Annotated in this window: 48 protein-coding genes and 1 pseudogene (1 of these 49 running past the window's edge); 13 read left to right on the plus strand and 36 right to left on the minus strand. The window is 57.1% G+C overall.

The window, feature by feature from the left end:
• Window positions 1-287 precede the first annotated feature (287 nt).
• The 5 genes from carB to D5269_RS06155 all read right to left on the minus strand — a co-directional run bounded on the left by carB (window position 288) and on the right by D5269_RS06155 (window position 8,429).
• Window positions 288-3,491, minus strand: coding sequence for a carbamoyl-phosphate synthase large subunit (carB, locus tag D5269_RS06135; RefSeq protein ID WP_120484211.1), 3,204 nt, complete (start codon window positions 3,489-3,491; stop codon window positions 288-290).
• 1 nt (window position 3,492) lies between these two features.
• Window positions 3,493-4,611 (minus strand): carbamoyl phosphate synthase small subunit, encoded by a 1,119-nt coding sequence (locus tag D5269_RS06140; protein ID WP_016315635.1) that lies wholly within the window; start codon window positions 4,609-4,611, stop codon window positions 3,493-3,495.
• Between the two features lie 212 nt (window positions 4,612-4,823).
• Window positions 4,824-5,765, minus strand: a complete 942-nt coding sequence (gene pyrF / locus D5269_RS06145; RefSeq protein ID WP_120484212.1) for an orotidine-5'-phosphate decarboxylase — start codon at window positions 5,763-5,765, stop codon at window positions 4,824-4,826.
• 15 nt (window positions 5,766-5,780) lie between these two features.
• Window positions 5,781-7,067 (minus strand): dihydroorotase, encoded by a 1,287-nt coding sequence (locus D5269_RS06150; RefSeq protein ID WP_120484213.1) that lies wholly within the window; start codon window positions 7,065-7,067, stop codon window positions 5,781-5,783.
• A gap of 450 nt (window positions 7,068-7,517) precedes the next feature.
• Window positions 7,518-8,429 carry a YitT family protein gene (locus D5269_RS06155; protein ID WP_347707287.1) on the minus strand — a complete coding sequence of 304 codons (912 nt, stop codon included), beginning with the start codon at window positions 8,427-8,429 and terminating at the stop codon, window positions 7,518-7,520.
• 546 nt (window positions 8,430-8,975) lie between these two features.
• Between D5269_RS06155 and D5269_RS06160 the strand changes: the two genes are divergently transcribed.
• The 10 genes from D5269_RS06160 to D5269_RS06205 all read left to right on the plus strand — a co-directional run bounded on the left by D5269_RS06160 (window position 8,976) and on the right by D5269_RS06205 (window position 20,741).
• A complete protein-coding gene (locus tag D5269_RS06160; RefSeq protein ID WP_120484215.1) occupies window positions 8,976-9,464 on the plus strand; it encodes a GNAT family N-acetyltransferase in 489 nt (162 codons plus the stop codon).
• A 15-nt stretch (window positions 9,465-9,479) separates the two neighbouring features.
• Complete coding sequence (locus tag D5269_RS06165; RefSeq protein ID WP_120484216.1) at window positions 9,480-10,964, plus strand: sodium:solute symporter family protein; 1,485 nt, start codon at window positions 9,480-9,482, stop codon at window positions 10,962-10,964.
• Complete coding sequence (locus D5269_RS06170) at window positions 10,936-12,579, plus strand: ATP-binding protein (protein WP_158604882.1); 1,644 nt, start codon at window positions 10,936-10,938, stop codon at window positions 12,577-12,579. Before D5269_RS06165 ends, D5269_RS06170 begins: the two co-directional genes overlap by 29 nt.
• Complete coding sequence (locus D5269_RS06175) at window positions 12,576-13,922, plus strand: sigma-54 dependent transcriptional regulator (RefSeq protein ID WP_016315628.1); 1,347 nt, start codon at window positions 12,576-12,578, stop codon at window positions 13,920-13,922. The genes D5269_RS06170 and D5269_RS06175 overlap by 4 nt, the downstream gene beginning before the upstream one ends.
• 392 nt (window positions 13,923-14,314) lie before the next feature.
• Window positions 14,315-15,082 carry a 5-oxoprolinase subunit PxpA gene (locus D5269_RS06180; protein ID WP_120484218.1) on the plus strand — a complete coding sequence of 256 codons (768 nt, stop codon included), beginning with the start codon at window positions 14,315-14,317 and terminating at the stop codon, window positions 15,080-15,082.
• A 40-nt stretch (window positions 15,083-15,122) separates the two neighbouring features.
• Window positions 15,123-16,364, plus strand: coding sequence for an NRAMP family divalent metal transporter (locus tag D5269_RS06185; RefSeq protein WP_120484219.1), 1,242 nt, complete (start codon window positions 15,123-15,125; stop codon window positions 16,362-16,364).
• A gap of 89 nt (window positions 16,365-16,453) precedes the next feature.
• Window positions 16,454-17,191 (plus strand): 5-oxoprolinase subunit PxpB, encoded by a 738-nt coding sequence (gene pxpB, locus D5269_RS06190; protein WP_016315625.1) that lies wholly within the window; start codon window positions 16,454-16,456, stop codon window positions 17,189-17,191.
• Window positions 17,188-18,204, plus strand: a complete 1,017-nt coding sequence (locus tag D5269_RS06195) for a biotin-dependent carboxyltransferase family protein (RefSeq protein WP_120484220.1) — start codon at window positions 17,188-17,190, stop codon at window positions 18,202-18,204. The genes pxpB and D5269_RS06195 overlap by 4 nt, the downstream gene beginning before the upstream one ends.
• 45 nt (window positions 18,205-18,249) lie before the next feature.
• Entirely contained in the window at window positions 18,250-19,077 is an 828-nt protein-coding gene (locus D5269_RS06200; protein WP_120484221.1) for a putative hydro-lyase, read from the plus strand.
• Between the two features lie 239 nt (window positions 19,078-19,316).
• On the plus strand, window positions 19,317-20,741 hold the full coding sequence (locus D5269_RS06205) for an MATE family efflux transporter (RefSeq protein ID WP_016315622.1): 1,425 nt from the start codon (window positions 19,317-19,319) through the stop codon (window positions 20,739-20,741).
• A 125-nt stretch (window positions 20,742-20,866) separates the two neighbouring features.
• On the opposite strand, the gene D5269_RS06210 is transcribed toward D5269_RS06205, so the two are convergent.
• The 11 genes from D5269_RS06210 to D5269_RS06260 form a co-directional block, all read right to left on the minus strand.
• Window positions 20,867-21,757, minus strand: coding sequence for a radical SAM protein (locus tag D5269_RS06210; protein WP_199735696.1), 891 nt, complete (start codon window positions 21,755-21,757; stop codon window positions 20,867-20,869).
• Window positions 21,757-22,437, minus strand: a complete 681-nt coding sequence (locus tag D5269_RS06215) for a zinc ribbon domain-containing protein (RefSeq protein ID WP_016315620.1) — start codon at window positions 22,435-22,437, stop codon at window positions 21,757-21,759. Before D5269_RS06215 ends, D5269_RS06210 begins: the two co-directional genes overlap by 1 nt.
• 68 nt (window positions 22,438-22,505) lie before the next feature.
• Window positions 22,506-23,408 carry a YafY family protein gene (locus D5269_RS06220; RefSeq protein ID WP_158604883.1) on the minus strand — a complete coding sequence of 301 codons (903 nt, stop codon included), beginning with the start codon at window positions 23,406-23,408 and terminating at the stop codon, window positions 22,506-22,508.
• 355 nt (window positions 23,409-23,763) lie between these two features.
• Window positions 23,764-24,399, minus strand: coding sequence for an ECF transporter S component (locus D5269_RS06225; RefSeq protein WP_016315618.1), 636 nt, complete (start codon window positions 24,397-24,399; stop codon window positions 23,764-23,766).
• A gap of 50 nt (window positions 24,400-24,449) precedes the next feature.
• Entirely contained in the window at window positions 24,450-25,235 is a 786-nt protein-coding gene (locus D5269_RS06230; protein ID WP_120484225.1) for a type III pantothenate kinase, read from the minus strand.
• A 403-nt stretch (window positions 25,236-25,638) separates the two neighbouring features.
• Window positions 25,639-27,165 (minus strand): hypothetical protein, encoded by a 1,527-nt coding sequence (locus tag D5269_RS06235; protein WP_120484226.1) that lies wholly within the window; start codon window positions 27,163-27,165, stop codon window positions 25,639-25,641.
• Between the two features lie 202 nt (window positions 27,166-27,367).
• Window positions 27,368-28,069, minus strand: a complete 702-nt coding sequence (locus tag D5269_RS06240) for a CPBP family intramembrane glutamic endopeptidase (RefSeq protein WP_120484227.1) — start codon at window positions 28,067-28,069, stop codon at window positions 27,368-27,370.
• 15 nt (window positions 28,070-28,084) lie between these two features.
• Window positions 28,085-28,588 (minus strand): hypothetical protein, encoded by a 504-nt coding sequence (locus D5269_RS06245; RefSeq protein ID WP_120484228.1) that lies wholly within the window; start codon window positions 28,586-28,588, stop codon window positions 28,085-28,087.
• A 103-nt stretch (window positions 28,589-28,691) separates the two neighbouring features.
• Window positions 28,692-30,083 carry an undecaprenyl-phosphate glucose phosphotransferase gene (locus D5269_RS06250; RefSeq protein ID WP_120484229.1) on the minus strand — a complete coding sequence of 464 codons (1,392 nt, stop codon included), beginning with the start codon at window positions 30,081-30,083 and terminating at the stop codon, window positions 28,692-28,694.
• Between the two features lie 10 nt (window positions 30,084-30,093).
• Entirely contained in the window at window positions 30,094-31,269 is a 1,176-nt protein-coding gene (locus tag D5269_RS06255; RefSeq protein ID WP_081644968.1) for an EpsG family protein, read from the minus strand.
• Window positions 31,270-31,299: 30 nt separating this feature from the next.
• Window positions 31,300-32,160: a glycosyltransferase family 2 protein gene (locus D5269_RS06260; RefSeq protein WP_016315611.1), complete on the minus strand. Its 861-nt coding sequence runs from the start codon at window positions 32,158-32,160 to the stop codon at window positions 31,300-31,302.
• 503 nt (window positions 32,161-32,663) lie between these two features.
• On the opposite strand from D5269_RS06260, the gene D5269_RS06265 reads away from it, so the two are divergent.
• The 3 genes and pseudogenes from D5269_RS06265 to D5269_RS06275 form a co-directional block, all read left to right on the plus strand.
• Complete coding sequence (locus D5269_RS06265) at window positions 32,664-32,864, plus strand: spore coat associated protein CotJA (RefSeq protein WP_016315609.1); 201 nt, start codon at window positions 32,664-32,666, stop codon at window positions 32,862-32,864.
• Complete coding sequence (locus tag D5269_RS06270) at window positions 32,857-33,108, plus strand: spore coat protein CotJB (RefSeq protein ID WP_120484230.1); 252 nt, start codon at window positions 32,857-32,859, stop codon at window positions 33,106-33,108. Before D5269_RS06265 ends, D5269_RS06270 begins: the two co-directional genes overlap by 8 nt.
• A gap of 3 nt (window positions 33,109-33,111) precedes the next feature.
• Window positions 33,112-33,702: pseudogene (locus tag D5269_RS06275) on the plus strand (manganese catalase family protein); the annotation flags it as partial.
• A gap of 369 nt (window positions 33,703-34,071) precedes the next feature.
• Here D5269_RS06275 and D5269_RS06280 read toward each other — a convergent pair.
• From D5269_RS06280 to D5269_RS06375, 20 genes are all read right to left on the minus strand, one after another.
• A complete protein-coding gene (locus D5269_RS06280) occupies window positions 34,072-35,202 on the minus strand; it encodes an aldo/keto reductase (RefSeq protein ID WP_166545145.1) in 1,131 nt (376 codons plus the stop codon).
• 18 nt (window positions 35,203-35,220) lie between these two features.
• Window positions 35,221-35,844 (minus strand): flavodoxin family protein, encoded by a 624-nt coding sequence (locus D5269_RS06285; RefSeq protein ID WP_120484233.1) that lies wholly within the window; start codon window positions 35,842-35,844, stop codon window positions 35,221-35,223.
• A gap of 346 nt (window positions 35,845-36,190) precedes the next feature.
• Window positions 36,191-39,460, minus strand: a complete 3,270-nt coding sequence (locus D5269_RS06290) for a UvrD-helicase domain-containing protein (protein WP_166545146.1) — start codon at window positions 39,458-39,460, stop codon at window positions 36,191-36,193.
• 205 nt (window positions 39,461-39,665) lie between these two features.
• Entirely contained in the window at window positions 39,666-40,085 is a 420-nt protein-coding gene (locus tag D5269_RS06295) for a YjdF family protein (protein WP_120484235.1), read from the minus strand.
• Window positions 40,086-40,325: 240 nt separating this feature from the next.
• Window positions 40,326-40,727 (minus strand): hypothetical protein, encoded by a 402-nt coding sequence (locus D5269_RS06300; RefSeq protein WP_016315602.1) that lies wholly within the window; start codon window positions 40,725-40,727, stop codon window positions 40,326-40,328.
• Between the two features lie 280 nt (window positions 40,728-41,007).
• Window positions 41,008-41,451, minus strand: coding sequence for a hypothetical protein (locus tag D5269_RS06305; RefSeq protein ID WP_243126677.1), 444 nt, complete (start codon window positions 41,449-41,451; stop codon window positions 41,008-41,010).
• 93 nt (window positions 41,452-41,544) lie between these two features.
• Window positions 41,545-42,090: a hypothetical protein gene (locus tag D5269_RS06310; RefSeq protein ID WP_016315600.1), complete on the minus strand. Its 546-nt coding sequence runs from the start codon at window positions 42,088-42,090 to the stop codon at window positions 41,545-41,547.
• A gap of 20 nt (window positions 42,091-42,110) precedes the next feature.
• Window positions 42,111-44,393, minus strand: coding sequence for a ribonuclease domain-containing protein (locus tag D5269_RS06315; RefSeq protein ID WP_158604884.1), 2,283 nt, complete (start codon window positions 44,391-44,393; stop codon window positions 42,111-42,113).
• Window positions 44,394-44,409: 16 nt separating this feature from the next.
• Window positions 44,410-45,105 carry a hypothetical protein gene (locus D5269_RS06320; RefSeq protein WP_016315598.1) on the minus strand — a complete coding sequence of 232 codons (696 nt, stop codon included), beginning with the start codon at window positions 45,103-45,105 and terminating at the stop codon, window positions 44,410-44,412.
• Complete coding sequence (locus tag D5269_RS06325) at window positions 45,083-46,744, minus strand: PAAR-like protein (RefSeq protein ID WP_016315597.1); 1,662 nt, start codon at window positions 46,742-46,744, stop codon at window positions 45,083-45,085. Before D5269_RS06325 ends, D5269_RS06320 begins: the two co-directional genes overlap by 23 nt.
• The gene (locus D5269_RS06330) at window positions 46,734-47,300 is read right to left on the minus strand and encodes a hypothetical protein (protein WP_016315596.1); all 567 of its coding nucleotides are present in this window, start codon (window positions 47,298-47,300) and stop codon (window positions 46,734-46,736) included. The genes D5269_RS06325 and D5269_RS06330 overlap by 11 nt, the downstream gene beginning before the upstream one ends.
• Entirely contained in the window at window positions 47,297-47,896 is a 600-nt protein-coding gene (locus tag D5269_RS06335; protein WP_120484237.1) for a hypothetical protein, read from the minus strand. The genes D5269_RS06330 and D5269_RS06335 overlap by 4 nt, the downstream gene beginning before the upstream one ends.
• 9 nt (window positions 47,897-47,905) lie before the next feature.
• Entirely contained in the window at window positions 47,906-49,309 is a 1,404-nt protein-coding gene (locus D5269_RS06340) for a hypothetical protein (RefSeq protein WP_120484238.1), read from the minus strand.
• Between the two features lie 252 nt (window positions 49,310-49,561).
• Window positions 49,562-50,143 (minus strand): hypothetical protein, encoded by a 582-nt coding sequence (locus D5269_RS06345; protein WP_016315593.1) that lies wholly within the window; start codon window positions 50,141-50,143, stop codon window positions 49,562-49,564.
• 9 nt (window positions 50,144-50,152) lie between these two features.
• On the minus strand, window positions 50,153-50,932 hold the full coding sequence (locus tag D5269_RS06350; protein ID WP_120484239.1) for a DNA and RNA helicase: 780 nt from the start codon (window positions 50,930-50,932) through the stop codon (window positions 50,153-50,155).
• A gap of 20 nt (window positions 50,933-50,952) precedes the next feature.
• Window positions 50,953-53,571: a molecular chaperone gene (locus D5269_RS06355; RefSeq protein ID WP_120484240.1), complete on the minus strand. Its 2,619-nt coding sequence runs from the start codon at window positions 53,569-53,571 to the stop codon at window positions 50,953-50,955.
• A 16-nt stretch (window positions 53,572-53,587) separates the two neighbouring features.
• Window positions 53,588-54,280 (minus strand): hypothetical protein, encoded by a 693-nt coding sequence (locus D5269_RS06360; RefSeq protein ID WP_016315590.1) that lies wholly within the window; start codon window positions 54,278-54,280, stop codon window positions 53,588-53,590.
• On the minus strand, window positions 54,277-55,602 hold the full coding sequence (locus D5269_RS06365) for a hypothetical protein (protein WP_120484241.1): 1,326 nt from the start codon (window positions 55,600-55,602) through the stop codon (window positions 54,277-54,279). Before D5269_RS06365 ends, D5269_RS06360 begins: the two co-directional genes overlap by 4 nt.
• A gap of 172 nt (window positions 55,603-55,774) precedes the next feature.
• A complete protein-coding gene (locus D5269_RS06370) occupies window positions 55,775-55,987 on the minus strand; it encodes a hypothetical protein (protein ID WP_016315588.1) in 213 nt (70 codons plus the stop codon).
• Between the two features lie 198 nt (window positions 55,988-56,185).
• Window positions 56,186-57,671, minus strand: partial view of a hypothetical protein gene (locus D5269_RS06375; protein ID WP_120484242.1) — the 3' portion only. 1,037 nt of this gene lie beyond the right edge of the window; the window shows 1,486 of its 2,523 coding nt (coding positions 1,038-2,523); its start codon lies off the right edge, out of view — the gene reads right to left on this strand; the stop codon is at window positions 56,186-56,188.

Consider the following 57,671-nt stretch of genomic DNA (forward strand, 5'->3'; position numbering starts at 1 on the left):
GATTGGGAGCGCTTTTTTACCCGATCATTGTTTAAAAGTTTCGTCCACCTTTTCAAAGGTGGCGGGGTCGAGGGGCAGAGCCCCTGACGCGCTCCGCACTGCGAGCCGCAGCGAAGCGTTTCGAGCGCAACCCGCCGAAGGCGGGCTCTTAGCGCGAGATGAGCGCGGAACGCCTTATCCTGTGAAGCGCATTTTTCGGGTGAATTGCCGCTCAAAAAGCGGCAAGAGGGGGCTTTTTGCAAGTGAAAAAGCCCCCTGACGCACCCCCGGATTTTCTGCCCAAGCCGTTAAATCTTTGTCACATCTACCAGTTCCACATCGTCGATCGTCTTCTGCATCTTGAGGCAGTTCGCGAGCGCGTTCGCGGTGTCAAGGGAGGTCAGGCAGGGGATCGAAAGCTCGACCGCCTTGCGCCGGATCTGCACCGAATGGCGCGCCGGAATCCGCCCTTTTGACGAGGTGGAGATGATATAGTCGAGCTTGCCGCTCTCGATCAGGTCCATGATATTGGGATGGTCGCCGTCCATCTTGCGCACCGTGTTGGCCGCGATCATGTGACGGTTGAGCACCGACGCACAACCCGGTGTTGCATAGAGGTGGTACCCGAGCTTCTCGAACTTCTCCGCAATCTCAAGCACCTCGATCTGGTCGCTGTCCTTGACGGTAAGCAGCAGGTTGCCCTCGTCCTTGTGGTTGAGCCTGTAACCTGCGGCAGTCAGCCCTTTCAGCAGCGCCTCTTCGAAGTTATGCGCAATGCCGAGCACTTCGCCAGTCGACTTCATCTCAGGCCCGAGCATGGTGTCAACATCGTGCAGCTTCTCAAAGCTGAACACCGGCACCTTGACCGCCACATATTCCGCCTCGGGGTACAGCCCGGAGCCGTAGCCCATATCGCGCAGCCTGTGTCCCAGCATGACCCGTGTTGCAATGTCTACCATCGGCACGCCGGTGACCTTGCTGATATAGGGCACCGTACGGGAGGAACGGGGATTGACCTCAATGACATAGACGTCCCCATTATAAACCACATACTGGATATTTACCAGCCCGACCACCTTGAGCGCCCTGGCCAGCCGCCCAGTGTAGGCAATCAGGGTAGCTTTGATCTTCTGGGAAAGGGTCTGCGCTGGATAGACCGAGATCGAGTCACCCGAGTGGACGCCCGCCCGCTCGATATGCTCCATGATGCCGGGGATCAGGTAGTCCTCCCCGTCGCAGATCGCGTCCACCTCGATCTCCTTGCCCATCATATATTTGTCGATCAAAACCGGGTTCTCAATCAGGTGTGAGGTGATGATCGCCATATATTCGCGTACATCCGCGTCAGAGTAGGCGATAATCATATTCTGCCCGCCCAGCACATAGGATGGCCGGAGCAGCACCGGATACCCCAGATCGTTTGCAGCCGCTACCGCCTCATCCGAGGTCATGACCGTATGCCCCTTCGGACGTGGGATGCCGCACTGTTCAAGTACCTCGTCGAACCGCTCGCGGTCCTCGGCAGCGTCGATGCTGTCCGCACAGGTCCCCAGGATATTCTCCCCGCGCTCCATCAGATGCTTGGTCAGCTTGATTGCGGTCTGCCCGCCAAACTGCACCACAACCCCCCACGGTTTTTCGGTCTCAAGCAGGTTGTCGATGTCCTCGGGGGTTAGCGGGTCAAAATAGAGCCGGTCGGAGGTGTCGAAATCGGTGGAGACGGTCTCGGGGTTGTTGTTGGCGATAATCGCTTCATACCCCTCCTCCTTGAGCGCCCAGACACAGTGCACCGAGCAGTAATCGAACTCGATCCCCTGCCCGATCCGGATCGGGCCGGAGCCGATGACCAGCACCTTCTTTTTGTCGGACGGATGGTTCTCCAGAAACTCCGCCGCTTCGTTTTCCCGGTCGTAGGTCGAGTAGAAATAGGGGGTCTCGGCCGAAAATTCAGCGGCGCAGGTGTCCACCATCTTATAGGAGGCGTGCCGCTTCCACGCGTCCGGGATCTCCTGCCCGGAAATCCGATTGATCGTCCGGTCGAGGAACCCGTACTTTTTCGCGGTCTCATATTTCCTTTGGGTCAGCGCGCCATCCGCGAGATACCGTTCCAGGTCCACCAGGTTGCGCAGCTTGCAGGTGAACCACCGGTCAATCTTGGTAATTTCAAAAATCTGATCGGGGGTCACCCCGCGTTTCAGCGCCTCGTAGACCACAAAAATCCGTTCGTCGTCGCAGTTGTGGAGCAGCGCAAGGATCTCTTCGTCCGATTTGTCCGCCAGTTTCCCATAGTCGAGGGTATCCAACCCCAGCTCGATGCTGCGGACAGCTTTCATCATCGCCTGCTCGAACGAACTGCCGATCGACATGATCTCGCCGGTCGCTTTCATCTGGGTTCCGAGGGTGCGTTTTCCGTAGACAAACTTGTCAAACGGCCATTTGGGGAACTTGACAACAATATAGTCAATCGTCGGCTCAAAGCAGGCATAGGTCTTGCCGGTGACCGCATTGACGATCTCGTCAAGGGTGTAGCCGATCGCAATCTTAGCAGCGACCTTGGCGATCGGGTATCCGGTGGCCTTGGAGGCCAGCGCGGACGACCGCGAGACACGCGGGTTGACCTCGATCACCGCATACTCGAAGCTGTCCGGGCGCAGGGCAAACTGGCAGTTGCAGCCGCCCTCAACCCCGAGTGCCTGCACAATATTGATTGCGGCGGTGCGCAGCATCTGGTATTCCTTGTCCGCGAGGGTGACCGCAGGCGCAACAACGATGCTGTCGCCGGTATGGACGCCGACCGGGTCGAGGTTTTCCATCGAGCAGACGGTGATGATGTTGCCTTTGCGGTCGCGGATGACCTCGAATTCGATCTCCTTCCAGCCGGAGATGCATTTTTCAATCAGTACCTGGGTGATCGGCGAGAGCCGCAGGCCGTTGCGGGCAATCTCCCGCAGCTCCTGTTCGTCGGATGCGATGCCGCCGCCGCTCCCGCCGAGGGTAAACGCCGGGCGGACGATCACCGGATAGTGGATTTCCTCCGCAAAGGAGACTGCGTCCTCGACCGTCTCCACCACCTTGGAGGGGATACAGGGCTGGCCGATCGACTCCATTGTGTCCTTGAACATCTGGCGGTCCTCCGCCTTGTCGATCGTTTCAGGGTCTGCGCCGAGCAGCTTGACCCCGTTTTCCGCGAGGAACCCCTCCTTGGCAAGCTGCATCGAAAGAGTCAGGCCGGTCTGCCCGCCGAGCGTCGAGAGGACGCTGTCCGGCTTCTCGTGTTTGATGATCCGTTTGACCACATCAAGGGTCAGCGGCTCGATGTAGATTTTATCCGCCATCGCCTTGTCGGTCATGATGGTGGCAGGGTTGGAGTTGATTAAGATGACCTCCAGCCCTTCTTCGCGCAATGCGCGGCAGGCTTGTGTGCCCGCGTAGTCAAATTCAGCGGCCTGTCCAATCACAATCGGGCCTGAGCCGATGACAAGTACCCGTTTTACATCAGAGCGCAGCGGCATTTCAGCCCACCTCCTTCGCGGATTTTGCAGCTTTCATCAGGTCCACAAACCGGTCAAACAGCACGCCTGTGTCCTCCGGGCCGGAATGCGCCTCTGGGTGGAACTGCACAGTGAAGATCGAACCATCCCCATACTGTACCCCTTCGCAGCTCTTATCGTTCGCATTGATGTGGCTCACCTTCCCGACCGATGCGGGCAGCGTCTCCCCCAGCACCTCATAACCGTGGTTCTGGCTGGTGACATAGGTCAGCCCGGTTGCGAGGTCGATCACCGGCTGGTTGCCGCCCCGGTGCCCATACTTGAGCTTGGCAGTTTTTGCGCCCTGCGCGAGTGCCATCAGCTGGTGCCCCAGGCAGATGCCGAAGATCGGGATACCCAGCCGGGCGATCTCCCGGAGGTTTTCGATCGCTTCGGTATTTTCGGAAGGGTCGCCCGGGCCGTTGGAAAGCATAATCCCATCAAAGCCGCCCTCCCGTAGCTGGTCCGCGGCGACTGTCGCGGGCAGGACGGTGACATTGCACCCACGCAGCAGCAGCGACCGCCGGATATTGCGCTTGTAGCCGTAGTCGATCAGCGCAACCTCATACTGCGGGTTCTCACAGGTATATTTTTTCGGCTGGACGGCTGTGACCGTCCTGACCGCATCCCGGATGGCAAAAGCGCCGATCCGCTCGAGCGCTGCCTCCCGGTCGGTGATTTCCTCGGTGGTAATCATCCCGTTCATCACCCCGTGTTCCCGGATCTTGCGGGTCAGAGCGCGGGTGTCGATGTCATAGAGACCGATGATATCGTGTTTTTTGAGGAATGCGTCGATTGTCCCCTCACAGCGGAAGTTGCTGGGGCATTCGCACCACTCCCGGACGACATATCCTTTGACGTATGACCGGTCGGACTCCTGGTCCTCCTCATTGACCCCGTAGTTACCGACCAAAGGGAAGGTCTGGGTGACGATCTGCCCGCAGTAGCTTGGATCGGTCAGCGCCTCCTGATAGCCGGTCATGCCGGTTGTGAACACCACTTCACCGATCGTGGTGCCCTGCGCGCCAAACGACAGCCCTTCAAAGACTGTCCCGTCTGCGAGCAGGAGCGTCGCTTTCTGTTCGTTCTGTAAAATCTGCATAGGTATCCTCCATTTCCAAACAAACCCTGTCACATCTTTGCAGGGGGCTTTTTCTCTTGCAAAAAGCCCCCTCATCTGCCCCGACGGCCCCCGTCAGGGCAGATTCACCCCAAAAAAGCGCTTCCCAGGACAAAACGTTCCGCCGTGTGCGCGCGGCGGCGGGGGCTCTGCCCCTCGGCCCCGCAATTTTTCGAGAAAAATTGAGTAAAGCTTTAGATACCCGCGGGGGAATGGATCGGCGGGATTGCCGAAGTGATGTCATCCCGCATCCGGATTGCCTCCGCACGCGCGGCCTGCGCAAAGTCCCTGCCGTCCCCGCCAGTTTTTTTCCAAGCAGTCAGCACCGCGCGGGAGGAATTCACAATCCCGCCCAGGCCGTTCTGGTCAAACGCGCCCGCTACATCCTTGGCGCCGCCTCCCTGTGCGCCGTATCCCGGCACCAGAAAGAAGGTATGCGGCAGACGGGCGCGCAGCTCGGAAAGCTGCGCCGGATAGGTTGCGCCGACTACGGCTCCAACCTTAGAATAGCCGTACCGGCCGATCTTGCCTGCACCCCACCGCTCGCACATATCGCCCATCGCGGCATAAACCGTCTCGTTTTCTCCGAGTTTCCGGTCCTGAAGCTCACCCGAGGAAGGATTGGAGGTCTTGACCAGCACAAAAATCCCCTTGTCTGGGTTGTCCCCTATCACCTCCAGCAGCGGTTTAATCCCATCGGTGCCGAGATACCCATTGACCGTCAGCGCATCCCCGCCGAACGGGACACACCTCTCCCCCTCAATCTCGATTTCCCCGAGGTGGGCGGCGGCGTACGCCTGCATGGTCGAACCGATGTCGTTTCGCTTGCCGTCGGTGATGACATACATCCCTTTTTCCTGTGCATACGAGATCGTCTCGGCGAGGCACTTCATCCCTTCCCATCCGAGCAGCTCATAATAGGCACACTGGGGCTTGACCGCCGGGACCACATCGCAGATCGCGTCGATGATCGCTTTATTATAGGTGAGATAGGCGTGTGCGGCGCCGCGCAGCGTTTTTCCATATTCCGCAAATGCTTCTGCCTTTACCTGTGCGGGGATATAGTCCAGTGTGGGGTCCAGCCCCACCACAGTCGGGTTGTTCCGCTCGATGATCCTGCGTATCAGCTTTTCCAAATCTCTTCCTCCATCTCAATCGTCGTCCTGCTGCCGGTAGGTGAACCGCCCGCCCAGCAGGGTGTATTTGACCCTGCCGGTGACCTCCATCCGGTCAAAGCAGGTATTTTCGGATTTTCCATGCAGCCTGGTCCGGTCGACCGTCCATCGCTCCCCCGGGTCGAACAGCACCAGATCGGCGGGCGCACCAGCTTGCAGAGTCCCCGCCTTGATCCCGAGCAGCCGGGCGGGGGAAAGGCTCATCATCTCGATCAGCCGCACCAGCGGGATAATGCCTGGGTGAACCAGATGGGTCAGGCAGAGGGCAAGCGAAGTTTCCAGGCCGATGACCCCGTTTGGAGCGGTCTCAAACACCGCCTTTTCTTCTTTCGCGTGGGGGGCATGGTCGGTCGCGATACAGTCGATCGTCCCGTCCGCGATCCCCTCGAGGATAGCCAGCCGGTCGGATTCCTCCCGCAGCGGAGGGTTCATCCGGAAGTTGGCGTCTTGGGAGAGCAGCTTCTGATCGGTCAGCGTGAAATAGTGGGGACCGGTTTCGCAGGTCACCTGCGCACCCCGGCGCTTGGCGTCCCGGATGAGCGCCACCGACCCGCTGGTCGATACATGGGCAATATGCACCCTTGTCCCGGAGGATTCCGCGAGCGCCACGACTGCGGCGGTGTTGCAGTCCTCGGAGGCGCGGTCGATCCCTTTGACCCCGAGCTGTGCGCTGACCTGCCCCTTGTGCATGATCCCGCCGTCCACGATCTCAAGGTCTTCCGCGTGGCTGATGACGCACAGGCCCTGTTCCTGCGCCTCCCGCAGCGTTTCCAGCATCAGGCGGTTGTTCGGCACCGGGCGCCCGTCATCGCTGACCGCCACCGCGCCCGCTTCCCGCAGCGCGGCGAGATCGGTGCGCTGTTCCCCGCGCAGCCCGCAGGTAATCGCCGCCACCGGACAGACCCGCGCTTTTGCCGCTTTTGCCCGCCCGAGAATCTCCGCGACCACCTCGGGGCTGTCGCAGGCGGGTTTGGTGTTGGGCATGCAGGCCACCGCGGTGAAGCCGCCCGCGGCCGCAGCCGCGCAGCCGGTCAAAATATCTTCCTTATGGGTGAAGCCGGGGTCACGCAGATGTACGTGCATATCCACCAGCCCGGGGGCAAGGCAAAGGCCCGTCGCATCGAGCGTTTCGCAGTCCCCGGAATGGGCAGGAACCGTCCCGGCCGCGGCGATTACGCCGTTCTCAACCAGAAGGTCCCCCATCTGGTCGGTCCCGCTGGACGGATCAATCAACCGCGCCTGTTTGATCCACAGCCTGTTCATCGTTTCCTCCTTTTTCAGTCAGACACAAAAATACCCACCCATCAAAGAAATGGGCAGGCGTTTCATCAAGGGTGAAAAACAGAATAGAAAACCAGACCCGCTTGAATACAAAACTGATTCATCCGTCTGCCGGGCATACCTGACTTCCCCTTCCTCTTTTTCGGTTTGGATAATTATACAATATTTTTTCCGGTTTGTCTATCCGGCAAAATCCTCTTTTTTCGTGGATTTCGATGTGTTTTTTTATCCAAAATCCCAGTAATCCGATAAAAAACACCCCTGCCTTCTGTTTCCATAGCGCCGAAGATGTATTTTTATACGAATATTACACCGTTTATGCACTCAATTTGTAAAATATTTCCTTTCAGGGAGCCTGTTTCGCATCTTTTGCAGGGAGCTTTTTCCTGAATAACAAACGCCCTGCAAGGCAGGCCGCAGGCATCTCCGGCTCTACGCTTGCGACCCGCCGGGCGGTTCCTCCGGCTCCAAAAGCGGGGCGCGGTTCTCCTTGGAGAGGGTGAACCCCCGTCCTTTTACCTCGCTGACCCGGTTGATGACCATAAACGCATTCGGGTCGATCGAGAGGATCAGCTCGTTGAGCCGGGGCAGTTCCCGGTTGGAAACCACCGTCAGAACCACCGGCCGGCAGGTGCGCAGATAGCCGGTCTCCGCGTGGATGAGGGTGGACCCGCGGTCGAGGGTCTGGATGATCTCCCGGTTGATCTGCTCATACTGCTCGCTGACCACCTTGACCTGTGTGCGCGCCTGCCCAAACAGCAGCACCTTGTCCAGTACGGTGGTGTAGATCAGCACCATCAGCAGGCCGTATAACACCTGTTCCTGGTCGGCGAACCGCATCTGGAACAACAGGATCAGGAAATCAAACCCATACATCGAAAGGGAAACCGGAATCCCCAGTTTTTTCCTGAGTACAAGCGGCGGGATGTCCATACCGCCGGTGGAAGCCCCCGCCTTGATGACGATACCGATGCCCAGCCCGATCATCAGGCCGCCATAGACAGCGGCGAGCATCCGGTCGGAGGTGAGCGCCTCGAGCTGAGGAAGCCGCTCGAGCACCCCGAGGATGAGCGGATAAGAAACCGTACTGAGCAGGGTCGTCAGCGCAAACTGCCTGCCCAGCACTGCCAGCCCCACCAGGAACATCAGCAGGTTGAAGGCCGAGACAAACAGAGTTACCGGCACCCCGGCGCCGTGATAAAAGACCAGCGCCAGACCGGTGCTTCCACCGGTGACCAGTCCGGTGGGGAGGATAAACGCGGTCACCGCCAGCGCATAGACCGCATTCCCAAGCAAGATCAACGGCACCGTCCGGAGCCATTGCAGACGTTTTTCCAGCATCATTTTCACACACTTCCTTTTTTACTTTCAAATATAGATTGTGCTAATGCGGTAAAGGGGGAAACAAAAAGCGGACGTCAATCGACGTCCGCTTTTTTCGATTCAGATGTTTTATTTCTCCCTCGCATTAGACCGCTCCATTCTCAGGATTTGTTTCGTCCCCTATGACGCGGAGGTTTTTTACCCCAATCACCACCTGGACATCCTTGCGCAGCCCAACCGGCACAAACCCCTTTTACTGTCCGGTGGGGCACGTTTCCCCCTCAGGGATCAATCTGTTCCATGCCTAGCCGAACCCCTTTTGCGCACAGCCCATCCAAAGCGCTCCCATCTCTTTTTATAAACGGCACAGCCAAAAACGACGAAATGCTTTCAAGCATGTTCATACAAAACACGGAGGAAACAAATACCGGATGTTTTTTATCATATCAGATTCGCCGCAGGATGTAAACCCCCTCTCCTTGCCAACAACAGGGGCTCTGTGTTAAAATAATCCTGCCGGATGGGCTTTCCGCCCTCCCGCAATCCAAACCAACTGGAGGGACTTTTATGGACCTTTCGATCCGCAGGATATGCCCCGCTGACCTTGATACGGTTACGAAAATCGAGGCGGCCTGTTTCCCGCCCGCTGAAGCCGCCAAAAGGGAGACGATGGCCCGCCGGATCGCGGCCTTTCCGCACAGCTTCCTGATTGCCGAGCTGGAAGGGGCGCCCGCCGGCCTGATCAACGGATGCGTCACCAGCCAGCAGACGATCACCGACGACCTGTTCGCCGATGCCAGCCTGCACAATCCCGATGGTGCTTACCAGTCGGTATTCGGGCTGTGCGTGCTGCCCGAATACCAGCGCCGCGGGATTGCCGCCCAGCTGATGCGGGCATTCTGCGAGCTGGCACGCGCGGACGGACGCAAGGGAGTCATCCTGACCTGCAAGCAGCATCTGATCCCCTATTACGAGCGGTTCGGCTTCGAGAACCTTGGGGTCTCCCAGTCGGTGCATGGCGGCGCGGTCTGGTATGACCTGCTGCTCCGCTTTTGACAGGGGCCGGACGCCATGAATAAGACCCTGCTTTACCTGCTCTATTTCTGCGCCTATTCGACCGTCCTGCTCCTGATCGGCAAAAGCAGCCTGCGGGACGGGAACACGGTCGGACAGTTTTTTCTCGGCGGACGCCACCTCAGCCTCTGGCGGTGCATGGCGACCTTCTCCGGGACCTGGGTTTCCGCTGCCAGCATCCTGAGCCTGACCGGAAGCGTCTACGAGAGCGGCTACAACGTCGTGCTCTATTCGGTATTCCCCTGGTTTATCGGCGCATTTTTCCTCGTCGGGATCAGCGACCGTCTCTACGACAACGAAATTTTGACCATCCCCGAGCTTTTTTATAAGCGGTTTGGCTCCAAGGGGCTCCAGGTGGCCTATGCCGCAGTCTTTATCGCGGTGTACATCTTTTATCTGGTCATCCAGATCAAGGGGTTCGGGGTGGTCGCTTCCACCCTCTTCGACATCCCCTACGGCATCTCGATCCTGCTGGTCTATCTCTTCATCCTTTACACCACCTTTGGCGGTTACCGGTCGGTCACCCGCAGCGACGTCTTTAACCTGATCCTGCTCGCCATCAGCATCGCTGTGCTGTTTGTCACCATCACCTCGCGGGCGGGAGGCGTGCTCGAAATCCACCGTTCCGCTGCCGGCATTTCGGGGTTCGCCCACCCTGGGACCCCCTATCCGACCGAACCGGGCGGCCTGCTCCGCCCATTCGGGGAAGGGCTGTTCACCCCGCTGATGAACCTGAGCATGTTCTGCGGCTGGGGGCTGGGGCTCGCCGCAAATCCCCAGTACACCATCCGGATGCTCTCGGCACAGAACAAAAAAACGGCCCGGCGCACCGTCCTCTGTTCCCTGGGGTTTCTGGCGCTTGTCTATTTCTCGTTGATCCAGATCGGGCTGGGGATGCGGGTGCTGATCCCCACCCTGTCCACCGTCTCCAAAACCGACGAAATCATCACCTGGCTGATTAACAACCAGCTTTACAGCGCCTGGAGCGGTTTTTTCCTCTTCTCGATCATCGGGGCATGCGTCTCAACCGCCAACTCCCAGCTCCTTCTGATCGCCTCTTCGTTCGCCTACGATATTGCACCCGCGGTCAGCCGGCGGAACCTCTCCCGCGAATCCATCCTGCGGTTGAGCCGGCTCGGGATCTTCGCCGGGGGCACCCTCTCGATGCTGCTCGCGATCGACCCGCCCGACAGCGTGATCTCGTACGGGGGCGACATCTGGGGAGTGGTCGCCGCCACCCTTTTTCCCGCAATGTATGGCACCCTGCTCTTCAAAAAGGTCAACCGTACCGGGGTCTGGGCCAGCCTGCTTTCCGGGCTTGCTTCGATTCTGCTTTTTTACCCGCTCTATTATGCGGGCCTGCTCCGGTTCCATCCCTCGATGCCCTGCGTGGCGATTTCGACAGCGGCGCTCGCGGCGGGGAGCCTGTATGCGCGCGGAAAGGGGGCAGGGGATGAAATTCCGGCTGAACATCGAGCATAAAATTATGATCCCGTTTTTGACCATCGGTATCTTGACCATCCTCTGTTTCGGTACGATCATGACCTGGAACGGCTATGTCCAGAAGATGGAGCGGGAACGCGCTGCCGCCGCATCCAGTCTGCGCGCCCTCGAGCTGGACGCCGGGCTTTCCGGCAGCGGGACGCTCCTGCTACAGAAATACCGCCTGATCCAGAACGATTCCCTCTATCTCTTCGATGCGGATGGCGTTCTGCTGCTCGGCACACAGCCGCCCGACCCGGATGACATCCTGCTTGAAACCGGCCTCCCCGCATTCGGCTGGCGCGCCTGCTATGCCCTAGACCGCACCGCCTTCTGGAACAGCCTGATCGAAGAACAGAAATATATGATCCTCGCAACCATCGCCCTGCTGATTGTCATTGTGCAGGTGAGCCTTTTCGTTTCCTATAATATCTCCGAACCGCTCCGGCAGCTCAGTGAAGCCTGTAGAGTGGTGGCGGTGGGCGAGCAGCCGGTCCGGCGTTCCCCGCAGGTGGATGAATATGCCGAACGCAGCGACGAGATCGGGCAGCTTGCCAATGCATTCCAGCGGATGCTGGCAGACATTGCAAGCCACACCGACGAAATCCTCCGGATGAAGCTGCTCAACGAGACGATCGTGGAAAGCCTGCCGCTTGGGATCGTTGCGTGCAGCCCTGAAAAGGAGATCATCTGCATCAACTCAAAGGCGGTCGAGATGCTCGATCAGACCGGATACCTCTGCGGCGGGCAAACCCTGCGGCAGATTGTAGATGGGATCATCGTCAGCCCCAAGGTTCTGCACGACCCGATCCGCCTGCAAAATGCCGACGGCCGGGCGGTTGACTATGAGATCGGGGTCTGGCGGCTGCGTACCGCCGACGAGGGGGAGGGCGGCACCCTCTGCACCCTCGACGAGATCACCTACAAAAAACGGATGGAGGAAAAGCTGACTGAAGGGGAAAAGCTGGCCTATACCGGCCAGCTCGCCGCGATGCTTGCGCATGAGATCCGCAACCCGCTGGCCGGCATCCGGGCCGGAATACAGGTCATCAGCCGGCGGCTCGAGAGCGGCCGCGACCGGATGCTCAGTACCAGCATCCTCGGGGAGGTCGACCGGGTCAACCGGCTGATCGAGGACCTGCTCCACCTCTCCCGCAAACGGGAGAGCCAGAAGGTACTCATCAACCTGCCCGCCCTGTTCGACGAGCTGCTGCTCCTTTATGCCAAGATCGCCCAGAACAACCGCATCCGGATCACCGCCGGGGTGCAGGGGGACCCGCCGCTCTATGCCGACGAATCGGAAATCCGGCAGGTGCTTGTCAATCTCATCAACAACAGCATCAAATCGCTCCACAGCGGTGGGGAAATCGCGCTGGAAGCCCGCAGGGAAGGGGATTCGACCGTCCTCACCGTCTCGGACACCGGGGATGGGATGGACGAAGCCACCCTGCGGGGCGTACATGCTTCGCTGGAGGAGGGGCGTACCGGCGGCGGGCTGGGGCTTTCGATCGTCTCCCGCCTGCTCGCCCAGAATAACGGCTCTTTCTCGATCGACACCGCTGCCGGGCAGGGCACCCGCATCACCATCATCTTCCACACGGGAGGGACATCATGAAATATAAGGTACTTGTGATCGACGACGAATTTCTGATCCGGGTTTCGCTCGAAAACGGGCTTTCCGACCTCGGCTATCTGGTGGAAACATCGGACAACATCCGGGACGGACTTGCCGCTGCCGAACGGTTCCGGCCCGACTTCGTCCTGCTTGACAACCGGCTGGGGGATGATCTCGGGATCGACTATATCGAGCCAATCAAGCGGATCGATGAGGACATCCAGATTGTGATGATGACCGCCTACGGCACCGTTTCACAGGCGGTGGCTGCGATCAAGAAAGGCGCGTTCGACTATGTGCAGAAGCCGTTTGACATCGACGCGATCGACCTTCAGATCCGCCGCAGCCTGGTCCAGCTCAAAAACCGCCGCAGCCTTGAACTGCTCAAGGGCGGCAAGCCGCGGGAGCTGGTCGGCGCCAGCCCCGCCATCCAGCTGATCCGCAAGCATGTCCTGCTGCTCGCCAAAAACGATAATGTGGACCTGCTGATCCGCGGGGAGACCGGCACCGGCAAAGAGGTGGTCGTCAACATGGTGCACTACTCGAGCGGCCGCAGGGATGATCCGCTGGTCAAGATCAACTGCAGCGCTATCCCCGAAACGCTGCTCGAAGCCGAGCTGTTCGGGTATGAGAAGGGCGCATTCACCGGCGCGCTCAAAACCAAAAAGGGCCTGTTCGAGCTGGCGAACGGCGGTACCATCTTTCTGGATGAGATCGGCGAGATGCCGCTGACCATGCAGGCCAAGCTGCTGACCTTTCTGGAGGACCGCAGCTTCAAGCGGGTGGGTGGCCTGACCGACATCGAAGTCAATGTGCGGGTGATCGCCGCTACCAACCGCGACCTTGAAAAGGAGATTGTGAACGGCCGGTTCCGTCAGGACCTGTTCTACCGGCTGGATGTGATGCAGGTGCAGATTCCGCCGCTGCGGGAGCGCCGGGAGGACATCCGGGTGCTGAGCGAATATTACTTAGAGTATTTTAATCGAAAATTCAACAGAAATATCACCTCGATCGACCCCGCCTTGATGGAGCAGATGAACCGCCACGACTGGAAAGGCAATGTCCGGGAACTGCGCAACGTGATGGAGCGGTGTGTCCTCTTCTGTGAAGGGAGCACCCTCACCGGTTCGATCCTGCGGGAAGGCGGGCCGCAGATCAGCCCCCCGGGCGCATTTCCGCTCAAAGACCTCTCGGAAGGCCCGGTCGACCTGCAAGCGGAGATCGACCGGTTTGAACGCACCTATATCGACAAGGCGCTCGCGCTCTGCGGGGGCAACCAGTCAAAAGCTGCCCAGCTTCTCGGCTGTACCCGGTTCACCCTCAAGCGCCGCCTGGAAGCCTGACGGTATCCGGCAGGTCAGGACTATTTCAAAGCGCTTGGACAGGGATTTCGGACAGGCCGTCCCATTTGCAGGATTTTTTCAAAACTATGCAAATCCGTTGGACTGCCCGCCTTTTTGCATCTATCCCTCTGGATAGGGATTCCCAGTTGGTGCAGAGATGCGCAGGTGTGCATGACCGCACAGCCAACATGTGCGATTCTGCACATCTTTTTGCTTTTTTTGCAGCAAATCCTTGTATTTCCTGCGCCGGAAAATGGTATAGAAAAATTTTATACGCCGCTTCTGGCGGGGGTTTCCGGATATTTCTGCTTTTGCTCCCGAAAACTGGCACTCAATTTGCTGTTTATTTGACCAACAAACACAAATTCTTAATTTTTTAAGGAGGGTTTTTTATGTACAAAGTAGACCTCAACAGCGACCTTGGTGAGAGCTTTGGCGCCTATACCATTGGTATGGACTCCGAAATCCTCAAGTACGTGTCGTCGGCAAACGTGGCATGCGGCTTCCACGCTGGCGACCCGCTGGTCATGGGCAAGACGGTCGAACTGGCAAAAGCTGCGGGCACTGCTATCGGCGCGCATCCCGGGTTCCCGGACCTGGTTGGTTTCGGACGCCGCAACCTGGCAGCTTCCCCCGCCGAAGCAAAAGCAGATGTGAAATACCAGCTCGGCGCACTGCTCGCCTTCACCAAATCGGCCGGCGTCCGCCTCCAGCATGTCAAGCCCCACGGCGCACTCTACAACATGGCTGCGGTTGACATGAAGCTCGCGCTCGCGATCTGCGAAGCGGTTGCAGAGGTGGACAGCAGCATCATCCTGCTCGGGCTGGCCAACAGCAAGATGCTCGAAGCGGGCCGCGAGGTTGGCCTGAAGGTTGCCAGCGAAGTATTCGCGGACCGCGCCTACCTTGAGGACGGCAACCTCGTCCCCAGACGTCAGGAAGGCGCTGTCATCCACGACAAAGACCTCGCAATCAAGCGGGTAATCGGCATGGTTACCCAGGGTAAGGTCGAGAGCATCACCGGCAAGGAGATCGAAATCAAGGCGGATTCGATCTGCGTGCATGGGGACAATCCGTCCGCGCTCGAATTTGTCAGCAATATCCGCACAGAGCTTCAGAAAAACGGCGTAGAGATCTGCAACCTTGACGCGATCGTCTGATCCGGACGGTCCCAACGATTGTAACTAGGAGGGTACATACATGAGCAAAGAGAACACTACCAATGCGGCTCCGGTGAAAAAGAGCGGCGGTGCGCTGTTCGGCGCAGCGTTCCTGATGGCGACTTCGGCGATCGGGCCGGGCTTCCTTACACAGACTTCCACCTTTACCTCGCAGTACCTATCGTCGTTCGCGACGGTTATCCTCTGTACCATCCTCCTCGACATCATCGCCCAGGCCAACATCTGGTCGATCATCGGTGTTTCGGGGATGCGCGGGCAGGACATCGCCAATAAGGTGCTTCCCGGCCTCGGCTTTGTCGTGGCCTTCATGGTTGCGCTCGGCGGCCTCGCATTCAACATCGGAAATGTCGGCGGCGCGGCGCTCGGCTTCAATGCCCTGCTCGGTATCCCCGAGAAGGTTGGCTGTATCATTGCGGGCGTTATCGCAATCTGCATCTTCCTTTCCAAAAACGCCACCGGCGTGATGGATAAGGTCACCAAGGTGCTCGCCGGAATCATCCTGGTTTCGATCGCGATCGTCGCGGTTGCTTCCAAGCCCCCGGTCGGCGAGGTTGCCGCCAAAGTCTTTATGCCGGATAACCCGTCCACCCTGCTCTTCCCGATGATTACCCTGCTGGGCGGCTCGTGCGGCGGTTATATCGCATTCTCCGGCTCCCACCGCCTGATCGACGCGGGCATCAGCGGCCCGGAAAACATCCAGCATATCCGCAAGAGCGTGCTGACCGGTATCGGTGTTTCGGGCACCGTCCGCATCCTGCTCTTCCTCGCGGTTCTGGGCGTCTGCACCGCGGGTGGTGCTGCTGCCGCGGCACAGGTCGCGGGTGCGTCCAACCCTGCGGCCGAGGCGTTCCGTCTGGCGGCCGGTGAGATCGGCTACCGCCTGTTCGGCATCGCGCTGCTCTCCGCCGCGATCACCTCGGTCATCGGCGCAGCTTACACTTCGGTTTCGTTCCTCAAGACCCTGCATCCGTTCATTGCGCAGAACGAGAAGTGGTTTGTTATCGGCTTTATCGCTTTCTCGACCCTGATTATGGCGATCCTCGGCGGCGCTGCCAAGCTGCTGATCGTCGCAGGCTCGCTCAACGGCCTGATCCTGCCGATCACCCTCGGCGTCATGCTGCTTGCCAGCCGCAACAAGAAGATTGTCGGCGAAAGCTACAAGCACCCGACCTTCCTGATCGTCGCGGGCGTGGTCGTTGTCTGCCTGACCGGTTTTGTCGGGCTGAAGTCGGTCCCGAACCTGCTCAACCTGTTTAAATAAGACCCGGTGATCCCTGCTGCTGTGGCGCGCATCCGCGCGCCACAGTCCGCATATGGGAGAACCCATTCAGAATGGAGGACTGCCAACCTATGGATTCTGTAAAATTTCTGTTGACCGGCGACACCTCGGTTTCGGTGGAGTTCGGCAATGAGATCAGCACCGCCATCAACGCCAAAATCCGCGCGTTCAACATCGCGCTCCAGGGCAGCGGGATCAAGGGCATCGTCGAAACGGTGCCGAGCTACCGCGCGCTGATGGTCCATTACGACCCTGCGGTCATCCGCTATGAAAAGCTGGTCGAGCAGATGCAGGGGCTGATGGGCGATCTGGACAAGATCGAAATCCCCCCGAGCGACGTGCTCGAAATCCCGGTGCTCTACGGCGGCGAGGAAGGCCCGGACCTCGAATTTGTCGCCAAGCACAACAACAAGACCCCCGAAGAGGTCATCAAAATCCACTCCTCAACCGAATATCTCATCTACATGCTCGGGTTTACCCCCGGCTTCACCTATCTGGGCGGCATGAGCAAGGAGATCGCCACCCCGCGCCTGCAAAGCCCGCGGGTGAAAATCCCGGGAGGTTCGGTCGGTATCGCGGGCGAGCAGACCGGTGTTTATCCGATCGACTCCCCCGGCGGCTGGCAGCTCATCGGCCTGACCCCTGTGAAGATGTACGACCCCAACCGCGCAGTCCCTATCCTGCCCGAAGCGGGACAGTACATCAAATTCCGCCCGATCGACCGCAAGGAGTTCGAGCAGATTCAGAAGCAGGTTGAGGCGGGCGCCTACGAGTGCCGCCGCTATCCCAAAAAGGAGGAGCAGAAATGAGCATTCGTATTATAAACGGCGGGATGCTGACCACTGTACAGGATAACGGGCGTATCGGTTACCAGCAGTTTGGCGTGCCGGTTTCGGGCGCGATGGACCAGCAGGCCGCTGCGATCGCAAATATCCTCGTCGGCAACGAGGATAACGAGGCGGTGCTCGAAGTCACCATGCTCGGTCCGCGCATCGAGTTTCAGGAGGCCAACTGCATCGCTGTCACCGGCGGCGACCTCACCCCCCAGCTCGACGGGAAATCCTTCCCGATGAACCGCGCGGTTGCAGTCCAGAAGGGGCAGGTGCTCTCGTTTGCGGCTCCCCGTTCGGGCTGCCGCGCCTATATCGCGTTTGCCGGTGGCCTGGATATCCCGCAGGTCATGGGCAGCCGCTCGACCTACCTCAAGGCGAAGATCGGCGGCCTGGAGGGGCGCAAGCTGGATAAAGAGGATATCATCGCCTTCCGCGCACCCACTGCCCAGCTCCCGAACATGGAAAAACGCGCGGTCGCAGATGCCGAGACGTTTACGAAAACCGACGTTACCCTGCGCGTCGTGCTTGGCCCGCAGGATGATGCATTCACCGAAGCCGGCATCAAGACGTTCCTTGGGGAAACCTACGCGGTAACGGTCCAGTCCGACCGGATGGGCTGCCGTCTGGACGGCCCGGTGATCGAGCATGTCAAGGACGGCAACATCATTTCGGACGGTATCTCGTTCGGCGCGATCCAGGTCCCATCCGAGGGCAAACCGATTATTATGGTTGCCGACCGGCAGACAGTGGGCGGCTACACCAAGATTGCGACGGTCATTTCAGCGGATTTCAGCAAGGCCGCACAGATCAAGGCGGGTGACAAAATCCGGTTTGTACAGGTTGGGATTACCGAAGCGCAGGACCTCTATCTCGACCGCAAAGCCTACCTGCGTGCACTGCGTGAAGCGCTCTCCCACACCTATGACCCGTCTGCCGGACCCGCAAAACAGCCGCCGCGCCCTCAAAAATATGCCTGCCTCCCCCGGTAAACGGGGATCACTCTCCCAAAACCAGTGACCGAAAGGAGCATGACCATGCCGCGTTTTGACATCACCCCCTATGTTGACATGTCCCCCGCCGAGGTGCGCCAGCGCATCCGTTCGGGTGAGATCACCTTCCCCACTGCGGGCATGTGCCGCGGATATGCACAGGCCAACCTCGTGATCCTGCCGCCCGAATATGCAGCAGATTTCAAAGAATACGCCGAAAAGAACCCGTTCCCCTGCCCGGTGCTCGAGATCATTGAGGGCACCCCGGAAACCCATGATATGGGCGAGGGCGGCAACATCGTAACCGACATTCCCGAATATTTCATTTACCGGAACGGGGAGTTCAGCGAAAAGGTCAACGACGCCTCCGCGTTCTGGAAAGAGGGGTATGTCGGGTTCCTGATCGGGTGCAGCTTCTCCTTCGAGGAAGCGCTGATGAAAGCAGGCATCGAAATCCGGCATATCGCGACCGGACGCAACGTCCCCATGTACAAGACCAACATCCAGACGGTCAAAGCCGGACCGTTTGAAGGCCCCATGGTTTGCAGCATGCGCCCTATGACCCCGGAAAACGCCCGCCTTGCCTATGATATCACGGTCAAATTCCCCAACGTACACGGCGCGCCGGTGCATATGGGGGACCCATCGGTAGTCGGGGTCGCAGATATCATGAAACCCGACTACGGCGAAGCAGTCGAAATCCGCGAGGGGGAGATTCCGGTGTTCTGGCCGTGTGGCGTCACGCCGCAGGCAGCGATCGAAGCAGCAAAGCCCCCGATCGTGATTACCCATTCGCCGGGGCATATGTTTATTACCGACATCCCCAATGCAGAGCTGAATGATTACCTACAGGAGAAAAAACAGTCAAAATAACTGTTTGTCAAACCGTCCACGTGCAGGCGTGGACGGTTTCCGTTTGGAGGCGCCCTACCTTTATTCTCCAAGCACCTGTTTCACAGCCCCTTTCACCCCCATAGCCCTCCTCCTGCCACCACACCGCAAGCCGCGCAGCGAGCACTGAAAAAACCTTTTGACACCGCTTGCAGGCTGTGTTATACTGTCCAGACAGGCAGTTATTTTTTTGAAATTCTAAGAAAAGGAGCATCCCAATCATGCGTCTCCTGCGTCATACAGCGCCTGTTGAAAACGGGATCACTGAAGGCGTTATCTGGAAGCAGCTGCTGTTTTTCTTTTTCCCCATCCTGCTCGGGACCTTTTTCCAGCAGCTTTACAATACAGCAGATGCGATTATCGTCGGCAAGTTTGTCGGCAAAGAGGCGCTTGCGGCGGTCGGCGGCACCACCGGTACCCTGATTAACCTGTTTGTCAACCTGTTTGTCGGTGTCTCATCAGGCACCACCGTCACGATTGCACAGCATTTCGGCGGGCACAACTACGACGATGTGCGCCGGACGGTACATACCTCGATCCTGATGGCGGTCGTGGGGGGACTGTGCATGACCGTTCTCGGTCTGCTGGTCTCCCGCCCGCTGCTCACCGCAATGGGCACTCCTGCCGACATCATGGATCATGCGCTGACCTATCTGCGGGTCTACTTTTTCGGCATCGTCGCGGCCTTCCTCTACAATATCGGTTCGGGTATCCTGCGGGCGGTTGGGGACACCCAGCGTCCGCTCTATTTCCTGATGGCCGCCTGTCTCACCAACATCTTCCTTGACCTAATCCTTGTGGTGGTCTTCCGGCTGGGGGTGCTCGGGGTTGCACTGGCCACCCTGAGTTCGCAGATCCTCGCCGCCGGGCTGGTGATCTTTACACTGATGCACTCCAACCAGGTCTACCGGCTGTTCCCCGAGGAGCTGAAGTTCACCCCGCACGTTCTCAGAAGCGTGCTCAAGGTGGGGATTCCGGCTGGCTTGCAGTCAAATATGTACACAATCTCCAATATGATTATCCAGTCGGCGATCAACACGTTTGGCACCAATACAATCGCTGCATGGACCGCATTCGGTAAGATTGACGGTTTCTTCTGGATGATCCTGAGTGCTTACGGCATCTCGGTGACTACCTTTGTCGGGCAGAACTTCGGTGCGCAGAAATACGACCGCATCCGGCAGAGTGTGCGTATCTGTCTCGGACTGACGCTGGGAACCGCTGTCTTTTGCAGTTTCTTCCTCTATTTCTTCTGTGAACCGATCTTTAAAATCTTTACCGACGATCTCCTGGTGATGACCGAGGGGATGCAGATGCTGCGGTTCCTCGTCCCGTTCTATGCCACCTATATCTGTATCGAGGTGCTGTCAGGCGCGATCCGCGGCGTTGGGGATTCGCTCGTCCCGATGATTATGACCGGTTGCGGGGTCTGCCTGCTGCGGATCGTCTGGGTGTTTGCCGCCCTCCCGCTGCGGCATGAGATGACTACCGTCATGTTCAGCTATCCGCTGACCTGGTCGATCACATCCCTTCTCTTTGTCATCTACTATCTGCGCGGCGGATGGCTTCGGCGCAGGATCGCCAAGTGTGGTTATGAGCCGGAATCCCCCACTCCAAAAGAAAGTGCACCCGTATCCTCGGACTGAGAACCCGATTCGCCCTGTGCACCAGAACCTAAGCAATGTAAATGGCCTTTTTGCCCGAATCGGACTTTTCATCCCACACAAAAAAGGATTGGAGCTTATGCCCCAATCCTTTTTATTGCCCTTTTTCAAAGGAACCGAAGCTGGGCGTCCTCATATCCCGTCCGATACCCGCGGATAATCTCCTGCATCCGATAGAGGATTCCCTCCCGGTCACAGGCTGCTGAGAACCGCTCCCACAGCTTGGCAGCGCGCGGACTGGCACACTCGTAACGCCTCCCGTACCGCCTGGCATAGGTCTGGGCAAGCCCCTGTCCGGGGAATCGGGTCTCCAACTCCCGATAATACCACTCCCGCTGTCCGTCCCGCATAGTCATCCCGAACGCCGGATAGATAAAGCGTGCGCCCGCCCGCTTTGCTTCCCGCACAATCCCTAGCACATTTTCTTCGGTATCTTCGAGAAAGGGCAGAACCGGCATCAGCAGGATGCCCGCAAACAGTCCAGCCTGACGGAGCCGGGCAACCGTATCAAACCGGCGGGAAGAGGGCGGTGCACCCGGTTCCACTTTCGCGGCGAGGGAATCGTCACAGGTGGTGACCGTGACTTTGCAGAGTACCGGCGCCTGCGACGCAATCCCCTTCAGGATGTCCACGTCCCGTTCGATCAGGCTGCTCTTGGTCGCGACCGCTGCCCCGAATCCGTATGCTTCCAGCAGTTCGAGTGCATGGCGGGTCAGCTCCAGCTCCTCTTCAAATGGATTGTACGGGTCACTCATTGCACCGGTCCCGACCACCCCCTGCCGCACCTTGCGCCGCAGATCGTCCCGGATAATGCGCAGTGCATCCTGCTTGGCGCGCACCCGATCGAACCCCTCGATCTGATAGCAGTCACTCCGGCTGTCACAATAGATGCACCCATGGCAACAGCCTCGGTAGATGTTCATATTGTAGTCGATTCCAAACCAGCTTCCCGATGCCTTAGTGCGGGTGACGATCGTTTTAGCGGAGATGTATTCGATCATTTTTCTGTTTTCCACCGTTTGAGGGTCGGGAAGTATGTCAGCATCTGCTGCTTCGCTTGCTCCCGATCCGGATATCGCCCTGCGTCCTCCCCGATCTTCAGGCAGAAGTCGACCATCTGCTCCATCGTGCAGTCTGCGAGAAATTTCCCGTCCTTGTAGCAGTAGACGCAATAGTCCTCACTGCGGCTTCCATCTGTCTCGGTACCATAATCCTCCTCTTTCTGCATCGGCATCCCGCAGCTCTGGCAGAAATCTGGGATTCCAACATAAATCTCAATTTCCATCCCGTCCGGACCGTCCCCAACATACCGCTCGAAATCGCACGCAAATCTGCGGGGGATCGGCTCCGCCCAGATCTGTTTCCAGAAGCCGCCGACATCGCGCGCAGGGTCGCCCCGGAATGAGAATTTTGCGTAACTGCCCGCAGGGATTTCCACCACCTGGAATCCATCCGGAAGCGGGTCCCCTGGATAGTATTTCCGCGCCGCGACTGCGTCATATTCTCCGTCAATCCCACCCTGATAGTTGGTGTATACCCCGTAGGTTTCCCCACGATCCGGCTGGATGGTAAACAACGCTTGCCAGAGTTCTCCTATTTTCTCCGATTTTTGATTGGTGGTGCGTGCACAGGGGCCTGCTACAGTAATCTTCGGGAGCCTTACAACCTCATAATTCATTCAGAGTGCCTTCTTTCCTGTTTTTGACCCTATTTTATCATCCAATACATGACACCCTGTGTCATGTTTCAGCGGTATTTATAAAGTTCACAGATTTTTTTCGCCTGTTCCGCCAATGCCTGCCCAAGTGAAGGCGGAGAGATCACCCGCACATCCGGTCCGAATGAGAGCAGAAATCCCAAAATCCAACGATCGTCCGGGTAGCTTGTGCGTACCGTAAAGCCGCCTTCTGGCTCATGGGTGACCTCTTCCCTGCGAAAGGTATGGTAAATGCGAAATCCCACCCGCTCGGTGAACCGCAGGACCAGGTCTGCCTGTGGACAGGAGGCGGGTTCCAACTCGGACGGCGGATTCCCGCGCAGGGGGAACAGACGCCCAGTCAGACATAGATTCTCGATCCGCGAAAGCCGGAACAGCCTCCATTCGTTTCTAAGCAGGCAAAATCCCTGTAGATACCAGTTCCCGCCCTTGAACCGCAGCCGAACCGGTTCGATCTCGCGGTCACTTCGGTTTCCGTCCGCGCTGTAGTACCCGAATGAGACCGTCTCCCGCCGCAGAATCGCCTGCTTCAGCATCTCGAACCGCTCCCGCTCAACTGCGTCGCTGCCCCACGCGGAAAAGTCGATATCTACCCAGTCGACCGCTTCCCGGCGGAACAGCCCGCCCAACCGTTCAAGCATCTGTCCGCATTTCACCGCATCCGCCGCCTGCATCCCGCGTAAAGCCGCAAGAATCATATCCTGTTCATCGGCCGAAAGCAAAGACCGGTCGAGCACAAACCCTTCGGTCAGGCGCACACCACCGCCTTTTCCCCGTTCGGCGTAGATCGGGATTCCCGCTGCTGAAAGGGCGTCCACATCCCGGTAGATCGTCCGCACCGAAACTTCGAGTTTCTCCGCAAGTGCAACCGCAGTCATTCCGCCCCGCTCGATCAGCAGATACAAAAGCTGAAACAACCTTCCCTCTCTCATCGCTCTTCCTCCCTCACATTTAGAACCCGTATTCACAACCATTCGCCACCGCCTGAGCGGGTCTTTTGCCGGCCTGCCGCGTTGAAAAATCTTGCAATACACAAAGTATTGTCCGCGTTTTTTCGCCTTGCAGGGCAGCAAAATCCCTCGCCCATCCGGCATCCTCTGATTATGAATACAGGTTCTTACTGTCGCCCTCGTCCCCGCCTCCTTTGACTGATTCCAAATATTTTAAAAAATCACAACCGACAAAGGCGGCTCTTAACGCGGAGGTCGACGGGCATAGGTCTAATCCGCGCAAAAAGCGGCTTTTAGGCCGAAGCAAAGGCAGACGCGAAATGCGTCTGCCTCTCTATTATTTCTGCCTCTGTTTTTCAAATACAGATACCAACGGCCGCGCAATCAGTGCACAAAGCACACCAGCAACCGCGGCTTCCGCCAGACCATTTGTAAAAACAACCGCCATCAGCACACCAGCCAACTTTTCAAAAGCGACCTCCCGAGCGGCGGCGTACTGCTGCCCAAACAGGAAATAGATGCTGCCCATCACCAACGCCGTATTGGTCATCGAACCAGCGAGACCCGCCGCGACACATGCAACCGTCTTGGTTTTATTAAACCGCGCAATCGCCCGGTAGACCAGCGCGGCCACTACACCGGTGAGGATACGCGGGATAAATGCGATCAGCAATGCCTTGAGACTGCCCGCAGTTTCACCGGGCGCGGGAATCAGCGGGGTAAATACGAACGAAACCACCGCCGGTTCGATCGTATTTTTGATGACGCTGGTCAGCCCAAATACCGCTCCAAGCACCGCCCCAGCCTTCGGGCCGAGCAGAATTGCACCGATAATCACCGGGATATGAACGGTGGTGGCCTTAATCACCCCCAATGGGATGAAGCCAAGAAATGGAACGAACGCGACGACGCATACAATCGCCGCCATCAGGGACACCTGGACGAGATAACGGATGTTTTTTGTCTTTTCCAAAAAAATTCCTCCTGCTGTCACTCCCGCAAAACAGTCGGGATGCAACGCATTTATTTTTTGGACTCCTGCCGGTTTTTCTCATAAAGGAGGTAAAGCCCATCATGAAGCAGGTTCGGCCGAAAGAGAATTCCGCCCCCGCAGAGCGAAACCACCGCCCGCGCAACCTCTCCACCGGTTGCAACTGTCGTGACAGACCCGCCCAACATCTCCGTATACCGGGATACCATCCCTTCTACAGCGCTGGTCGTTCCATAGAGCACGCCGGAACGGATCGCATCCGCAGTGCTGCGCCCGAAAAGAGGCGCTTTCGCCGCGAACGACACCTCTGGAAGCTGTGCCGCACTTTGGCAAAGATGCGCCATCGATTCCTCAACGCCCGGCAGGATGGATTTTCCAACCAGAGCGCCATGCGTGTCGATTGCAGTAAAGGTGGTGGCACCTGCAAAGTGGATCACAACAAGCGGAGGCGTAAACTCCCGCAGGGCAGCCACCGCATTGCAGATGAAATCCGACCCCACCGACGCCGCGCTATCCCATCGGATGTCAAGCCCGGTTTTGATGCCCGCACCGACGGTCAGCGTTTTTCCGCCATTGAGCAGATGGTCCGCAGCCTGTTTCAGCCGACTGGTCAGCGCCGGTACCACAGAAGAGATCACAGCGCCATCGATGGCGTCTGTGTCGATTCCGCGGAAGCGGAGCACCTGCTGTATCTCCGCGGCATATTGGTCGGCTGTGCCGAGCGGATTGACTGCGATCGAGCTGGATACAAGCAGTTCTGCTTTTTCATAACAGCCGAGTGAAATTACGCGGTTGTCAATATGTACCGTCAGGATCATAGCCAATCCCCCCTTTTCTGGTTCGGTATGAAGTCCATATCTATTATATCTGGAGCGGCCGCATTGTCAACTATCTCAATCCAAAAAGTTTTACTCAATTTTTTTCAAAAAATTGCGGGGTCGAGGGGCAGAGCCCCCGACGCGCTCCGCAGAGCGCGGAATGCTTTATCCTGTGAAGCGCTTTTTTCGGGTGAATTGCCGCGTAGCGGCAAGAGGGGGCTTTTTGCAAGTGAAAAAGCCCCCTTGCCTCGTCCCATCCCCAATAAAAAAAGAAACACAGCGGATACTGGAGAGACATCCGCTGTGTTCTAGGGCCGTGATTAAAATTTTGTGGGGGTCTCCCGACCCCCGGGAAAACTTAATTAGGTCTGATTCAGCCTTGCGGCAGAGTGCTAACGATCAATTAGCGGCCAGTGCCGGGGTTGACTTTACCATTGTTGGTGCTGTCGACCACAACATCATCAACCAGGTCTGCAGGGGTTGCAGTGGTAACGATGTAGGTGCCCAGGTCACGAGTTCTGGTGGTCAGAACCTGATCGCCATCCTCGTTCTCACCAGCGGTGAAGAGGTTGGTGACATCCTCGATGCGGCCGTCAGCAATGGCCTCAGCAATCGCCTCTTCGGTGGTTGCAGCCAGAGCAGCGGTGTCAAGGACTTTGTAGACTTTCAGCTCGTCGAGATCAACCTCGAGCTCATCCTCGTCATTTACAAACGGGTTGTAAATGGTCAGAGTTGCACGAGAGGTTGCAGAAATCTTCGGAGCGCCAACAAAGTTGAAGATGAACGCATCGGTGTTGCGGAACATGTCAGAGTACCACTCGTTGTTCCACTTGGTGGACAGTTTCGCAAAGAACTTGTCAGTGTCGGAATCCGCATAGAACTCGACCTTTGCAATGTCTTTGTTCTCATCATACCAGATAATCTCATTCTCTTCGTTCTTGAGAGGCTGAATCATCCAGCCACCCTGTCCAGCAGCCCAGTCGCCGTCGCCAAGATCCCACAGGTTGTTGGAGATCCAAGTCTCAGCAACATCCTCGAATTTCTTGGTCTCGCCGATTGCCCAGCCGTTGACAGCTTTCTTGGCACGAACTTTCACATCGAAGACAACCTTGAACTCATCATCGGTCATATTCTCTTTGAACTTAATCTCAATAACTCTGTAGCGACCCTGGAAGTCAATTTTATTGCCATTGACATCAACCAGGATTTCACCACCGGTACCGAAGGATTTGGAAGTATCTTTGATGCTCTTGATATACTTGCCGCCCTCAACCGCTTTCACATCAATGCCAAGGTCAGAAGTTTTCTCATAAACACCTTTCACGACCATATAAGCGGTCTTGTTCGGGAGAACGCCATCATCATCGTTCTTAGCGCTAGAACCAAAGACCAGTTCGATATCATCGCCTGCACGATCAGATGCAAAGTTGTAGAACAGATCGTCCAGAGTCATGTTCTCAATCAGAACTGCATTGCCTCTATCAATAGTTGCATTGTAAGCGGCATCTACAACGACCGTATTCTCATCCAGAGTAGTATCAAGCACTGTCGGGACATCGCCCAAGAGTTCTCTCCAAGTGCCGTTCGGGCTGTTGTAACGAACATATGCGGTATAGCCAACCTTCGCATCAATCGCTTTCGCAACTTTCAGCGCAACCGAGGCATTGCTCTCACCAGTCGCTACCTTTACATTGATGCCTGTCAGGCCAAGATTCGGGACAAAGTCTGCAACAGTTGCATTGGCCTTGCCGAATGCCGAAGTTGCTACCTTTTCTTCGCCTTTAATAGTCTCCTCATAACCAGAAACTGCCGCCTCGATCTGGTTCGCAGAACCACTATCGATAACATCTGTCTTGTCAACAGCGAAAGCCGGAACAGCCAGAGACAGAGCGCAAGCAGCAGCCATGGTCAAAGATACCAATCTTTTCATGGTAAACTACCTCCTAATTTCAAAAAATCAATTTCAATCGTAGGACCGTTCCCTTCCTGCTCTCTCCAAAACATTCCAAGACCGTATCCATATGCTTATTATAGCGGCAAGATTTGCTTTTGTCAAACCTATTTTTCGCCTAATTTTTCATGCTTTTTTATGCATTTATACCAAATTGCATCTCTTTGCTATGAAACAGCGGTTAAAAAATGATCCAATACAAGCCGAATATATTGAGTATAAAGTTGTAAAGGCCATGCGCGAGGACAACCGTAAGCATTGAATAAGTTTTGAGCCGGAGCCTTGTTAATGCAAGAACGAGACCCATGACACTAGTAGAAACCAGATAGGTACCAATCCCCCGCGCAATCATATGTGGAATTACAAACAGAATCGTAGACCCTAAAACAGCGATAAACTTGGAACCGGTCGCTTCTTCCACCCGCGCCAGATAATAACCGCGGAAAACTTTTTCTTCCACCTGTGCAACAAAGAAAAAGTTGTATACAAATTCATAGAGCAGCTGCCCCTTGACTGATTCGGGTGTGAAGGGGTTGAACAGAATCGTTGTGGTCCGCAGCAGGATCGGAACCAATCCCAAGACAAGAAAGAGCGCGATCCCCAGCAAAATACCCCAAAGAATCTGCCGCCCTAAATATCGATCCTCATAATCAAACGCCGCCATACTGCGCCGCTCAACTTTGGTTATGAGCACCCATAGCACAAAATACCAGATCACCACACTGACCATCTGGATGAACTTCTTAAGGCTTTGATCCTCTGTAAGCCCTACAAAATACTGCACCAGATAAGGAATTGCCATCGAGCAGACGAACAGGATGATCATGTCCCGCCAGAGTACCGATTTTTTCAGCGGCATCTCGATTACATTGTTTTTTTTCATAAATCCTCCCACAAATCAGCGGGCCGCGCCCATCAACGGCACCTTTACCACCGATTCCACATTTTCCGCCCAGCTCAACAGCGTGTTCACGCCCGACCGGGTAACTTCACCCTGATATTTCATCTCGTCGATGTCGGCTTTCATCCCGTCGATGTCTTTTCTCATTACGTCAACCTTGTCCTCCAGGACAATCACCCTGTATTTCAGGTCCTTGATGTCCGCTTTGACCTCCGCCATATCCCTTTTCAGCCCGGAGACATCGTTCTCCAGCCGCCCCAGCCGTTCATGAACCGGCGCCAACTTTTCATCAAATTTTTGGTCCAGCTTTTCGTCCAGAACTTTACCAAGCTTTTCATCGAACTTTTGATCCAGCTTCTCATCCAAGACTTTTCCGAGTTTTTCTTCTAATGTCTGTTCTAGTTTCTCATCCAGAACCTTACCAATCTTCTCTTCTAACGTCTGCTCCAGCTTTTCGTCCATCATCTTGCCGATCGCTTCGAGCAATCTCATCTCATCCATCTTTACCCATCCTTTCCCAACTCTTCCGTCCACCTCTTACTATTATATAGTACTTTCGATTATAACACAGATTGGGAGCCTGCGCAATCAGTCTCCCGTTCTATTATAGTTCCTCTTCCGGGTTGATAATGCCTTTGAATACGGTCATAATCAGGATTTTCAGGTCGAGCAGGAACGACCAGTTCTCAATATAGTAGATGTCGCACTTGATCCGCTCAACGATCGAGGTGTCCCCCCGCCATCCGTTCACCTGTGCCCAGCCGGTGATCCCCGGCCGCACCAGATGCTTGAGCATATAAAGAGGAACTTCCTCGCGGAACTTCTGTACAAAATATTCCCGCTCGGGCCGCGGCCCAACCAGGCTCATATCCCCTTTGAGCACATTGAAAAGCTGCGGCAGCTCGTCAATGCTGCATTTGCGGATGAAGGTCCCGAACGCGGTCCGGCGGCTGTCGGCCCGCCCGCCCCAGGTGGTCATGTCCGCGTTGCCGTCCACCCGCATCGACCGGAACTTGTACATCATAAATTCCTTCTTATTTCTGCCCACCCGCAGCTGCTTATAAATCACCGGGCCGGGGGAGGTCAGCCGGACGCCGGCCGCTGTCACCAGCAGCAGCGGCGAAAGCACCACCAGCCCCAGCGCAGAGGCAACAATATCAAACGCGCGCTTGAGAAAGCTGTACAGGAAATTGTCCAGCGGGATATGCCGGATGTTAATCAGCGGAAGCCCGTCAATATCGTCTATGTAGGGTTTGGACGGAAGATATTTTGTGTAAAACGGCAGAAGGTTGGATTTGACCCCTTCGTTTTCGCAGACCTCTATGATCTCAGCCAGCAGCGGGAATTCATCGTAGTCAAGCGAAATGATGACCTCGTCGATCTCCTCCTGGTCGAGCAGGTCGGCAAGATGCGAGATCGTCCCCTTATATAGAATGCTGCGGTTCCCCACCTGGCGCACCTTGTCGCTCAGGTAGCCCTCGATCTGGTATCCAAACTGTTTGTTGGATGTGATCCGGTCGAAAAAATCCCCCGTCGATTCGTTCCATCCCACCAGCAGCAGATGCTTGATGTTGTACCCCTTCTCCCGGAGCACGCGTAGGGTTTTGCGCAGGCTCACCCGGATCAGGGCGGTCAGGGCGGTGTTCAGCCCCGAAAAGATCACGATGGTCAGGCGGGAGACATCCACCTCGCGCAGAAAAAAGTTGAGCACAAAGATGAGGACAAGCCCTACCGCGTTCGCCTGCACGACCCGCCGCACCTCGCTCAGCAGTGACTTGTAGCGGAACGGGTCGTAGAGGTTGAACTGGTAGTAGAGCAGCAGGTAGAGCGGCAGGATCACCACCAGCAGCTGCATATAGTAGCCCGGCCCGATCCCCGGCCTGCCAAAAAGCAGGTCAAACCGGATATAGTAGGCGACCGGCATCACCAGTATGGCGATCGACACATCCGCGAGCTTCAAGAGCCAGTTGAGCAGGCGTTGGTTCTCTTTAATCATGTCCTGCCTCCTAGCTGAAAATCGTCAGGTAGGGCACGAGGTCGAGCCGGTTGGTGTTGAGCAGGAAAAAGAAATAAAGCACGCTCGCCGCCATCAGCATCCCCATCGTGAGCCGGTACATCTCCTGCGCAGTTTTGAGATTGTCCCGTTTGCGGACATAGCTGCCGCCCCGTTTTTCGTACTTCTGCCCCGATGTATCCGCTGCTTCCTTTTCCCACTCGGGCCGGATCATGCATTTGACCATCTCGGGAATCAGCAGCATCGCCGCCGGCAAAAAGATCAATGCAACCCGCTGGAACACAAAATGCTTCACTGTAATCACAAACAGCAGCCCCGCATAGACCGAAAAGTTAATCAAGACAATGTTCCCAGGGTTCCGCTCGAGCAGTTTCCCCTTGAGAACAACCGCCAGCGCCCCGACGATCACCGGGATCAGCGCGGTGTTGAAGTCGCGGCCCTGCATGAAGTAGCTGCCGGGCATATATCCGGCATATTTGGGGACAAACCGGATGAACAGTTCCACAAGCGGCTCCGCAAACAGCAGGACGCAGACCGTCCCCCCCAGATAGAGCGGCAGGGTGATCTTGTTCACCGGCAGGGTTGCAAGGAAATAGATGGGCACCATAATCCAAAGGCTGGTGTGGAACAGCCCAGCAGCCACCGCGATCAGCATATAGGGGACGATTTTGCGCTTTTGCAGGAACGGAATGCCAAACAGTGCAATCGAAATCGCAAGCTCCTGCCGCAGGGTGCAGAGCGCATATCCGAAAAAGTCGAAGGTGATATAGACAAACACGCTCAACCAGACGATTGACGAATGTTTCCAGGTCCAGGCCATCCGCAGTAGGATAATCAGCGAGGACGCAATTCCCGCAAAAACCAGCGGGCTGTCGGTGAAGATGCCGACCAGCAGGTTGAGCACCCCATAGCCGGGTTCCGATTTGTAGGCATTTGCGGGGGATGTCAGCCATGCAAGCCCCTGGCCGTCGGTCTGGTTGAAATAGTTCTTGTAGGTAAATTCGTAGTCAATCCCCACCTGCGGCGCGCGCAGAAGCGCCATCCCGACCATGACTGCGGTCAGCAGCAGCAGGAATGCAAAATCCAGTCTGCGGGACTGCCTGCGTTCGCAGACCAGCCCAAACCCTCCGGCAAGTACGGCCAGCAAGATATAAGGTAACAATTCCATTCCTCCATCTTCGATCAATTCTTTTTGAGATCAGTTCCGCGCGCGGATGAGGGACAGCGTCCGCTTTGCCCAGATTGCAGACAAGACCGCCCACGAGACCGGACGTGGATACAGACCACGATAATGCTTATTATAGAACAATGCCATCGCATCATAAAACTGGCGGATCACCCGCCTTGACTTGGTATGCAGGCCGCTCTGCCCTTTGAGATGGGTCAGGCTTGCCGCACCATAATAGACGATCTCATAGCCCGCCTGTTTCACCCGGTAACAGAGGTCGATGTCCTCCCCATACATAAAAAATGTCTCATCGAACCCACCTGCCTGCTCAAACACCCGCCGCGGCATCATCAGAAACGATCCCGCCACCGAATCCACCGGCGCAACCGCATCCTCCGGCAGGAAGGTCTGGCGATAGGCCCCATACCTGCGGCTCTTCGGGTGGCGCCTGTCCATCCCAGTAAAATAGTACAGGGAAGCCATCGGGGTGGGGAACCCCCGCTTGCAGGCATGGTCGAGCGTCCCGTCCGCCAGCAGGGTGCGCGCCCCCAGTCCACCCGTCCGGGGATTTTCTTTCAGATAGGCTGTACAGGCTTCGAGCGTCCCCGGATGCATAATCGTGTCGTTGTTCAGGAAAAGCAGGCAGTTCCCCTTGGCTGCTGCCGCACCGGTATTGCAGGCATGACCAAACCCGTGGTTCTCAACGTTCCGCAAAACGGTTACGCCAGGCCGGCCTGGAAACTGCTCCTCTGGACGATCTCCATTTTCAACCAGCACAATCTCAAACGATAGCTGCGGTGATACAGCAAAAATAGAGTCAACCGCCTGTGCGGTCAACTCCTTTGCGTTATAGTTAATCATCACAATCGAAAGTTCAGGTCCGGCCTGCATAGCACCGCCCACCGTTTCTCTGGGAATTTCTTTTAAAAACCTGTCTCACGGCGTTGACCAGCAGTTTCTGCCGTCTCTGGTCACAAAACAGATTTTTACTATGATAGCCCTCCAGCATACCAGGCATACAGGTCCTAAAATCCCAAGCAGGAACGCTGTGGGCAGCCTTCTGCGGCAAAGGCACCACAGAAAGCCAAAGAATCGAAATGGCCCTTTTAAAATACTTCGATTATACTATATCCTCCCCATAATGACAAGTTTTGTTCCGCCATAAATTTTGAATTTTTCGTGACCTGACGGTTTCTCCCGCACCGGATTTCCTGTTTTTTGTCCGCCGGACTCCCCTGGTTTTACCCGCATATCTGCCAAATTTTTTTGAGCTTTTCCGTTTTACCGCTTTTTATGAGGCGGGGCGCCCATTGCACCAAACCCAACCGCCTCCATAGAATGTGATAAAGGGACTTCGGTCCCAACCTAAAATTTGGAAAAGGAGAAGCAGGTATATGGAATGTAATCTGAAGCCAGGCGCCGATGTGATTGTTGTCCAGCAGCAATGCCCCGACAACATGCCCGCCCTCGCCATGCTCTACTCCCCATGGCAGGAATGGGAGGACGTCTATGAACTGCCCGAGGCAATCCGCCGCGGCACAATATTCCCCGGGCTGGATAAACCTTTTTTGGAGGGGGCGTGTTCCTGTGTGTGAACGTCATCGTCTGCTAAACCAGATCCGTATGTGCGATTTTGCGTTGACTGAGGTGGGCCTTTATCTCGACAGCCACCCCTCCTGTCAAAAGGGACTCGCATACTACCAGAAGCATCGCCAGATGCGCGACGAAGCCGCGGCCGCATATCAGGCGCAGTTCGGCCCGCTGAATATCCGCTCGAACAATGACCCTGACAGATGGACCTGGGTAGACAGCCCGTGGCCCTGGGAAATGGAGGCGTAATACATGTGGCTGTATGAAAAAAAACTCGAATACCCTGTAAAAATCAAAAATCCCAACCCCGCACTGGCAAAAGCAATTATTTCCCAGCTCGGTGGCCCAGACGGTGAGCTCGGAGCCGCAACCCGCTATCTGCAGCAGCGTTACAGTATGCCATCTTCCAAGGTGAAAGGGATCTTAACTGATATTGGTACGGAAGAACTCGCCCATATCGAGATGATTTCAGCAATCCTCTATCAGCTCACCCGCAATCTCTCAATCTGCGATATTAAGAAGAGTGGGTTCGATACCTATTTTGTCGATCATACCACCGGGGTTTATCCGCAGGCAGCATCCGGGGTACCGTTCTCGACGGCGACGCTTCAGGTCACTGGTGACGCGCTTGCCGATCTCTACGAAGACCTCGCTGCAGAACAGAAGGCCCGGCTATCCTATGACAATATCCTGCGGCTGATCGACGACCCGGATGTGCGCGATCCCATCATATTCCTGCGGGAGCGCGAGATCGTCCACTTCCAGCGTTTTGGAGATGCGCTGCGGATTACACAGGACGGCCTGAACTCCAAAAACTTCTATGCGTTCAACCCGAGTTTTGACACCCACTGCAACCCGCCTGAGGCAATGCCGATCGGAGCAGCCGCCTGTCCGCAGACAGCGGAAGAGGTCGTTGTTGTTCCACCCTGTGGCTGCGGTGCTCCATCGGAACCCGCTCCATGTGCAAAAATGCCGGAGCAGCCCTCCTCCCCGAATGGGTGCGGATGCGGATGCGCGCAGCCACACCCCATGGGCAGCTGTAAATTCCCGTTTGCGCAGCAGCCCGCCCCTTATGCCAAACGAAATAAGCGTGGCGGCTGTGGATGCGGCTGATGTAAGAAACTCGCATATATTAGAACCGCCTGTGCAACCTCAAAATTGCACAGGCGGTTTTTCGTTTATAAGCGGCGCTCCCCTTTTTCAGGCGGGTAACTATCGAAGCTTCTGCGCAAAATCCGCCAGTGCTTCAGAAATCCTGATCTGCTGCGGACAGACTGCCTCGCAGCTGCGGCAGCCGATGCAGGCAGCGGGGTGTTTTTCCTCCGGTACAGCCATCAACGCCATTGGGGCGATAAATCCGCCGCCGGTAAAGCAATGTTCATTATAAAGCTCGAGCAGCATAGGAATGTCGAGCGACTGCGGGCAGTGGCTGGTGCAGTAACGGCAGGCGGTGCAGGGAACCGATGTCTTTTGCACCATACTGTCGGCAATCCCCAGCAGGGTTTCCATCTCCTGCTGGTTCAGCGGATGCTCGGCTTCAAAGGTGCTCAGATTCTCCTCGAGCTGCTGCATGTTGGACATACCGGAAAGGGTCACCGCCACACCGGGGATCGACTGAAGGAACCGGAACGCCCACGCAGGGATGGTTTCATCCGGACGCAGGGCCTTGAGCTTTGCAGCATCCTCTTCCGCAAGCGACGCCAGCTTCCCGCCGCGAAGCGGCTCCATCACCCAAATGGGGGTCTGATACTCTGCCAAAAGCGCGGCCTTGTTCTTGACATCCTGAAACGACCAGTCAAGATAATTCATCTGCAGCTGACAGAACTCCATCCCTTTTCCGTACGCCTCGAGGAACCGCTCGATTACCTCGCGGCTGCCGTGGGCGGAGAAGCCGAGGTGCCGGATACGGCCGCTGCGCTTCTGTTCGGTCAGATAGTCGAATATCCCATATTTCGGGTCCAGATAGGCTTCAATGTTCATCTCGCAGACATTGTGAAAAAGGTAAAAATCGAAGTAGTCGACCCCGCATTTTTCGAGCTGCCTTTCGAAGACCGTCTTCACCTGGTTCATATTAGAAAGGTCATAGCCCGGGAACTTGGTTGCAAGATACCAGCGCTCACGCGGATACCGTCCCAATGACCGTCCAATCGCGATCTCCGAGCTGCCGCTGTGGTACCCCCAGGCGGTATCATAGTAGTTAATCCCCCGTTCCATCGCGACATCAACCATCCGGTCCACCGCCAGCTGGTCGATCTTCGCATCATCGCCGCCAATCACCGGGAGCCGCATGGCGCCCATCCCGAGCGCAGACAGTTGGAGGTCCTGAAACTGCTTGTAGATCATCCTGTCTCTTCCTTTCTGTCATCGGATAAAATTCGTTCGCACATTCCGTTCGGTCCGCGGAATTTCCAGACCTTGCTGTCTGCCCGCCTGGATTGATTTCAGCAGCCATGCCATATTTCTGCCGATATTCCGCATGGTCTGAAGCCCCTCCAAATCCTGACGCACCTCTTCCGGGGTCTTCCCATAGACCATGTTCCAGTAGGTGGAGGAGACAACCGGCATCTGAGAAATGGTAAAGTATTTATTGAGCACATCGAAAGAAGCTGCCGTACCGCCGCGCCTTGCCGACAGGACCGCTGCGCCTGGCTTATGGGAAAAAGCGTCTCCGCCCGCATAAAACATCCGGTCGAGCACAGCCAGCATCTGACCGGTGGGATGGGCATAGTATACCGGTGAGCCGAATACAAACCCATCCGCTTCCCGCGCTTTTTGGAGCCAGTCGTTCACCATGTCGTCCTCGAATATGCATTTCCCCTTACCGGCGCACTGCCCACACCCGGCGCAGTCCCGCACTGGATGGGCACCCATCTGAAGTGTCTCGGTTTCAATCCCTTCCTCGTTGAGGACCGATGCAATCTCAGACAATGCGGTGTAGGTGCAGCCGTTCTTTCGGGTGCTCCCGTTCAGCAGCAATACCTTCATAAAATTCCTCCTTCTGCCTGTCCCACAAGGGACGGCCTGTTTTCCTGAAAACCTGTTTCACAGCCTCGGATTACCGGACCAAGGAACGTCTTTTTCGCCTTCCGTTTCCGCTTTTCTCTGAACGCCATGAGAGGGGTTCGGCATCCAGCAGGCGTTGTCCGGCGGAGGAAGTCCTGGCACAGGCGGCCTTTTGGCGCATAAAACAGGTTTTCAGGCAATCAATCGCCGGCCACCTCCTTTTGTATTATCTTACAGGCTGGAGCCAGCTTCAAGTCAAGTAAATTTTTTATGAACGGGCTTTCGCAGAAGAAGAGCCCCTCTTTTCCAGAGAGTAGGGACCAGTTTTTCAGAACAGGCGGAGCTGATCGGCATCAGGGGGCTTATGTGAGAAGGTATTCGCCGTTTCCTGCTGCATCCGGTCGGTCGGAAGCTGCTCCAAAAATGGGGACGGCTCCTTCCCGCAGACCAGGATCAGTTCCTCCTTCGCGCGGGTCAACCCGACATAGAACAGCCTGCGTTCCTCCTCAAGATCGACCGACCGCCGCTCGGACTCAAGCGGGATGCTCCCCTTGCGGACACCGCAGAGAAAGACCGCCGGGAATTCCAAGCCTTTGGCGCCGTGGAGGGTCATTAGCGTGACCGCTCCCGCGTCGTAAATCCGCCCCGTCGGGCTGCGCATCAGGTCGCTCTCCTGCCCAAGGGTCAACACACGCAGAAAATCCCCCATCGTCCGATGGAACACCGCCATCCGGCGGAGTTTTTCCAGAGCGGCTGCGCCGGTTTTAGGCGGGTGAAGCTGTGCACAGAAGCTGTCCAGCAGGTTCCATGGCTTGCCCTTGGGAAGCTGCGGCATCCATTCCTGCGCCGCCCCGAAGAACGGCACAAGCTGCGGTAAACCGTCAAACCCAGCCGCGACCTGTTCCAGATGTCCTGCCGTCATCCGGCCTGACCCGGCCTCCGCCATCCGCCCCACTGCAAGAGAAACCTGTTCCGCCAGGTCGGGCGGGCAGTCCCACAGCCGCCGCAGGCACCCTTCCAGCGCGGGACGGTCCCAGCCCCCCTCCAGAAAGCGGAAAAAGTCGATGACACCGCGCACCGTCCTGTCCGAAAGGAACGGCTCCCGCCCCGCCACTACATAGGGGATGCCCTCTTTTTTCAGGCAGGCCTCGAGCAGCTCGGACTGCCGGTGGGTGCGGTAGAGTACCGCAATTTCTGAAAAGCTGCGGGGGTGTTCCCGTGACACCGCGGCGCTGCCCTGTGCATCCAGCATATCGACCCCGCCCACCATGCGGTTGATCTCCTTTGCCAGAAAGATGCCCTCGGAAAGCTCGCTGGGCGCGGTTACCACCCGGACCGCAGCACCTGTCGGACGCTGGGCCTCCAAAACGCGCGCCTCCCCGGGATTGGCAGAGATGACCGGCAGGGCGCTGTCCAGAATTTCGGGGGTGGAGCGGTAGTTTTTCACCAGGCGTATTCTCCGCAGGCCGGGACGGTCGGACAGCAGCCGGTCGAAACACCCGGCGTCCGCGCCCCGGAACCCGTAGATCGACTGGTCGGGGTCCCCGATCACGAACAGGCTTTTGCTCCCCCGGCTCCATGCGCAGATCAGGTCGTATTGAATCCGGTTGATGTCCTGAAATTCATCCACCAGCAGATAGGCAAATGGGTTGGACTTTCCCTTGGTTTTCCCGGCGGATGCCTGAAGCTCCTGCTCCTTCAGCAGAAGGTCGTCGAAATCCAGACAGCCCGACCGCTGTAACCGCTCCTGATAACACGCGAACGCCTCTTCCGGAATCGCTGAATGTTCCTCCGGCAGGCCGTTTTTGCGTCTGGAAAGCTCGCTCAGAAGCATCCGGGGCGCATTTTTCTTTTTCGACAGCCCCAGCTCCCGCAAGACGGTTTGCGCAAGCTCGATTGCTTCGGATTCGTCCACCAGCCGAACCGGGCCTTGCTGGGAGAGGCGTTCCAGACAGATCGCATGGAAGGTCCCGACCGTCAGCCCCTGAACCGCCCGTTTTCCTCCGAGGCGCACCTCCAGACGCTGCCGCATCTCGGCTGCCGCTTTATTGGTGAAGGTGACCGCGGTGATCTGAGACGGCTTGACCCGGCGCTGCTCGATCAGGAACGCGATCCGTTCCACCAGTGTTTTGGTCTTGCCGGTGCCCGGCCCGGCGATCACCGCGACCGCCGGCTCCACCGCCTCGACCGCTTCCTGCTGTTCCGGATTCAGCGAACCAGCGGGCAGCATATCGGGTTTCACAGATGCCTGCTGTCCGGAGGCAGCAGGGGCGGGATGATCGGGCAGCGGCTTGCCGGACACCTCCTTTTCCACTGGCCGGACCACAAAGAGCGAGGTCTGTCCATTCAGAGACTCGATCTCACTGGGGCTAAGCAGCCGGATGATCCCATATTCCCCGTCGTACCCCGGAATCCGCTCGACCCTGCCCTCCCGAAGGCGCCGGATTCCCTCCGCAATGCAGGGGCCTGCGGCCTGTTCGATCCGCTCAACCGGCATCTGACGGAGGATGGAAAATTCGTCCCCGAGCGTTTCGAGCATCGAAAGATACTGCGCATCCACCCGCTTGCTCGAAACCGAAAGCCCAGTGGATGCAGCGATCGTCTCAGGGAGCGGAACAAGGCTTTCAAACGGCTTTGCACCGTTTCTGACCGCGCCTTCCGCCCGGTCAGCGAGCTGCTCCACCCGATGCTCCACCCCGATCGTCAGCTTTTTGCCGCAGACCGGGCATTTTCCGTCGTACTTCTCTGCCTCGGAAGGTTTCAGGCAAAGGTGACAGTTCCGGTGGCCGTCATAATGGTATTTGCCCTCCTCCGGGAAAAACTCGATCGTCCCCCCAAACCGCTCGGGCGTTCTGCCCTGTATCGCATCGGCCATTGCAGCATAGGAAAACGGGATGTCCAGAAGGTTTGCTTCCCGGCCCAGTTTGGCTGGGGAGTGGGCGTCCGAGTTGGAGACCAGCGTATAACCGTCCAGCGCGGAGACCCGCCAATTCATCGGAGGATCAGAGGAAAGGCCGGTTTCAAGCGCGTGGATATAGGGCGTCAGGTCTCCAAAGCACGCCTCAATCGTGTCAAACCCAGAAAATGCCCCAAACAGGGAAAAATGCGGCGTCCAGATGTGTGCTGGGATAAAGACCGCATCCGGGCAGCTCTCGAGCGTGATCTCGAGCAGGTCCCTGCTGTCCAGCCCGAGGATCGGACGCCCGTCCGAATGCAGGTTCCCGATCGCCTCCAGCCTGCGTGAAAGGGTTTCCGCCGCTTCCAGGCCGGGCAGCAGGATCAGGTTATGCACCTTGCGAACCCGTCCATCTTTTTTGTAGATCGAGCTGATCTCTCCCGAGATTACAAAGTGAGGGACCTGCTGGTCCCCCGTGACGCCGGACGGACGCCGCAGTCCCTCCCGCAGGGTATAAAATCCCTCCCCGTTGGGGACCAGCTTCTCCGCAAGTTCAGCCCTCCACGCTGGATGGGTGAAATCCCCGGTTCCAACCAGCCCGATTCCCTTTCTGCGCGCCCACAGTTCGAGCAGTTCGGGAACCGCGTCCCGGCTGGTGGCGCGGGAATAGCGCGAGTGGATATGCAGATCTGCGATTACCATAAGCGGTCTCTCCTGTCTGTTGACAGCCGAAGCTGTGAAGTATTCCGCACTCTGCGGAGCGCGGCGGGGACTCCGCCCCTCGGCCCCGCCACCTTTGAAAAGGTGGGCGAAACTTTTTGAATAGAGAAATTCCATCTTTTCAAAAAAGCAAGGCGTAAAAGATGCAAGCGGGCCGGGAAATATCCCGGCCCGCTTCCGGAACCCGCTAATGCCCCCGGTGCTTCTCCCGCTTTTTCTGCTGCCGCAGGTCAAACCGGCGGGCCTTTTCCGCATCCCGCTCCGCGCGGGAAATCAGCCGCCGTTCCTGTTTCTGCCGCTCCCGCTGGAGCGCGAGGGCCTGCTGGGCTTTGGTGCCAACTCCGGTATCCTGAAGCTGTTTTTGAATCTGCCGCTGCATCCGTTTGGGGTTTCTGCTGCCTGCCCGCAGGCCCATCTGCGGAACCGGCGGGCCAAACCGCAGCCTGCCCCAGTTGCAGAGCATAAAGGCGTAGACCTCATAGTCCTTTGGCTCGGACCCGAATGTGACTTTGCACGCCTCAAGCCCGGCATCGGTGAAGCGTTCGTAAACGCCCACCCAGAACGGGCCTTCGAAAAAAACGGTAAAGCTGGATACGGTGCTGTTCATCCTGTTTTCCTCCTTAAAGATGTTTCCCACGGAAAACGGACAACCAAGGAGGCAGGTTACTGACGGCCCACAGGCCGCGCCCGGACTACCGACCGGGCTGTGTTTTTATTTCCGCGTTTTTGACTGGCTCAATTCTATCTTAGTGGGTTTTTCCAGGGATGTCAAGATTGCAAAACCGGCACCACCTGGCAGAGCCAGATGATGCCGCCGGAAAACTTGGATCGAAATTTCACTTCATTTCTATTTGCCGTTTTCATTCTTTTTCCAGAATATGTCCCACGAATCGTTGGATACCTTTTCAACAGTTATCTCTTTGCAGACGATTTGTGCCGTTAATATGGTCAAGTCCATGGACACATCGTAAAACCCGTCAAACTCTTTGCTTTCATTCAGGGTAATATCCTGCCCATAATAACCAAGCTGAGGCTTCTTCATCTCCCGCACGCGGGCAACGCCTCGCCAGGTTGCATCGGTTTCATATGCGACACGATGGCATGTCAAAAAAGAAAGTTTCCAACTTGTGTCCTCATCATGATAGAGGAACAGATCCACCTCATCGCCAAAGAATTTGATCTGAAAATCCAAAACCGGTAAATCCCAATATTCTGTTTGGTCAATCTTTTCCTGTATCGTTTTAAGCATAACATGATCTTCTCACAACAAAAACCTATTCCTAAAAACCTGGTTCGCATCTAAAGTTTTACTCAATTTTTTTCAAAAAATTGCGGTTTCCAAAGGCAGAGCCTTTGGTCGCTCATCGCAATGAGCGAAATACTTTATCCTGTGAAGCGCTTTTTTCGGGTGAATTGCCGCAAAGCGGCAAGAGGGGGCTTTTTGCAAGTGAAAAAGCCCCCTTGCGTAAAGAAATACGAAACAGTTTTTCTATTTTAGGGTGGACTCGAACCCTTCCCAGCGCATATATTCACAGGGAGTCTTGCAGCGGTCCTATTTTTACAGTTGGTTCAAAGGCTGCAACAATGTCAACCAACTCTTCGCCCGTGACGATACAATAATGCCTTAACTCATCTGCTTCATAAAAACCGCAGCTCTCCTCGACGCACCACTGTACCAGTTTCGAATTTTTGACTTCAAACAAGATTGTATCCCGGAAAAAAGACTGATCTGCGTATTTTGACTGAACGGCACCCCAAGTACCCATCCGCATTCCCTCGACTGTATTCCTTACCAACACAGGGATACCGTCGAAAAAAATTTCAACACGATCCTTCTCATCATCGAGCACAACTTTCGTACCTTCACAATCCTGAATCAGCTCTGTTACAATAAATTCCCCCTTCGGTATCCCGTATTGTTCCAGCTTGATCCACTCTTCCTGCATCTCCGGTTCCCTATTGTTTTTCTCCATATCTGATCTCACGTCCCCTCCCGTTCCGCATTTCAAGCGTTGGGCGCCCGTCATCCCTAAACGGAAAAATCTCCTGAAAGATAGGGGCTGGTTCTACATGAGATCAGACCAAAAAGGTACATATTCAATATGAGCGATGTCCAAAGAAGATTGCTTTTGATCGCCAAACTCTATATTGAAGTATTCTTCAAGATTCCCACCATAGTAAATGACATCAACCCCATGCACTGACAAAACCGGATAGTTTTCCAAGCTACATAGCGGCATATAACGATGAGAGTAGATCGGGATCAGTCTTGGGGCATCTGGTATTTTTCCCCGAATAAATGCAACACGTTTCGCCTCATCTTCCGGTTCATCTCCCCAGTCGTCACACCAGTAGACCTCACCCGCCCAGTCATAAATTTTCTTTAACGGTGACTCCATAAGCTCTTTCAGAAAACTGATATTGCTTTCACTGAAATCTCTCCAATCATAAAAAGCATCTGACATTGGGAGGACACTTTGAAAAAACACCTTTAACGGCTCCGGAAATTCTATTCCGTAAACCTCCCTGATCCGATCCAGTTCCGCTTGGTTTAGCCCTCGAGTCAGCTGAATCCCCCTTTGTTCCAACAGCCTGATCGCTTTTTCATACATAAAGTACTCTCCTCTTTCTACTACATCCGAGTAAAGGTATTATAATGGTCATCTGTGTACCAAGCCGACCCGTCATCTCCCAAGACCATCCTTTCACTCCCTCGGTTCTGGCCCTTCACACTGGGATTGACATCATATTCCTTGTAGGATACACCCTCTGGCAACTTCTGCGCTTTAGGGTTGGTAGGATTGTTGTGGTAAGTCCTTCCTCCCTTATACCCTTTGGGAGGCGAGCCTTTGTTATTCCGTATCTGTCTCAGGACATCATAGGCTTTTTTCGGAACGGACGGCTGCGGCCGGGGAATGGGGGCCGCCTTTATCGAGCGAGCCAATCCATACAATGATGCTCCAAAAACAACATCTATGGCGATTGAAGTCGGATCGTAGATATTCCTCAGCTTTTCTTCCGATGTCATGTTTTCACTGCCCATAGATTCACCTGTGCGCACACCTACCCCTGAAACTCCGCTGAGCAAGGCTGCTTCTCCCAAGGAGGTTGCCGCTGGAGCAGCCACGGCAACAACCCCACCGGTCACCGCGCCAATCGTCGAGCCAAGCGCCGCCTGTCCAACCGCAGAACCCCAGCTTCTCACCTCTCCGTCCGCCTTGTCTTCCATAGCAGCCATCGCAGTTGCGCTGCCTCCTGCCGCGACCGCTCCAAGCCCCACTCCAATCGCCACCGCGGCCGCTCCGCCCGTCGCCACGACCAAAGCCACCGCTGCTGCCGCAACCACGACGGTTGCGATCGCACCCAGAGCGATATTCAGCCACCATCCTCCCTTGTCAAACGGCTTGGGGGCATCGTTAAAAATGGCGTATGTCTGGAACTCATAACCGCACAGCACCCCCTGTGCGCCCAGAATATCAAACTGATAGGACAGGGTCACGCTGGCGCCCCCGCCGCCGGTCGGTGGGTTGCCGGGTCCGCCCCAGGTGCCTTTGGGTGTGACCATCGACTCCCGCGCCTGCACCTCTTTCTGGGTCTGGATGGTTTGCAGCTCGCTCGGCGTGCTCAGTACCACCACCGGGGCTTCCAGCTGCACATCCCCTTTGGCGGTTATCCGGGTCGCGAGAGGGCTCTCCATCAGTACACAGTTTACATCATCCATCAGGATGTGTAAAGGGGTATCCTTCCCGCCTGTTCCCACAAGGCCCATCTGTTCCGGGAACCAGTAAAGCCGCTTGCCATGTTCGGTGGTCAGATACCGCTGGTTAAAATCCCCCATGTCCGGACAGGTTGCCCCGTTGGTCCTGGGGCTGTCTGCCGCGCGCGCCTCCCGTTCGTCGCTGCCCGGGATATAAAGCGATACACGGGTCCCCACTTTGGGCATACAGTACATCAGGCTGCCGGTTGCGGGAGCCCAGTCGTATGGATAAGCAGCCTTGCCTCCCGCCCCGTCGATATCCAGACGGAGCCACACCTGTTCATGATCGGTCTTTTCGACCGTCCCACCCAGGCTCATCCCGGTGATCTTTTCATTATAGTAGGTCCGTTCCCCGACAAGGGCCGGCTGACCCAGCGTATAGATGAAAACCAGCTCCCCGCGTTCAAACCGCGCCCGCTGCCCGCAGACCAGGTAATTTCCGCCCCGGAAGGATGCAATATCCCCGATCCGGTGGTTGGCAGTATCCTTCACATGGTAGCTGAAAAACTGGCTCCGCCGCCAGCCGGCGTCCCTGCCGCCCATCTCGTAAAATCTGGAACTGACATGCGAGCGGTATTCCAGCTCGGGCAGGGTGCAGGGGTCCCCGCCTTCCCGCATCCCGAACCAGAACCACGGTTTTCCGTTCCGGCATTCCGGCACCAATGCACTGTTGAAATGGCTCGCAAGCCGCCGGCAGAACGCCCAGTCGGTTTCTCGGTACTGGATCAGCGGGCGCCCGATCGGGTGGTTCTTGCCTTCGGTGCAGATCACCGCCGCCCCCGGCGTTCCTTTCACCACCTCGCGCACAACATCCGCATAGGTCATAGACACATCCTGAAACGAACGGCTGTGCTCCTCCTGATCCAGCTGGCAGCTGCCCGAAAGCGCCGTGAGCCTCGCCTCATAATAACCGTCCCGATGGCTGATTTCCGCCTCGGTGATGATCCCCTGGAAAAGCGGCGCATCCTCGGCCAGCACCGTAAGCCCGGTTCCCTCGAGGGACGCTTCCACGCCGCTGAAAGCGGCGTCCTCCGGGACGATCCCGGTAATCCGAACCCTGCCGTGGTGATTTGGCCGGATGTCCAGTTCCAGATCGGTGACCGACGACAGGGATACCGCACCGTCTACCCGCACATTCTGATAGGTATATACCGCCATGCTCCCACTCCTTGTCCTACTCGATATACTGTATCCATTTAATGACGCCGCGTCCCAGGCTGCTGAGAAAGCCCGACCGGAAGAGCTGCGCCGGCGTATAGACTTCGGAAAAACCGTCCCATGGGTCGAACAGCCGCACCCGTCCCTTCTCATCCGGCATCAGAACAACCGAATGGGTCTGCCCGGACTCCTGGAGATGGTTCCCAATCATCCAGTTCTGGTTCTGAATCTGGATGCCGAGCGGTTCCGGATGCGCCTCCAGCAGGGGGATGGGGCTGTCGTACTGCCCCAGGCTGGCAACCCGGATTTCACAGGTGTTGAGATCCCCGGTCACGACAAAACGCAGCGCATCCATCTTTTCCTCATCGCCGCCGGGCCAGTCGCCCTCTTCCCCGCGGCGGCTCCCGGCATTCATCACGATTGCCCGCTGCCATGCGTCGATGTAAAACCCATCCTCCCGTTCGCAGGGATGGCAAAGCCCCTCCGGGTCCCGGGTGAGGACGCCGCCGGTCAGTTCCGGCGGAGAGACAAACCCCATTGCCCGCTGTTCGGGGTCTGGCGCAGGGCACTCGATGGTGAATCCAAAGCAGGGATGCTGGTTTTTATAGTGCAGCCCCACGGTTTTGGCGGCTGCTGCCCAGCACCAGTTGCTGCGGTTTTGCAGATAGAACTTCGGGCGCACTGCCCGGTCATTTCCCGGATTGTTTTCCATCTCCGCCTCCTGCCCCTGTTACCGGTGGTTTCTGCCCCGCTTTGCCGGCCGTATCCGCACGTGGAATGGCCGGCTGCTTCTGGGCACCCTGTTTCAATGTGCTTTCTGCCTGCTTCTGCGCATCCCCCCGCGCCTTTTCAGCGTTGGGGATTCCCGATCCGGGATGTGAAGGGCCTAAACCGCTATCCAACGAGGGGTCTGGACAGATATCCGCCCGCCCGAGTTCCAGAGCCGTTGCCTGATCCACCTTTGGGGGATTGGGCTTTGGATTTTCTGCGGCATCCGTCCCTTTCCGCCCAAGCTCCAGAGTGTATGGGCTGCCCTCATCAGAGCGATGCTTCTTCAAAGCTTCAGACGCTTTTTTATGCGCTTCTTCCCGTTCGGTTTTGTGGTTTGGGGTGCCCGATTTGGCATTTGGCCCGATATTGACCTTCCGGCTGACATCCAGAACCGATGCCCCGTCATCCACCGATTCGTTCATCCCATTGGATTCCCACCAATGGCCCGCTGCAGTCCAGGGGTAGTCCTCACCCACGCAGTCCTTGCCCTTTTCCATGATGCTCGGGTCTCCCTCGCCCTGACTTTCCATATAATCGGAAAACTTCTGGTAATTGTTTTTTCCGGTAACCTGAATATACCCTCCGCCGCTGTAACGAATAGCATCCTCTTTGCTTTCGTTTCCAAGCTCTTTGGCTTTTTTCTGTTTGTCCCAATAGAGCCTGGTGAAATACGCCTCGCCGCCCAGTTCCTTTTTCCACTTGCCGTAGCCGCTTTCCACGCTGATCTGAGCCAGAAAATGGGCTAGACGGTCCTCGGTCGTGATGTTGAACCTGTGAATCGCTTCGCGCAGATCCCGGATATTTTTATCTGTCAGGTATTTCTCTTTCCAGCCCATGTCCAGCAGGACCTGCTTCAAAAAGGCTTCCTCATCCTCTATCGAGCCATACATACTGCCTCGTCCAGCCTTTTCTTGCATCTTTTTACAGGTATCTGCTTCTCCTGGGGCGTCAGTCTGCCCCTGCCCTGAGTCCTTCGGCTCGATCAGCCCGCCCATTGAGCAGATCAGGAATGAAAGGGTGGTCAGGGAATCCTCTCCCGTTGGAGCAGGGGCGTCCGGACTTTTCATGTTCGCAATTGCCCGATCTATCGGGTTCTTGCTTCCGTTGTCCACAATCCGGGTCTGGGAATAGGTATCCCACCATCTGAACCCGACAATGATCGGCATACAAGGTTTTTGAGTGACCTTGCACACGCCGAACGGCGGGATGTTCATCCCTTCCCCTGGATCGCAGTTGAGCCGGTGGACTACCGGTTTGCCGGTGATGTAGACCCCGTGATCCTGTAGGAGGTTCAACTTGCGGGGGACTGAGCCCATCCGGCATTCAAGGGTTGCCCCGCGCACCAGATATTCCAATGATCTGCCGGTATTTTTGCTCAGGTATTCCTCCATCTTCTGTTTTGCGTTCTCTTTGGATTCCTCTTTTTTCGATTTATCCTCTTTGGGCTTACCCTGTTCAGGTTGGTTCTCTTTGGATTCATCGGGTCCAAATACGTGCTCCTCCAGCATGGGCCGCACCTGCTCGGGTCTCTGAAGGGTATTTTCTGACAAGATGGCTTCGATTTCTTTTTTACTGTCCATGCTGTTCCTCCTGTCGGCATTCCAAAGATTCTGTAACGATCTCCAGCGGGGTAAGCCCGATGCCGCGCGCACCCCGTTTCAGCAGGCTTTCCACCAAGTCCAGCCGGGCGGCGACATAAGTGTTTTTCGAGCCATCGAGAAAAAAGAGGGCCTGCTTCCCGAGTTTTTCCGCCCGGAGTACCCCGCGCCGGAGCACACTGCGGTCTGCGTTCCACTCGCTCTGGTCGGACAGACAGTCCACCGCATCCAGAATCGGCAGGTGGTAGACCTCGGCTGCCTGGTTGGCCCGGTCGAGCAGCACCAGCTCCTTGAAGATGGTCTTGGGTTCATACAGGCAGATCACATCCTTCCCCAGCTGGGTCACCAGGAAGAAGGGGAACGAGAGGACATCTGTAAACACCGTATCCGGATTTTCCCGGATCAGCAGGAGTTCCCGCTGGGGCAGCCGGTAGGACCTCCCTTTCCGGATATAGCGCGGGTCGATCTTATCCCGCCAGTCCAGCAGGTCCGGGGCGGTAGTATACTGCGGGTCGGTATGCAGCAGGAAATACTTCACTCAAACTTCCCCCCTCTGGCCGCGGCAATCTCCACAAGCTGCTCCATATAGATACCAAAATGAACGCTGAACTCCTGTTCCAGCGAGAGCGAAAACAGCCCATTTTGTTCCAGTATATTCGGCAGCACCTGCTGCAAAAACAGGCCAGCCGCCGGATGGAACCCGTTGACGTACATCCGCCGGACCTCCTCCAGCTCGAAAGCCCGGATCCGCACCAGCTCCCTGCCGGCCTGCTCCGCAAAGCAGGCCATATCCTGTTCGACCTGCCGGAACAGGAATTCCGGCGCCCAGTAGAAGCAGGACTCGGTCGGGTCCAGATACAGCTCGCTGTCATAGAGTGCAAACTCATATTCATAGCTGCGTGTCACTGTGCTGCTGAACAGGGAGGAAACCACCAGATACCGGAGCGCCTTTTTTTCCCCGCGCTCCTGCTGCTGTCTCACCGTCTCAACCAGCCCGGACACCCTGCGGGACAACCCGCCCAAAATCTCCCCCTGCTGTTCTGTAAACGCTGCCAATGCGAGGCTGACCGCATTTTGACAGCAAGGGGTCAGATAGGTCTGCGCGGCCTGCCGCAGCAATTCCTGCCTGTCCATTTTATCCTCCTAGTCCATGCGGATCTGGGCGCCTTTAAAGACGACCTTGTCCTCCAGGAATGTCTGCGTCTCCCCCTGCAACAGCTGGATTGATTTGGGGGCAATCACCTTGAGGGTGGAGTTTACGCTGGAAATGTCGATCAGCTCATCCGACTTGATATGGATTGCCTTGTTGCTCAGGATACGGATTCCCTCATTATCGAGCAGCTCGATCGACATGCCCGCATTGTTGGTGAGGGTCAGGGAATCCGGTGTAAACAGGATTTCCTTCCCATGTGTATTCATGATGGATTTGCAGTCCGGATTCACCCGCTCGTCCGACGCGGAGGACTGTAGATGGGTAGAGCTGATGACATAAGCTTCCGATTCGTCGCAGCCAGGGAGATAAAACCGCACCGCATCCCCCGGTTCGGGCATACAGTACCAGCCCGTTCCATCCGGCGTCGAATAGACGGTACTGTACGGATACCAGTTTGCGCCCGCATTCTCCTGGTTCTCGTCCCGGTCGATCGCGATCTGCACCCGGTCCTTTTCCACCGCCACAACGCTGGCGGAGAGAGACGCCCCAACCGACCTGAAGTTGTAGGCTTTGGGGAGTTGTGCGCCGTTTTCGCTTTTCAGGTAGTAGGTGTGGTACAACTCGCTGCCTTCCAGTCGGGTTTCCACCGCGCTGACATACAAACGGCGGCCGTTCAGGCTGACCCGGCTCCCGAGGTCATAGATTTCCCGGGTCTTGACGATGAAATAAACGGCATCGCTCTCCCGGATGCCCGGCACCTGTTGGTTCTTTTTGCGGATATATTCGTCCACCCGCTTCTGCATCGAATAGAAGGGGGTATTGATCTGCGCGGCCTCGGGCAGGTCTGGCAGGCCGAAGAAATAGCGCACCCCCTGGGTTTTGCAGTCGGGGATCACGACCGTATGGAAATGGGAGGCCAGGCGCCGGACGAATTCCCAGTCGGTCTCCTGATATTGCAGCACCAGCGGCGGAATGGCTTCCCCCTTGCCCTTGGTCATAATGAAATTCCCGTCCGGATAAGGGATGGTGAACGAGGAAAGGACCTCCTTATACTGGATGCCTGGGTCCTGATAGCTGCGGATATGCGGCATGGTGTCCATCAGGTAGCTTCCGCTGCGCAGTTCCGCAGTCAACAGCCGGACGTCGTTCTGGGCGGTGACGCTCAGGCTGGATACGATCCCATTCAACAGGATTTTTTCTTCCCCGCTGTCGTCGATGGCGACCGCCTGCGCCCAGAGTTCGTTGAGCGCCATCTCCACATAGGAGTCCTCCAGCTCTGGCGGGATATGTCCCGAAAAGCGGACGACAGCATGTTCGTTTTCCTGTTTGAGCCCTTCGAACGTGAGCACATCCAGAAGCTCAAACGGTTTGACTCTGATATTCATATCACGCATGACGGCATCCTCCTGCCGCGGGGCATCTCGCGGCCCCGCTGTTTTTTGACTGCCCGGCGTCTTTGGGAGAGAGGGTTTTCCCTCATAAAAACCGCCTGCCTCCCTTTGGGCGGCAGCTTACCCAACAGATCCCCTTCCCAGGACGGGCATTCCGCGCTTTGTGAAGCGCTGCCTTTGCAAATCAAAATTTTTTGCAAAATCGTGTGAATTTTCAGATCTTGCTTGAAAACAGAGAAACGATAAAACCGGTTTTCAGACCGCCGTACCGGTCAGGTCCCGGATCGACAGCAGCACCTGACGCACCGCAGGCTTCCATTCGTTCATCAGGCGGAACCGGCAGTTGAACCCGATGTGGAACAGCTTCCCGCCGATCGGGGTGACTGCCATTATGTTGTAAAGCTGATCGTCCAGCCCATAGGTTTTGTAGTCGAACCAGGCGATCTGGCTGTTGCCGAGCGGTTCCGTTTCCCGGTCATAGAACTGGAACGCCGGATTGACCTTTTTGAGCGCGTCCGCGGCCTGCCGGGCCGTCGGCGCGGCTTCCTCCCCGGAAAGCGGAGCGGGAAACAGGCTAAAGGTAAAGTTCACCTCGGTGTCCAGGCTGGTACGGATCAGCTGCGGCCGGTTTTCCGACTGGTACTTCGCCCGGACCAGATGCGGCGGCATGGGTACGAACTCCGCCGGCTGCATAATCTCCACCTTCCCGTCAAACAGCTCGACCGGTTCGAATTCGATCAGCTTATGGTCGATCAGGAACCCGGTCTCGATCGAGGCGTGCAGCTCCTTTTCCCGGAGATGCCGCAGCTCGATGATCTTTTCGTCCATATATTCCACGCTGTCACCTCAATCCACAAAAATTTCCCGGCTGCGCCGGTGCTTTCCCGGCGGGCGCAAACTGCCGCCGCTGCGCAGATTGCGCAGGATCAGTTCCAGATGGCGGAAAAGGGCCTGGTTGTCGAGCGGTTCCCCATCCAGCTCCAGCTTGACCCGCACATACTGCTCGATCAGCAGCCGCGGTACAGCGGTCGGGCGGTCGAGACAGAGGGAGCAGAATTGCAGGTCATATGGGTCGGCAGTGCGTTCCCCCAGGACCGACCGCGCAAAAAAACGGGTGATCGCGGGGGCCAGCGTCGGGCCGCCCAGCCCGCCCCAGGTGGCGTGCAGGAGGTTCACCGTGTCAAACTCGGTTTCGATGTCCTGAAAATCCTTGTAGTCATCCCGCAGGCGGAACCCCGGCTGGAGCTTGAACCGGCAGAGTTCCAGCTCATCCTCCCCGCGTTCCAGATTGCTGTCCAGAAACGGCTCGGCGGTATAGTCGATGTAATCCTGAAACACCTGCTTTTTTTTCAGCCGGAACTTGAGGCTCACAAACTGCCCCAAAGGGCTGTAGGGCACCTGCTGGATCTCCGGGAACAGGTAGAGGAAACCCCGATGCTTCACCAGACCGGGCGCAATCTCGATGCAGTCGGGGCGCACTGAGATACCGCAGCCAGTCAGGAATCCGTCGGCATATTCGGCATATTCCACCTGCATAAATCCGAATGAGCAGTCCCGCAGCGACCAGAGATACTCCTTTTTTAGAATCCGGTACCGCTCAAACAGCGGATAGATGTTCTGTATCAAGCCGTTTTCCCTCCCTGCGGTTACTTGGCCCCATCAAAGAAATCCAACACCCAGCCGTCCTGCTCGAACGGGAAAAACTGTTCCCTGCCGAGCATCAGCCGTTCGGCGTTCCGGTAGACCGGAACCACCAGATAACCCCAGCGGAGCGGCCTGGCCCAGACAAAGAACCGGACCTCCCGGTCCACGATATCGTCTGTATCCCGCTGGGGAATCTTCCCCTCATAGCGCGCGCGGATCTCCTCGTCGGACACCTCCCGGAACTCCTCCAGGCCACAGTGGCAGGAGAAGCTGTGCCGCACCCGCCCATCCATATCCTTGAGATAGAGCTGGAGGGTCAGGTCGTCCATGTTGCGGGAGATATGCCCTGCGTCCTCCGACCGCTGCAGCCCATGGATCAGCGTCACCTCGCTGCCGGTGTGGGTATAGGCGGTGATGCGGTAGGGCAGGGCGGGCGGCTCGCTCCGCACCGACACATCCGCAAAGCCGTATTTGCGGTCCTTGAGATAGTTCAGCGCGCCGTTGACACAGGCTGTCTTGAGTTCGAGGTCGTCGGCCGGGCCGCCCGCGCTGCGCCTCGAACGGATCATCCGACCGGGGACAAACTCCTTGAGCGCGTCCCGGAACAGCTCGATCCGGCAGGACTGCCCGGTCAGACGGATGATTGCATAGTCCTCGAGTTCGCCGCTCTCGTACATCGGCTCAAGAAACCGGCGGACAATCCCGTAAATATCCCCCTTGAGCAGCCGGTTGATCTCATGGATGCTGAACCCGATCTCCGGGAACTCCCGGACCGTCTGAAGCCCGCTCGCGGTGCGGACGGTCAGTTTCCATCTGTCCACCGGGAGACAGGTGCCGGATGTATCCTCCGCCGGACGGGAGGAGAGCGCTACCTGTAGAATCGGGCGGCTGTAGAACGCCTTTTTGATCCGTTCGGCGGCATCGAAGAGCAGGTAGAAGTTGTTTTTCACCTTGTAGTAGTCCGCCCGACTGAGGGTCTCGTACTCCCGGAAGCGGGTCGGGACCACCTGCTCCGCCGCATGGTACGCCGCATCCAGCTCCTGATAGAGCGATTCCGCGCCGTTGGCGTCCACATACCGGAACACGTCGAGGTCGAACGCCTCGAGAAGCGCCTCCGACCGTCCGGCGGGAAGCTCCCCGAGCTGTTCCGCCAGCCGGACCTTCAAGAGCTGCATGATCCGGTAGGTCAGATTGTTCCCGCCGAAATCGGTGTCCCCGTTTTCGTAGGCGGCCTGAAGGTCGATCCGGTAGGATACCCGGCGGTTGCTCACCCGGAACCGGCAGGAGCAGAGGTCGGTGGTCCCCCCGCCGCAGTCGAGCACCAAAGCGCGGTACTCGGCGCCCTCGCGTGTTTTCCCCTGTACGATCATCCCGGAGATGGTGTTGTAAAGCACCGACATCCCCTCGTCGAGCATCCCGTCCTGCTCCACCGCATAGTTGGGCAAAAGGTCGGAGAACAGCTGCTGGAACAGATGCTTCTGTTTGGCCGGGCTGGAAAGATGGATGCGGGAGACCCGGCATTTGAACCGGCTGCAAACCTCCCGGATCAGGTATTCAAAATAGGCGCGGAGGATCTGTTTGCGGGGGATGGATGCCCTGCGGCCCTCCCGGTCGGCGATCTCCTCGCTTTTTTCAGGATCGCGGACCCATCGTTTGATATCGTAAAAGACGCAGAACCCCTCGTCAATATAGCTGGAACCGGCGAACCGGACCGCCTCATATCCGAAAAGGAACCGGGGCTGACCGTTCCCGACCGAGCGCACCCCCACCACACTGGGCAGCAGCGGCGTCTCCCGAAAATCCTGTGTGACATCGTAAAACACCGCATAGTTGGGCTGGTTGGCCAAAAGCCCGAGCTGGCCGGGCTGCATCCCGATCCGCTCAAAATACAGGTCATCCAGATAGACGCCCGCTGTCGTGCTGCTGGTGCCGAAGTCGATCGCGAGCGGGATGTTCAGTTCCACCGGCTCCCGCACAGAAAAATCGAGCAGGGGAATCCGGTATACATTCAGGTGTTCCGGCAGATAACCGTAGTCACCGTTGTAAATCCGGTAGAGGATCGCCGAGTGGGCGCGGTCCATGCAGTAAAGGCTGTAATCCCTGACCGGGGATTCCCGGCAGGGCAGTTCTGTGGACTTGGTCAGATAGAGCAGATCGGTGTCCGTACCCTTGGCGACAAGGTTCAGAATCCCGCAGATCTGCCCGCCGCTCACCACCAGCACATTGGTGCCCGCCAGACGGGCGTCATACGGGATGGTGAGCCGGTCGTAATAACCGACGGCGCAGCCCCGATAGACGGCAATACTGGCGTTGCAGGTCAGTCGCACATCCGTCTGAAGATGCAGATGCACCCGTGAGACCATCCGCTGGAGCGCTTCCATCCCTTCCGCACTGTGCCGGGTAATCAACAGATGTTCGTCCGCGCCGCGATACCGCAGGATCACCCGGATCAGGTCGTCCTTGTCGAGCGGGTCGGTCACACCCGAGATGATCCGTTCGGTGCGGCAGATCTCCCGGAGCTGATGGGTGGTCATCAGCTCCAGGTCCTGTTTCGCATACCGCCTGGGTTTCCCCCCGGACGAAAGCCCCTCCCGGGAGATGACATATCCATATCGGTCCATGAATCCAACCGCCCTCTCAAAATAGTACCATTTCGTCGAGTTCCATTGTCACATCCACATCCACGATCCCAAAATGACGCTCCCAGAACAGATGGGTGGTGAAGTTCAGCGGCAGGAACACATTGATGAGGAAATCCACCTTCTGCTGTTCACAGCCGGTCTCCGGGTGTCCGATGTAGATCAGCAGCTCCCGCGCCGTATCGTTGCTGGCGTAGACCAGGGAATTCGGGTAGACCGCCCGCATCGCCCTGCGAAACAGGGCGACCGAGCTGCCGCACTGGCACAGACGCAGGATGCAGGAGAGCACCGGCCGCAGCTCCGGACCTGAAAACTGCCGGATTGCCTCCGCATACCGCCCGCCGCAGACCCCGTCCTGAAAATCCTTCAGCAGAAAGCGCAGGTAATATTCCTCCCGGCAAAGCCCCTGGCGCAGGTCGAGCTGGACCAGATACTGCATGACCACATCGAAAAAAACCTGCCGGGTTTGCTCGAGGCCCTCGGTGTTGATGTCGAACAGCCGGCTGAAGATCGAGGAAAACCGGTAGAGAGGGTTCGCCTCCACCACCGGGTCCTCCAGCAGGCTCTGGTTCAGGTTTTCAAACGCAGCCTCCATATAGGGGCTGCTGACCCGCGCGGGCGTATACCGCAGCTTTTCGCGCGGGACGCCGAGCTGGTCCGCCCGGAGCGCAACCTCCCAGAGATAGTTCATACGAGCACCCCCGTACAGCGGTATTCGCCCTCATCCAGCTGAATCTGGGAAACCACAAACTGCACCATCGCATCGTTGAGATAGCAGGACGGGTCGTTCGCCGTAAACTCTATGTACAGAATCCGCCGTTTATCCAGTGGGAACAGCTCATCCTTGGCGAACCAGTTCATGTCGTCAAGCGGCGGGCAATCCGCATCCGCATCCAGCAGGCTGAACCCCTTGACACGGATATACTCCTGTATCTCCAGCTCTTCCACCCGGCGGAACAGGTCCGCACGCGTGTGCAGCCTGCCCCCCAGATGGTTGATACAGCTGCTCAGGAAGGTCTGTTTTTTCCGGTTGCTCACGACCGGGTCCGCGTACCGCAGGGAGTGTGCGGACGGCCCCGGCACCACCCGGTAGCCGACCCAGTTTTCGAACGTCTCGCTGGGGGAACGCAGGAGAATCCTGCCCGGCTCCCGGCGGATGCCGGTGATCTCGGTGTTCCGCTCCACCAGATAGCCGTTCTCCTCCCCGAACTCTGCGATGGGCAGTTCGTGCTCGTAGTCCCGGCTGTCGATGCAGGGCATGACAAAATCTTTGCTGCTGAAGCTGATCTCTTCCAGGTTCCAGAGCGGAATCTGGTCCGGCTGTGCAAACTGCTCCCATTCCTCCAGATCGACCTGGAATCCGAGCCATTTTGCGTCCGGACCCGGCTCCTCCTCCACAGCCTCCAGAGAGAGGTCAAAAAACTTGTCGAGATAACAGGAGTTGACCGTCGTCCAGGGGATCGCATTGTAAAGGAACAGGTCGTAAAGATGGGAGAGCGCGTCCCGATACCGCCGGGCACGCGTCAGACGGAACCGGGCCGGGCAGCTTCCCTGATCGGTTTGGATGCTGCCGCGAAAGACCGCTCTTTCCCCAAGCCTGCGGCAGGCGGCCGCATCACAGCGGAAATAGCGCGTTTCGAGCGGGCAGGCATCCCCCTGGCCCGCCGTTTCGAGCACAGACGCAAGATCGGGCGCCGGCGGAGCGAGATCGTCCATACAGATCGGGAACAGGGTGGTGTTGGTGGGATCGTAGTCCCCGCGGCTGATGACCGTTGACTGGATCGCATACCGGCTGATCTCGTTTTCAATCTCGCTGTAAACCCGCTCCTCCAGCCTGCGGTATTTTTCCTCGGTTACCCGCATGACACGGAGCAGGCCGTCGAGCAGGACCGTTTTGGCGAACCGCCGCTCGTCCCAATCGTCGATCTCTTTCATCCGCTCCTGTATGTAGGCTTCAAAGTCGAACGGATATTCAAACAAACGGCCATCGTCCGTCCCCGCCCGTTCCGGCATCCCGATTCCCCCTCCCCGCTTTTCTCCAGACGAAACAGTCTCGCCAGCCTAAGAGCCGGCGCATTGCACCGGTTGGCCTATGCACACCGCAACAGCGGCAGTTTTCCGGATGAACTGCCGCTCAAAGGGCGGCGAGGGGCTTTTTACAGGAGAAAAAGCCCCTTTTGGACGCTCAAAGATACCGTAGCTTTTCCTCAATCTGCTTCTTGAGGCTGCTGCGGGTATTCCCCTTGAGCGTGGTACCCCGGCTGCGGATCACCGCAATGTCTGCCAGTGCCTGATTCAGTTCCGCCTTCTGCCTTTCGACCGGTTTGTTTCCATACAGCCGGTCGAATTCCTCCAACAGGTTTTCAATGGAATCCAGCGCGTAGTATCTCTGCGACATAAAAAATCCTCCTGACATTGTTGATCTCAGAATCCTCATTCAGAATCGAGAGAGCCGGGTGGACGGGAACTTCTGCCGCCCCGCAAGGTGAAAAACGCAGGCAGTACAGTTTACATACTGCGCGGTGTTTCCGCGAAGCAGACCGGTAAAAGACCTGCCCAGGCAGCGCCAAACGCTTGTGAATATGGGTTCTGGTTTTTATGAAAGGCTTCCATCCGGTGTGCCCTCCGGGGTACCGTCATCCGGGCCATCCCCCGAAGCAGGCGGTTTTCCCGGACTGCCTGCCTCCAATGCTTTGCGCGCGGTCTCGATCCGCTCCTGCATATTCGAGACCAGCGTCTGCTGCCCAAGCTCCATATAGATAGCCCGCGCTTTCCGATAGGCGTCGATCGCGTCCTGATACTGCCCGTCAGCCATGGCGTTGTCGCCATCCGCCGCATAGGCGTTCGCTTTGTCCGCCTGGGCCATCCCCTGCTGGACCCGGTCGATTTTGGCCTGCACGTCGGAAACCCGCTGATAGAGCTCCAGCTCGGAATAGATCGTCCGGGCCTGATAATAGAGGGAGATTGCCCTGTCGTATTCTCCCGCATACAGGGCCGCGTCCCCCTGATCTTCATACTGCTGCGCCTGCGCATACCGCTCTTTCAGGTCGCTGACATCGGTTTCGACCTCTTGATCGTAGGCATTGGTACAGTCGGAAATCCGGTCCTCCATCTGGTCCACCAGTTTGTCCATGCCCAGTTCCTCATAGCAGTCCCGCGCATCCCGGTAGTACCGTCTGGCCTTCATGTATTCTCCGCCGTCATAAGCCTCGTCCCCTTTTTTGACTGCACTCTTGGCCGTACGCAGCAGCTCCTGCCGCTCGCCGATCGTCAGCCGGTTGATTCCCCCGACGTTGCCTGCCGTGGTCTTTCCAGAGGTATTGGCGGTACCGTTTGCCTCCGCGACCGCCTGTGCCGCTTCCGGATCGTCCATCTCCAGCTTGTTTTCCATCAGACCGGCCATCTGCTCCATGCCCAGCTCCGCATAAATCCCTTTGGCCTTGTTGTAATATTCCTGGGCCTTCTGCGGGTCCCCGCTGGCCAGAGCCTGTTCGCCCGCCTTGGTGTATTTATCCGCTACATCCTGAAGCATCTCACTTTCCTGCCCCTGCTTGTTGGCGAGGTTCAGCTTCTGGTCCACATTGGCGGCGCCCGCGCCATCCTCGATCTCATCCAGCTTCTGCTTGGCCATCGTATAGGCCACCGCCGCGCCCTCGGCATCCCCCTCCTGCATGGCCTTGTCCCCCTGCGCGATCAGTTCAGCAGCCGAGGTGCTGGCTTCCGCTTTTTTCTGCGCCTGCTCCTGCGCTTCCTGCTGGGCTTCCTTGTCCGCATCCGCCTGATCGGAAAGCGCCTGGTAGACCTTGTCCAGGCTTTCGGAAGCGTCCTTCCTGCCCTGCGTGAAATAGATGTCTGCCGCCAGTTTTTTGGCCTCTTTGTATTTCTGCTCGGCCGCCTGATAATTTTCCCGGTCGGAGAGCAGGTCGCCGTCCGAGATCAGGTCGTATACTTCTATGTAATCCTTTGTCTGCGCAAGATTTTTTTCGATGTATTCCTTACCCATCTGGCGGGCGCTCCGCGCCCGGTCGAGCGCGGCCAGATAGGCCTGCTGTGCGTCCTCATACTTGCCTTCCGCCAGCAGT

It is taken from the genome of Anaerotruncus sp. 1XD42-93 (genome assembly GCF_009917605.1).
Classification (GTDB): Bacteria; Bacillota; Clostridia; order Oscillospirales; family Ruminococcaceae; genus Anaerotruncus.

Coding starts and splice junctions, on each gene's coding strand:
- D5269_RS06265 (WP_016315609.1), top strand. CDS start 32,664: ATGGAATGTAATCTGAAGCCAGGCGCCGATGTGATTGTTGTCCAGCAG.
- D5269_RS06235 (WP_120484226.1), bottom strand. CDS start 27,165: ATGAAAAGATTGGTATCTTTGACCATGGCTGCTGCTTGCGCTCTGTCT.
- carB (WP_120484211.1), bottom strand. CDS start 3,491: ATGCCGCTGCGCTCTGATGTAAAACGGGTACTTGTCATCGGCTCAGGC.
- D5269_RS06195 (WP_120484220.1), top strand. CDS start 17,188: ATGAGCATTCGTATTATAAACGGCGGGATGCTGACCACTGTACAGGAT.
- D5269_RS06180 (WP_120484218.1), top strand. CDS start 14,315: ATGTACAAAGTAGACCTCAACAGCGACCTTGGTGAGAGCTTTGGCGCC.
- D5269_RS06335 (WP_120484237.1), bottom strand. CDS start 47,896: ATGGACAGGCAGGAATTGCTGCGGCAGGCCGCGCAGACCTATCTGACC.
- D5269_RS06340 (WP_120484238.1), bottom strand. CDS start 49,309: ATGCGTGATATGAATATCAGAGTCAAACCGTTTGAGCTTCTGGATGTG.
- D5269_RS06230 (WP_120484225.1), bottom strand. CDS start 25,235: ATGATCCTGACGGTACATATTGACAACCGCGTAATTTCACTCGGCTGT.
- D5269_RS06220 (WP_158604883.1), bottom strand. CDS start 23,408: ATGAGAGAGGGAAGGTTGTTTCAGCTTTTGTATCTGCTGATCGAGCGG.
- D5269_RS06310 (WP_016315600.1), bottom strand. CDS start 42,090: ATGTATGAAAAAGCGATCAGGCTGTTGGAACAAAGGGGGATTCAGCTG.
- pxpB (WP_016315625.1), top strand. CDS start 16,454: ATGGATTCTGTAAAATTTCTGTTGACCGGCGACACCTCGGTTTCGGTG.
- D5269_RS06185 (WP_120484219.1), top strand. CDS start 15,123: ATGAGCAAAGAGAACACTACCAATGCGGCTCCGGTGAAAAAGAGCGGC.
- D5269_RS06160 (WP_120484215.1), top strand. CDS start 8,976: ATGGACCTTTCGATCCGCAGGATATGCCCCGCTGACCTTGATACGGTT.
- D5269_RS06260 (WP_016315611.1), bottom strand. CDS start 32,160: ATGCAGGCCGGACCTGAACTTTCGATTGTGATGATTAACTATAACGCA.
- D5269_RS06215 (WP_016315620.1), bottom strand. CDS start 22,437: ATGAATTATGAGGTTGTAAGGCTCCCGAAGATTACTGTAGCAGGCCCC.
- D5269_RS06170 (WP_158604882.1), top strand. CDS start 10,936: ATGAAATTCCGGCTGAACATCGAGCATAAAATTATGATCCCGTTTTTG.
- D5269_RS06360 (WP_016315590.1), bottom strand. CDS start 54,280: ATGAACTATCTCTGGGAGGTTGCGCTCCGGGCGGACCAGCTCGGCGTC.
- D5269_RS06285 (WP_120484233.1), bottom strand. CDS start 35,844: ATGAAGGTATTGCTGCTGAACGGGAGCACCCGAAAGAACGGCTGCACC.
- D5269_RS06325 (WP_016315597.1), bottom strand. CDS start 46,744: ATGGACAGTAAAAAAGAAATCGAAGCCATCTTGTCAGAAAATACCCTT.
- D5269_RS06175 (WP_016315628.1), top strand. CDS start 12,576: ATGAAATATAAGGTACTTGTGATCGACGACGAATTTCTGATCCGGGTT.
- D5269_RS06370 (WP_016315588.1), bottom strand. CDS start 55,987: ATGTCGCAGAGATACTACGCGCTGGATTCCATTGAAAACCTGTTGGAG.
- D5269_RS06165 (WP_120484216.1), top strand. CDS start 9,480: ATGAATAAGACCCTGCTTTACCTGCTCTATTTCTGCGCCTATTCGACC.
- D5269_RS06305 (WP_243126677.1), bottom strand. CDS start 41,451: ATGGAGAAAAACAATAGGGAACCGGAGATGCAGGAAGAGTGGATCAAG.
- D5269_RS06150 (WP_120484213.1), bottom strand. CDS start 7,067: ATGAACAGGCTGTGGATCAAACAGGCGCGGTTGATTGATCCGTCCAGC.
- D5269_RS06290 (WP_166545146.1), bottom strand. CDS start 39,460: ATGGTAATCGCAGATCTGCATATCCACTCGCGCTATTCCCGCGCCACC.
- D5269_RS06315 (WP_158604884.1), bottom strand. CDS start 44,393: ATGGCGGTATATACCTATCAGAATGTGCGGGTAGACGGTGCGGTATCC.
- D5269_RS06365 (WP_120484241.1), bottom strand. CDS start 55,602: ATGCCGGAACGGGCGGGGACGGACGATGGCCGTTTGTTTGAATATCCG.
- D5269_RS06200 (WP_120484221.1), top strand. CDS start 18,250: ATGCCGCGTTTTGACATCACCCCCTATGTTGACATGTCCCCCGCCGAG.
- D5269_RS06355 (WP_120484240.1), bottom strand. CDS start 53,571: ATGGACCGATATGGATATGTCATCTCCCGGGAGGGGCTTTCGTCCGGG.
- D5269_RS06250 (WP_120484229.1), bottom strand. CDS start 30,083: ATGATTAAAGAGAACCAACGCCTGCTCAACTGGCTCTTGAAGCTCGCG.
- D5269_RS06205 (WP_016315622.1), top strand. CDS start 19,317: ATGCGTCTCCTGCGTCATACAGCGCCTGTTGAAAACGGGATCACTGAA.
- D5269_RS06295 (WP_120484235.1), bottom strand. CDS start 40,085: ATGAACAGCACCGTATCCAGCTTTACCGTTTTTTTCGAAGGCCCGTTC.
- D5269_RS06240 (WP_120484227.1), bottom strand. CDS start 28,069: ATGAAAAAAAACAATGTAATCGAGATGCCGCTGAAAAAATCGGTACTC.
- D5269_RS06140 (WP_016315635.1), bottom strand. CDS start 4,611: ATGCAGATTTTACAGAACGAACAGAAAGCGACGCTCCTGCTCGCAGAC.
- D5269_RS06300 (WP_016315602.1), bottom strand. CDS start 40,727: ATGCTTAAAACGATACAGGAAAAGATTGACCAAACAGAATATTGGGAT.
- D5269_RS06320 (WP_016315598.1), bottom strand. CDS start 45,105: ATGGAAAACAATCCGGGAAATGACCGGGCAGTGCGCCCGAAGTTCTAT.
- D5269_RS06245 (WP_120484228.1), bottom strand. CDS start 28,588: ATGGATGAGATGAGATTGCTCGAAGCGATCGGCAAGATGATGGACGAA.
- D5269_RS06255 (WP_081644968.1), bottom strand. CDS start 31,269: ATGGAATTGTTACCTTATATCTTGCTGGCCGTACTTGCCGGAGGGTTT.
- D5269_RS06280 (WP_166545145.1), bottom strand. CDS start 35,202: ATGATCTACAAGCAGTTTCAGGACCTCCAACTGTCTGCGCTCGGGATG.
- D5269_RS06155 (WP_347707287.1), bottom strand. CDS start 8,429: ATGATGCTGGAAAAACGTCTGCAATGGCTCCGGACGGTGCCGTTGATC.